General features: G+C 54.9%; 46 protein-coding genes (1 of these 46 cut by a window edge). 12 read left to right on the top strand and 34 right to left on the bottom strand.

The genetic code is table 11. From position 1 onward, the window contains the following. Nucleotides 1-189: 189 nt before the first annotated feature. From hemG to pepQ, 4 genes are read right to left on the bottom strand one after another with little or no spacing between them, the layout of a single operon-like run. On the bottom strand, nt 190-726 hold the full coding sequence (hemG, locus tag L579_RS08455) for a menaquinone-dependent protoporphyrinogen IX dehydrogenase (RefSeq protein WP_021183832.1): 537 nt from the start codon (nt 724-726) through the stop codon (nt 190-192). 17 nt (nt 727-743) lie between these two features. Beyond that, on the bottom strand, nt 744-2,195 hold the full coding sequence (gene trkH, locus L579_RS08450; protein ID WP_021183831.1) for a Trk system potassium transporter TrkH: 1,452 nt from the start codon (nt 2,193-2,195) through the stop codon (nt 744-746). A 14-nt stretch (nt 2,196-2,209) separates the two neighbouring features. After that, nucleotides 2,210-2,842: an IMPACT family protein gene (locus L579_RS08445; protein ID WP_021183830.1), complete on the bottom strand. Its 633-nt coding sequence runs from the start codon at nt 2,840-2,842 to the stop codon at nt 2,210-2,212. After that, nucleotides 2,842-4,173: a Xaa-Pro dipeptidase gene (gene pepQ / locus L579_RS08440; protein WP_021183829.1), complete on the bottom strand. Its 1,332-nt coding sequence runs from the start codon at nt 4,171-4,173 to the stop codon at nt 2,842-2,844. The genes L579_RS08445 and pepQ overlap by 1 nt, the downstream gene beginning before the upstream one ends. A 187-nt stretch (nt 4,174-4,360) precedes the next feature. Between pepQ and fadB the strand changes: the two genes are divergently transcribed. Further along, the gene (gene fadB / locus L579_RS08435; RefSeq protein ID WP_021183828.1) at nt 4,361-6,544 is read left to right on the top strand and encodes a fatty acid oxidation complex subunit alpha FadB; all 2,184 of its coding nucleotides are present in this window, start codon (nt 4,361-4,363) and stop codon (nt 6,542-6,544) included. Between the two features lie 10 nt (nt 6,545-6,554). Further along, nucleotides 6,555-7,718 (top strand): acetyl-CoA C-acyltransferase FadA, encoded by a 1,164-nt coding sequence (gene fadA / locus L579_RS08430; RefSeq protein ID WP_021183827.1) that lies wholly within the window; start codon nt 6,555-6,557, stop codon nt 7,716-7,718. A gap of 160 nt (nt 7,719-7,878) precedes the next feature. On the opposite strand, the gene fre is transcribed toward fadA, so the two are convergent. From fre to pepE, 3 genes are all read right to left on the bottom strand, one after another. Next, nucleotides 7,879-8,580, bottom strand: coding sequence for an NAD(P)H-flavin reductase (fre, locus tag L579_RS08425; protein WP_021183826.1), 702 nt, complete (start codon nt 8,578-8,580; stop codon nt 7,879-7,881). A 47-nt stretch (nt 8,581-8,627) separates the two neighbouring features. Beyond that, nucleotides 8,628-10,112: a 4-hydroxy-3-polyprenylbenzoate decarboxylase gene (gene ubiD / locus L579_RS08420; RefSeq protein ID WP_021183825.1), complete on the bottom strand. Its 1,485-nt coding sequence runs from the start codon at nt 10,110-10,112 to the stop codon at nt 8,628-8,630. 73 nt (nt 10,113-10,185) lie between these two features. Then, nucleotides 10,186-10,917, bottom strand: a complete 732-nt coding sequence (gene pepE, locus L579_RS08415; protein ID WP_021183824.1) for a dipeptidase PepE — start codon at nt 10,915-10,917, stop codon at nt 10,186-10,188. 209 nt (nt 10,918-11,126) lie between these two features. Between pepE and rfaH the strand changes: the two genes are divergently transcribed. Beyond that, entirely contained in the window at nt 11,127-11,615 is a 489-nt protein-coding gene (rfaH, locus tag L579_RS08410; protein WP_021183823.1) for a transcription/translation regulatory transformer protein RfaH, read from the top strand. On the opposite strand, the gene tatD is transcribed toward rfaH, so the two are convergent. From tatD to udp, 10 genes are all read right to left on the bottom strand, one after another. After that, the gene (gene tatD / locus L579_RS08405; RefSeq protein WP_021183822.1) at nt 11,612-12,394 is read right to left on the bottom strand and encodes a 3'-5' ssDNA/RNA exonuclease TatD; all 783 of its coding nucleotides are present in this window, start codon (nt 12,392-12,394) and stop codon (nt 11,612-11,614) included. The two genes, rfaH and tatD, sit on opposite strands and share 4 nt — an antisense overlap. A 91-nt stretch (nt 12,395-12,485) precedes the next feature. Then, nucleotides 12,486-13,256, bottom strand: a complete 771-nt coding sequence (tatC, locus tag L579_RS08400) for a Sec-independent protein translocase subunit TatC (RefSeq protein WP_021183821.1) — start codon at nt 13,254-13,256, stop codon at nt 12,486-12,488. Further along, nucleotides 13,246-13,767, bottom strand: coding sequence for a Sec-independent protein translocase protein TatB (gene tatB, locus L579_RS08395; protein WP_021183820.1), 522 nt, complete (start codon nt 13,765-13,767; stop codon nt 13,246-13,248). Before tatB ends, tatC begins: the two co-directional genes overlap by 11 nt. A gap of 2 nt (nt 13,768-13,769) precedes the next feature. Next, nucleotides 13,770-14,024: a Sec-independent protein translocase subunit TatA gene (tatA, locus tag L579_RS08390; protein ID WP_013507380.1), complete on the bottom strand. Its 255-nt coding sequence runs from the start codon at nt 14,022-14,024 to the stop codon at nt 13,770-13,772. 110 nt (nt 14,025-14,134) lie between these two features. Further along, nucleotides 14,135-15,772: a ubiquinone biosynthesis regulatory protein kinase UbiB gene (gene ubiB / locus L579_RS08385; RefSeq protein WP_021183819.1), complete on the bottom strand. Its 1,638-nt coding sequence runs from the start codon at nt 15,770-15,772 to the stop codon at nt 14,135-14,137. Then, entirely contained in the window at nt 15,769-16,374 is a 606-nt protein-coding gene (locus L579_RS08380) for a ubiquinone biosynthesis protein UbiJ (RefSeq protein WP_036625866.1), read from the bottom strand. Before L579_RS08380 ends, ubiB begins: the two co-directional genes overlap by 4 nt. A 12-nt stretch (nt 16,375-16,386) precedes the next feature. Then, complete coding sequence (gene ubiE / locus L579_RS08375; RefSeq protein ID WP_021183817.1) at nt 16,387-17,145, bottom strand: bifunctional demethylmenaquinone methyltransferase/2-methoxy-6-polyprenyl-1,4-benzoquinol methylase UbiE; 759 nt, start codon at nt 17,143-17,145, stop codon at nt 16,387-16,389. Between the two features lie 75 nt (nt 17,146-17,220). Continuing rightward, entirely contained in the window at nt 17,221-18,735 is a 1,515-nt protein-coding gene (rmuC, locus tag L579_RS08370; protein WP_021183816.1) for a DNA recombination protein RmuC, read from the bottom strand. Nucleotides 18,736-18,917: 182 nt separating this feature from the next. Next, nucleotides 18,918-20,186: a hypothetical protein gene (locus tag L579_RS08365; protein WP_021183815.1), complete on the bottom strand. Its 1,269-nt coding sequence runs from the start codon at nt 20,184-20,186 to the stop codon at nt 18,918-18,920. A gap of 75 nt (nt 20,187-20,261) precedes the next feature. Continuing rightward, a complete protein-coding gene (udp, locus tag L579_RS08360) occupies nt 20,262-21,023 on the bottom strand; it encodes a uridine phosphorylase (protein WP_021183814.1) in 762 nt (253 codons plus the stop codon). Nucleotides 21,024-21,324: 301 nt separating this feature from the next. Here udp and L579_RS08355 point away from each other — a divergent pair, with 301 nt between their 5' ends. From L579_RS08355 to L579_RS23750, 3 genes are all read left to right on the top strand, one after another. Beyond that, the gene (locus tag L579_RS08355; RefSeq protein WP_021183813.1) at nt 21,325-22,149 is read left to right on the top strand and encodes a dienelactone hydrolase family protein; all 825 of its coding nucleotides are present in this window, start codon (nt 21,325-21,327) and stop codon (nt 22,147-22,149) included. Between the two features lie 89 nt (nt 22,150-22,238). Continuing rightward, complete coding sequence (locus L579_RS08350; protein WP_021183812.1) at nt 22,239-23,393, top strand: AAA family ATPase; 1,155 nt, start codon at nt 22,239-22,241, stop codon at nt 23,391-23,393. Further along, a complete protein-coding gene (locus L579_RS23750; RefSeq protein WP_152521875.1) occupies nt 23,393-23,995 on the top strand; it encodes a hypothetical protein in 603 nt (200 codons plus the stop codon). The genes L579_RS08350 and L579_RS23750 overlap by 1 nt, the downstream gene beginning before the upstream one ends. A gap of 40 nt (nt 23,996-24,035) precedes the next feature. Here the strand turns inward: L579_RS23750 and metE are convergent, their stop codons facing one another. Next, nucleotides 24,036-26,306 carry a 5-methyltetrahydropteroyltriglutamate--homocysteine S-methyltransferase gene (metE, locus tag L579_RS08345; protein ID WP_021183811.1) on the bottom strand — a complete coding sequence of 757 codons (2,271 nt, stop codon included), beginning with the start codon at nt 26,304-26,306 and terminating at the stop codon, nt 24,036-24,038. 177 nt (nt 26,307-26,483) lie between these two features. Between metE and metR the strand changes: the two genes are divergently transcribed. Then, on the top strand, nt 26,484-27,416 hold the full coding sequence (gene metR, locus L579_RS08340) for an HTH-type transcriptional regulator MetR (RefSeq protein WP_021183810.1): 933 nt from the start codon (nt 26,484-26,486) through the stop codon (nt 27,414-27,416). A 53-nt stretch (nt 27,417-27,469) separates the two neighbouring features. Beyond that, entirely contained in the window at nt 27,470-27,949 is a 480-nt protein-coding gene (locus tag L579_RS08335) for a YehS family protein (protein WP_021183809.1), read from the top strand. On the opposite strand, the gene L579_RS08330 is transcribed toward L579_RS08335, so the two are convergent. From L579_RS08330 to pldB, 3 genes are all read right to left on the bottom strand, one after another. Beyond that, complete coding sequence (locus tag L579_RS08330; protein WP_021183808.1) at nt 27,946-28,812, bottom strand: carboxylate/amino acid/amine transporter; 867 nt, start codon at nt 28,810-28,812, stop codon at nt 27,946-27,948. The two genes, L579_RS08335 and L579_RS08330, sit on opposite strands and share 4 nt — an antisense overlap. 177 nt (nt 28,813-28,989) lie before the next feature. Further along, the gene (yigL, locus tag L579_RS08325; protein WP_021183807.1) at nt 28,990-29,790 is read right to left on the bottom strand and encodes a sugar/pyridoxal phosphate phosphatase YigL; all 801 of its coding nucleotides are present in this window, start codon (nt 29,788-29,790) and stop codon (nt 28,990-28,992) included. 53 nt (nt 29,791-29,843) lie between these two features. Beyond that, nucleotides 29,844-30,836: a lysophospholipase L2 gene (pldB, locus tag L579_RS08320; protein ID WP_021183806.1), complete on the bottom strand. Its 993-nt coding sequence runs from the start codon at nt 30,834-30,836 to the stop codon at nt 29,844-29,846. Nucleotides 30,837-30,940: 104 nt separating this feature from the next. Here pldB and rhtB point away from each other — a divergent pair, with 104 nt between their 5' ends. Beyond that, entirely contained in the window at nt 30,941-31,564 is a 624-nt protein-coding gene (gene rhtB / locus L579_RS08315) for a homoserine/homoserine lactone efflux protein (protein WP_021183805.1), read from the top strand. A 70-nt stretch (nt 31,565-31,634) separates the two neighbouring features. Here rhtB and rhtC read toward each other — a convergent pair whose 3' ends face one another. Genes rhtC through pldA form a run of 3 tightly spaced genes read right to left on the bottom strand, consistent with a single transcriptional unit; the run spans nt 31,635 to nt 34,994 of the window. Next, nucleotides 31,635-32,258 carry a threonine export protein RhtC gene (gene rhtC, locus L579_RS08310; protein WP_021183804.1) on the bottom strand — a complete coding sequence of 208 codons (624 nt, stop codon included), beginning with the start codon at nt 32,256-32,258 and terminating at the stop codon, nt 31,635-31,637. A 12-nt stretch (nt 32,259-32,270) separates the two neighbouring features. Further along, entirely contained in the window at nt 32,271-34,094 is a 1,824-nt protein-coding gene (gene recQ, locus L579_RS08305; RefSeq protein WP_021183803.1) for an ATP-dependent DNA helicase RecQ, read from the bottom strand. A gap of 21 nt (nt 34,095-34,115) precedes the next feature. Further along, nucleotides 34,116-34,994, bottom strand: a complete 879-nt coding sequence (gene pldA, locus L579_RS08300) for a phospholipase A (RefSeq protein WP_021183802.1) — start codon at nt 34,992-34,994, stop codon at nt 34,116-34,118. A 187-nt stretch (nt 34,995-35,181) separates the two neighbouring features. Between pldA and L579_RS08295 the strand changes: the two genes are divergently transcribed. Both L579_RS08295 and rarD read left to right on the top strand, forming a co-directional pair. Continuing rightward, entirely contained in the window at nt 35,182-35,652 is a 471-nt protein-coding gene (locus tag L579_RS08295; RefSeq protein ID WP_021183801.1) for a thioesterase family protein, read from the top strand. A 6-nt stretch (nt 35,653-35,658) separates the two neighbouring features. After that, nucleotides 35,659-36,558, top strand: coding sequence for an EamA family transporter RarD (gene rarD, locus L579_RS08290; RefSeq protein ID WP_021183800.1), 900 nt, complete (start codon nt 35,659-35,661; stop codon nt 36,556-36,558). Here the strand turns inward: rarD and L579_RS08285 are convergent. The 10 genes from L579_RS08285 to L579_RS08245 form a co-directional block, all read right to left on the bottom strand. After that, entirely contained in the window at nt 36,529-37,581 is a 1,053-nt protein-coding gene (locus tag L579_RS08285) for an AbrB family transcriptional regulator (protein WP_021183799.1), read from the bottom strand. The genes rarD and L579_RS08285 overlap by 30 nt on opposite strands. Nucleotides 37,582-37,725: 144 nt before the next feature. After that, nucleotides 37,726-38,679 carry a magnesium/cobalt transporter CorA gene (gene corA, locus L579_RS08280; protein ID WP_021183798.1) on the bottom strand — a complete coding sequence of 318 codons (954 nt, stop codon included), beginning with the start codon at nt 38,677-38,679 and terminating at the stop codon, nt 37,726-37,728. Nucleotides 38,680-38,986: 307 nt separating this feature from the next. Then, on the bottom strand, nt 38,987-39,043 hold the full coding sequence (gene ysgD / locus L579_RS24330) for a YsgD/CorL family protein (RefSeq protein WP_367617716.1): 57 nt from the start codon (nt 39,041-39,043) through the stop codon (nt 38,987-38,989). Between the two features lie 75 nt (nt 39,044-39,118). Continuing rightward, complete coding sequence (gene uvrD / locus L579_RS08275; RefSeq protein ID WP_021183797.1) at nt 39,119-41,281, bottom strand: DNA helicase II; 2,163 nt, start codon at nt 41,279-41,281, stop codon at nt 39,119-39,121. Between the two features lie 52 nt (nt 41,282-41,333). After that, on the bottom strand, nt 41,334-42,050 hold the full coding sequence (yigB, locus tag L579_RS08270) for a 5-amino-6-(5-phospho-D-ribitylamino)uracil phosphatase YigB (protein WP_021183796.1): 717 nt from the start codon (nt 42,048-42,050) through the stop codon (nt 41,334-41,336). Further along, the gene (gene xerC, locus L579_RS08265; protein WP_021183795.1) at nt 42,050-42,958 is read right to left on the bottom strand and encodes a tyrosine recombinase XerC; all 909 of its coding nucleotides are present in this window, start codon (nt 42,956-42,958) and stop codon (nt 42,050-42,052) included. The genes yigB and xerC overlap by 1 nt, the downstream gene beginning before the upstream one ends. Next, nucleotides 42,955-43,659, bottom strand: a complete 705-nt coding sequence (locus L579_RS08260; protein ID WP_021183794.1) for a DUF484 domain-containing protein — start codon at nt 43,657-43,659, stop codon at nt 42,955-42,957. The genes xerC and L579_RS08260 overlap by 4 nt, the downstream gene beginning before the upstream one ends. Next, nucleotides 43,656-44,480 carry a diaminopimelate epimerase gene (gene dapF / locus L579_RS08255; protein WP_036625919.1) on the bottom strand — a complete coding sequence of 275 codons (825 nt, stop codon included), beginning with the start codon at nt 44,478-44,480 and terminating at the stop codon, nt 43,656-43,658. The genes L579_RS08260 and dapF overlap by 4 nt, the downstream gene beginning before the upstream one ends. A 30-nt stretch (nt 44,481-44,510) precedes the next feature. Then, nucleotides 44,511-44,714 (bottom strand): LPS translocon maturation chaperone LptM, encoded by a 204-nt coding sequence (locus L579_RS08250; RefSeq protein ID WP_036625841.1) that lies wholly within the window; start codon nt 44,712-44,714, stop codon nt 44,511-44,513. A 121-nt stretch (nt 44,715-44,835) separates the two neighbouring features. Beyond that, nucleotides 44,836-47,394 (bottom strand): class I adenylate cyclase, encoded by a 2,559-nt coding sequence (locus L579_RS08245; protein WP_021183791.1) that lies wholly within the window; start codon nt 47,392-47,394, stop codon nt 44,836-44,838. A 314-nt stretch (nt 47,395-47,708) separates the two neighbouring features. On the opposite strand from L579_RS08245, the gene hemC reads away from it, so the two are divergent. Then, nucleotides 47,709-48,644 carry the 5' portion of a hydroxymethylbilane synthase gene (gene hemC / locus L579_RS08240; protein ID WP_021183790.1) on the top strand. It continues 6 nt past the right edge of the window, so 936 of the gene's 942 nt are visible here — the first part of the coding sequence; it begins with the start codon at nt 47,709-47,711; its stop codon lies off the right edge, out of view.

Here is a 48,644-nt window from a genome sequence, read left to right as displayed (position 1 = left end):
CTCCTTCAGAGTCAATCTCTTTTTCGAGATTTTTCTCTGGCGGGATGAATCACTTCGTCCCTCGCTGACCGTCTGCGTTGCCGCTTTGCCGTGTCAGTGGAGGCGCATTATAGGGAGATAATTCTGACTGACAAGCGTTTATTGCAAAAAAATGATCGTTCGGACTAAATTTCACCAAAGCGGTCTATTTCACAACGATTTGCCTGGTAACTGCACAAAATCCTGGGCAAAAAGCGCGACCTTTTGCCAATCGGTGTACTCCACCTCTTTAGAAGTATCTGTTTCCCCGCCCGTCATACGCATAATCAACTGAATCATGACGCGGTCGAACCAACGATAGCGCGGATAACGCAGCGCACCGGCAAATACCGCACAGCACTCTGGCTGCCAGGGTGACTGGGCCAGAAACTTACGGGTGTAAGCATTAGTCTCCGGTGTGCATTTATCTGCTTTACGTGCTGTCAGATTCACACTGAAGAAACCACTAACACGCTGCTGCAACTCTCCCAAATGCTGAGTGACAAACTTCATTAATGCAGGATGGAAATGACCATAGCGAATCGAGGCACCAATCAGCACCCGATCATATTGCGCCCAATCAAGCGTCGCTGTCTGTGATATCTCAATCACATCACACAACTGCTGCGGTGCCAGGTTTTGCGCAATACGCCCGGCAATTTTCTGTGTTTGCCCGTCACGGCTGGAATAAACAATCAACGCTTTCATTACACTATCCCGTTTTATCACTCGCGCCAGAAGGTCGGGGTGAAGAGCACCAGCAAAGTAAATACCTCAAGGCGGCCAAACAGCATGGTCGAAATCAATATCCACTTCGCCACATCATTCATCGAAGCAAAGTTATCGGCGACCACCCCCAGCCCAGGTCCGAGGTTATTGAGGGTCGCGGCAACAGCGGCAAAAGCGGAGAAGTCATCGACACCGGTGGCGATGATTGCCAGCATACTCACCAGGAACACCAGCGCATAAGCGGAGAAGAATCCCCAAACCGCTTCCAGAATGCGTTCCGGCAATGCACGGTTCCCCAACTTAATAGTGTAAACCGCGTTAGGGTGGACAAGGCGCTTCAGCTCACGCGAACCCTGTTTGCACAGCAACAGAATACGGATCACCTTCAGGCCGCCACCGGTCGAACCCGCACAGCCACCGATAAAGGCGGAACACAGCAACAGCACCGGCAGAAACAGCGGCCAACGCGCGATGCTGTCGGTAGTGAATCCGGCGGTGGTAGCCATCGATACCACCTGGAAAAAGGCCTGGTTCAGCGTTTGTAAGCCACTGGAATAGACATCATGGAACCACAGCACCACGGTACAGATCACCACCAGCGTCAACTGCACGCCAATGAACATCCGAAACTCCGGATCGCGCCAGTACACTTTCAGGCTGCGGCCACTCAATAAAGAGAAGTGCAAGCCATAGTTACAGCCAGAGATCAGCAGGAATACCGCCACGATGGTATTGATTGTTGGGCTGTTGAAATAGCCAATGCTGGCATCATGTGTCGAGAAACCACCGATGGCGATGGTGGAAAAACTATGGCCGATAGCATCAAACACCGGCATCCCCGCCAGCCACAGCGCCACGGCACAGGCGATGGTCAGCAGAACATAGATCAACCACAGGGTTTTTGCTGTCTCTGCGATACGCGGTCGCATTTTGTTATCTTTCAGCGGTCCGGGCATTTCCGCGCGATACAACTGCATCCCACCCACACCGAGAATCGGTAGGATCGCCACCGCCAGCACAATGATCCCCATCCCCCCCAACCATTGCAGCATCTGCCGATAGAACAGAATCGCTTTGGGCAACGAATCCAGCCCCACCAGCGTCGTCGCCCCGGTAGTGGTTAAACCGGAAAAGGATTCAAAGAACGCATCGGTCACCGACAGGTGCGGCTGCTCGGCAAACATAAACGGCATGGCCCCCACGCTGCCCAGCACGGTCCAGAATAACACCACGATCAGAAAACCTTCGCGCGGCTTCAGCTCGGTCTTTTGTTTGCGGTTCGGCCACCACAGCAGTGAACCAATGACAATGGCCATCATAAAGGTCTGACTGAACGCCCGTCCGGCACCGTCACGATAAATTAAGGCCACCAGACCTGGCAGGATCATGGTTACTGAGAACAAAATCACCAGCAGGCCCACAATGCGGGTAATGGCGCGAAAATGCATTCAGCCTTTTCCTTTCAAAGAGATATGCTTGAATTTTCCAGTGGGATGAGCGTCAGCACGCCCCGACTGTAATCAGAGAGGTTTTGCCGAAAGCCATCGATCTGGCTATGCGGTAATGCCAGGCGCAGCGTGATGCGATCAAGATAATGGCTCTCTTCGACCTTGCCGTCAAAACGCTGCAACAGGCGCTCGATATCGCTGAGCTGTGCATAGTCACATTGCAGAGTAAAAGATTGCATCGGTACCTTACGGCAACGCGCCAGCTGTTTTAATCCTTGCTGCACACCGCCGCCATAGGCTTTCACCAGCCCGCCGGTGCCGAGCATAATGCCACCGTAATAGCGCACCACCACCGCAGTGATTTCCCCCACACCGCTCCCCATCAGCTGAGCAAGCATCGGTTTGCCTGCGGTACCTGATGGCTCGCCATCATCAGAAAAACCCAGTTGCTGCGAATCATCCGGCGCGCCCGCTACCCATGCCCAACAATGATGTCGCGCGGTGGGGTGCTCAGCTTTAATCTGCTGAACAAAAGCACGCGCCGCTTCCACGCCGTCGGTGTGCGCCAGCAGCGTGATAAAGCGGCTTTTTTTGATGGTTTCCTCGCTAAGGCTGACCGCCTCAGCGGGAATGTCATAAGCGTCCATCAGGCCAGATGCAGATCGCGCGTCATGTTTTCAATCCGGTTGGCATGAATCACCACGTTATCCTCAATGCGGATACCGCCATACGGTTTCAGCGCATCAATCGCCTGCCAGTCAAAGTGATCTTTGTACTTACCGGTACGCAGTGCAGCCAGCAGTGAATCGATAATATAGAAGCCCGGCTCAATGGTCAGCACCATGCCTGGCTCCAGCACGCGGGTGCAGCGCAGATACGGATACTGTGCCGGAGCGGCCAGGTGCGTACCTTTATCATCCTGCATAAAACCGGCCACGTCATGCACCTGAAGCCCCAACGGATGACCAAGACCATGCGGCATAAATGGACCGGTTAAATCTTCCGCCACCAGCGTTTCTTCGCTCAGTCCCTTCACCAGTTCAAACTTCAACAGCATACGCGCAATGCGTTGGTGCATCTGTAGATGATAATCGGTATATCGCACGCCCGCTTTGAGGGTGGCAATCAGCGCCAGTTCCTCTTTGTTCATGGTTTCAACCATGTCGGCGTAGCGTGATTTCGCCTGGGCGGCGTAACTGCGCGTCAAATCGGCGGCATAACCAAGGTACTCAGCACCAGCGTCAATCAAAAAGCTGTGGCGCTTCGCGGGCGGCTGATGATCCAGTTTGGTGTAATGGAGCACGGCGGCATGTTCATTCAGCGCGATGATGTTGCCGTAAGGCACATCGATATCACGGTGGCCGGTCGCGCTCAGGTAAGCGATATTGATATCGAACTCACTCATGCCAGAGAAGAAGGCTTCTTTGGCCGCACGATGTCCCGCCACTGCCAGCTTCTGCGCTTCACGCATACAGGCCAGTTCATAGTCGGTTTTGATGCTGCGATGGTAATGCAGGAAATCGATCACCCCTTTGGGGTTGATGCTATCCGCCTTGATGCCCAACTGGGTGGCACGGTTCGGCACTGGCCCGATATAAGCCACATTGTCGCGCTGGGTCGGAAGCAGTTGCGCAATTTCGTCAGCATTTTTCAGGCCGATAACGTCAACATCTCCGGTCCAGAAGCTATTCGGCAGCGGCTCCACGTTGTGCCAGTAATCCACCGGTGAATAGAACCACAGTTTCGGTTTATTCACGCCGTCAATCCATAACCAGCAGTTAGGCACCTGCGTCACCGGCACCCAGGCTTTGAACTGCGGATTCACCTTAAATGGATAGTCGTGATCGTCGAGGAACACCGTCAGCAACTCGCCAGAGTGAATCAACATAGCATCGAGTTTAAAACGCGCCAGCACCTGCTGCGCACGCTGTTGCAGCGTATTGATATGCGCGTGATACAGGGTTTTCAGTGAATCCATGAACTTGTCTCCAATATCGCGAAAATGGCCGCAGTGTAGCATAGCCGCGCCCGTGATGCCGTGCCCCTGCGCGCTGTGATCGCCGTATCAAATAATCAAACTCTTGTTTGCAAAAAATTAACATCGAACTCACACTCACGATCATCTGGTATGACCAGATCAACTTTCGCGGTTTCAGGAGACGGACATGCTCTACCAAGGCGATACCCTTTCTGTTCGCTGGCTCGACGATGGCATCGCCGAGCTGGTTTTCGACGCGCCCGGTTCGGTGAACAAACTCGATACCAAAACCGTAGCCTCGCTGGGTGAGGCGCTGGGTGTACTGGAGCAGCAGCCCACATTGCGCGGCCTGTTGCTCACGTCGGCCAAACCGGCGTTTATCGTCGGTGCCGATATCACCGAATTTCTTTCCCTGTTTGATGCGCCAGTTGAAAAACTGAGCCAGTGGCTGGCGTTTGCCAATAGCATCTTTAATCGTCTGGAAGATCTCCCGGTCCCTACCGTCTCCGCTATCGATGGCTATGCCCTGGGTGGTGGTTGCGAGTGCGTACTGGCAACCGACTTCCGCATCGGAACCCCACAACTGCGCATTGGCCTGCCGGAAACCAAACTGGGCATCATGCCGGGCTTTGGTGGTAGCGTGCGTTTGCCGCGTCTGTTGGGTGCCGACAGTGCACTGGAGATTATCGCCGCAGGCAAAGATGTCGATGGCAGCAGCGCCCTGAAACTGGGCCTGATCGATGCGGTAGTCAGCAGTGACAAACTGCGCAGCGCCGCATTAACCGTGTTGCGGGACGCTATGGTGCAGGGCAGTTGGCAGGCGCGTCGCGCACCGAAACTGGCGCCACTGAAACTCAGCCCAATTGAAGCGGCGATGAGTTTCACCATCGCCAAAAGCATGGTACTGCAAACGGCGGGCAAACATTACCCGGCACCGATCACCGCAGTTAAAACCATTGAAGCGGCTGCCACACTCGGACGCGATGATGCCTTGAAACTGGAAACCGCCGCATTTGTGCCGCTGGCGCAAAGTGATGTGGCACGCTCGTTGGTCGGCATCTTCCTCAATGATCAATATGTCAAAGCCGAGGCAAAAAAACGCGGCAATGCCACCACAACGCCAGCGCAGGCGGCGGTACTGGGTGCCGGGATCATGGGCGGCGGCATTGCATATCAGTCAGCGTGGAAAGGCGTACCGGTGCAGATGAAAGACATCAATCCGCAGGCGCTGGCGCTCGGCATGAAAGAAGCGAGCAAGCTGCTGAACAAACAGCTGGAGCGCGGCAAGATTGATGGCGCGAAGCTGGCCAGCGTGCTGACCACCATCCAGCCAACGCTGGACTACGCCGGATTTGCACGCGCGGATGTGGTGGTGGAAGCGGTGGTGGAAAACCCGCAAATCAAAGCTAAAGTGCTGGCCGAAACCGAGCAGCATCTGCGCGATGATGCCATTCTGGCTTCCAACACCTCGACCATTCCTATCAGCCTGCTGGCGCAGTCGCTGCAACGACCAGAAAATTTCTGCGGCATGCACTTCTTTAACCCGGTGCCACGTATGCCGCTGGTTGAAGTGATCCGTGGCGAAAAAACATCGGAAGAAACAATCGGTAAGGTGGTCGCCTGGGCCAGCAAGATGGGTAAGACGCCCATTGTGGTCAATGACTGCCCCGGTTTCTTTGTTAACCGTGTGCTGTTCCCCTACTTCGCCGCCTTCAGCCTGTTGCTGCGTGATGGTGCCGATTTCCGTCAGATCGACAAAGTGATGGAGAAACAGTTTGGCTGGCCGATGGGTCCGGCATGGCTGTTGGATGTGGTAGGGATCGATACCGCTCATCACGCCCAGCAGGTAATGGCGCAGGGTTTCCCCTCCCGGATGCAAAAAGATTATCGCGACGCCATCGACGTACTGTACGAAGCCGGTCGCTATGGGCAGAAAAATGGTCTGGGTTTCTGGCGTTGGACCGAGGACAAAAAAGGCAAAGCGCAGAAACAGGCCGATGCGGAAGTGGATACCTTGCTGCAACACGTCTGCCAGCCGAAGCGTGTCTTCAGCGATGAAGAGATTGCTAACCGCCTGATGCTGCCAATGCTGAACGAGGTTGTGCGCTGCCTGGAGGAGAAGATTATCGCTTCCCCGGCCGAAGCGGATATGGCGTTGGTATATGGCCTCGGTTTCCCGCCGTTCCGTGGCGGTGCCTGCCGTTATATGGATACGCTGGGCAACAGCACGGTGGTTGATCAGGCCAAACGCTACACCGCGCTCGGTCCCCTGTATGCGCTGCCGGAGTTGCTGGTGCAGAAAGCTCACCAGCATCAAAGCTGGTATCCCGCAGCCCTCCCCATTGATGAAGCCGCGCTGCAAAGTGCCTGAGGATAATAAAATGGAAAATGTGGTTATTATCGATGCCGCCCGCACGCCAATGGGACGTTCCAAAGGTGGCGCATTTCGTCAGGTCCGTGCGGAAGATCTCTCTGCTCACCTGATGCGTGAACTGCTGAGTCGTAACCCGGCGATTGATCCTGCTTCTCTGGACGACATTATTTGGGGCTGCGTACAGCAAACGCTGGAACAAGGCTTCAACATTGCCCGTAACGCTGCGTTGCTGGCAGAAATCCCGCATCGTGTCCCCGCCAGCACCGTTAACCGCTTGTGCGGTTCGTCGATGCAGGCATTGCACGATGCCGCCCGCGCCATTATGGTCGGCGACGCACAAAGCTGCCTGATTGGCGGTGTGGAACATATGGGTCACGTTCCCATGAATCATGGTGTGGATTTCCATCCCGGCCTGAGCCGTACCGTCGCCAAAGCTGCCGGCATGATGGGCCTGACCGCCGAAATGCTGGCACGTATGCACCATATCAGCCGTGAACAACAGGATGCCTTTGCGTTACGTTCACACCAGCGTGCCTGGCAGGCTACCCAGCGAGGCGATTTCAAGCGTGAAATTATCCCCACCTACGGTCACGACGGCGACGGGGTGCTGAAACGCTATGATGCTGATGAGGTCATCCGCGAAGACGCCAGCCTGGAAGGATTGGCGGCGCTGAAACCGGCGTTTGACCCGGTCAACGGTACCGTGACCGCCGGTAGCTCCTCCGCCCTTTCCGACGGCGCGGCCGCGATGCTAATCATGAGCGAAAGCCGTGCGCGCGAGCTTGGCCTGACGCCGCGCGCGCGTATTCGCAGCATGGCGGTAGTGGGCTGCGATCCATCGATTATGGGATACGGTCCGGTCCCCGCCAGTAAGCTGGCGCTAAAGCGCGCCGGTTTAACCGTACAAGATATTGATCTGTTTGAATTGAACGAAGCCTTCGCCGCCCAGACGTTACCGTGCCTGAAAGATTTGGGCCTGCTGGAGTTGATGGATGAGAAGGTCAATCTGAATGGTGGAGCGATTGCGCTTGGCCACCCGTTGGGATGTTCCGGGGCACGAATCAGCACCACGTTGTTGAATCTGATGGAACGTCGGGATGCGCAGTTTGGCCTGGCCACCATGTGTATCGGTTTAGGCCAGGGCATCGCCACCGTATTCGAACGCCTTTAATACGTTGACCACCTGCATGATTTCCCGCCCTTTCGGGCGGGCTTTTTTGGCTTTCCGCTATCGCCTGTAACCCGTAGCGGCGCGATTTATCGCGCGGATTTTTCTGCCAGCTCGCACAAAATTGCGCGATAGATCGCGCCGCTACAAGCTGGTGCCGCTATCAGATAAAGGCAAAGGCATCGCCGTACATCTGCGCTTCCAGCGCACCGCGTTCCGCGCAGAAGCGCTCGCGGGCAATCTTCGCCATTTCAAACCGACCTGCAATATAAATATCGTGCCCACTCAGCGTGGCGTAGTCCTGCATCACTGCCGTCAGCACCGTCCCGGTACGTCCCTGCCAGCCTGCTGCTGGCTGCTCCACCACCGGAATCACCTTCAGATGTGGGTGTTTCACCGCCAGCGCATTCAGTTCGTCAAGATCGTACAAATGCGTGAGTTCGCGGCCACCCCAGTAAATGGCGATATCACGATCGGGCTGCTGCGCCAGCGCGGTCAGCAGAATGGAGCGGGCGTAGGAGAAACCGGTACCGCCGGCAATCAGGATGATGGGACGATCGCTCTCTTCGCGCAGCCAGGCATCGCCGTGCGGCATATCCACGGTAATTTCACGCTGGTTCTGGATACGCTCCATCACCGCCATCGCATAGAGATTCAACTCAGAGGCACCGATATGCAGCTCAATGATGTCTTTTTCCATCGGCGTAGAAGCGAGGGAAAACGGACGCTTATCGCGCTCATCCATCACCACCATCAGGTACTGTCCGGCACGAAAGCTAAAATCCGCTTCCGGGATCAAACGGACGCGGTAGACGGTATCCGTAATTGCTTCAACCGAAGTCACTTTGCAGCTTAACGTTGTCATGCGTTCCCTCTGTCGGGTCGTTTGTTTTTATGGTTTGCTCGCCGCCATCAGCGCTGTGGCGGCTCGGCAAAAATGCCTAACTCATCCCAAATGGCGTCGATACGCGCCGTGACCGCCGGATCTTTCACAATCGGTGTGCCCCACTCACGCGTGGTTTCGCCCGGCCATTTATTGGTGGCATCGAGGCCCATCTTCGAACCCAGCCCGGAAACCGGTGACGCAAAATCGAGATAATCGATCGGCGTATTTTCCACCAGCACCGTGTCACGCGCCGGATCCATACGGGTGGTAATGGCCCAGATCACATCGTTCCAGTCACGCGCATTGACGTCATCGTCACACACAATAACAAATTTGGTGTACATGAACTGCCGCAGGAACGACCAGACGCCAAACATCACGCGCTTGGCATGACCGGCGTACTGTTTTTTCATGGTCACCACGGCCAGCCGATACGAACACCCTTCCGGCGGCAGATAGAAATCCACAATCTCCGGGAACTGCTTAATCAGAATCGGCACCAGCACTTCGTTCAGCGCCACCCCCAACACTGCCGGTTCATCCGGTGGACGGCCGGTATAGGTTGAGTGATAAATCGGGTTACGACGTTGCGTTATGTGCGTCACGGTAAACACCGGGAAGCTATCTACTTCATTGTAGTAGCCGGTGTGGTCGCCGTACGGACCTTCAGGGGCCATGTCGCCGGGTTCGATGTAGCCTTCCAGCACAATTTCAGCGCTGGCGGGTACTTCCAGGTCGTTGGAGAGGCACTTCACCACTTCGGTTTTATTGCCGCGCAGCAGGCCCGCGAAGGCGTATTCGGACAACGTATCCGGCACCGGCGTCACTGCGCCGAGGATGGTGGCGGGATCCGCCCCCAGAGCCACCGCAACCGGGAAACGTTCGCCGGGATGGGCTTTGCACCACTCCTGAAAATCGAGTGCGCCACCGCGATGTGATAACCAGCGCATGATCAGACGGTTTTTGCCAATCACCTGCTGACGATAGATGCCGAGATTCTGCCGCTCTTTATGCGGTCCACGCGTGACGGTTAAACCCCAGGTAATTAACGGCGCGGCGTCGTCCGGCCAGCATTTCATTACCGGGATGCGCGATAAATCGACCTCGTCACCGCTAAACACTTCTTCCTGGCACGGCGCATTGCGCAACCGCTTGGTTGGCATGTTCAGCACCTGCTTAAACTGCGGCATCTTGTCGAACAGATCGCGAAAACCCTTCGGCGGCTCAGGCTCTTTAAGAAACGCCAGCAGTTTACCCACTTCGCGCAGTGCGCTGACATCTTCCTGGCCCATGCCCATTGCCACGCGCTTGGGCGTACCAAACAGGTTGCACAGCACCGGCATGTCATAACCTTTCGGGTTTTCAAACAGCAGCGCCGGGCCACCGGCACGCAGAGTGCGGTCGGCAATTTCGGTCATCTCCAGTTCGGGATCGATCGCCTGAGAGATGCGTTTTAACTCGCCCCGCTGCTCCAGCAGCGCAAGGAAATCACGTAAATCCTGATATTTCATGTAGGGTTAACTTCCAGCCCAGAGGAATCGGCCATTATAGGGCCGATTCTGCGGGCATGTTGAGGTTTCTGCGTCAGGCGGGCTGACAGGAAAAAGGCACCAACGATTGCAGCGCCAGCACGTCATGGAAGGCGGCGATCGGCTCGCCGTGGCGGAACACCTTAAAATCTTCCCCACGCGCGCTGTAATAACGCAGACGATTTTCGCTAACGTGCAAGAAGCTGCCTTCACGTAAGGCAATCACCGACTCATGCGGGTTGACCGCACAAAACTCCGCCAGCCGTTCATCACGGGTTTCGCCCATATGGCCGCTGACGTGCGCATCGAGATAATGTGGGTTGATTTGCACCGGAAACAGTCCCAGCGCAGGCAAGACCACGCTGCTACGCACCGGCATATCATTGGTGGTACGGATCGACGGGGTTGCCACATTGCATCCGGCACTCCAGCCGACATAAGGCACCTGACGTTCACGCACCGCGCGCTGAATCGCCACAATCAACCCATGTTCATGCAGCATTTGATTGAGCAGCCAGGTGTTACCGCCGCTGACCAGAATCAACTCTGCCTGTTCAATGGCAGCCACCGGTGAGTCGAACTCATGCACGGTACGCACCTGGATACCGAGAGAGTCACTGAGATCCTGCGCGCGCTGGGCATGATCACCACGAATAATCGCGTAAGGCACCAGTACGGCGGAGGTAATACCGCGTTGCGCAATCATCGCATGCAGCTGCGGGTGGGCGTAGTTCAACAACGGGGCATCATCGGCCAGTTTGCCATTACTTAACAGGAACAGTTCCATCAGACGGTCCTTTTCATTCATAAGATGGAGAAGGAGTCTGATACAGATTATCGCCAGACGTCAATTTTCTTGCGATAAACGTCATTAAAGGGTTAAGACTCAGAAAAATCGTAGTGAAATTTGTTTCGCGGCTGCGTTTCCCCCGGCTGATGCGCTATAACTCTGACAGCAGGTTTGCTATTCTTAGCGTCCATTCTTTGGGAGCAGTTATGGAATCCTGGTACTTACTCTATTGCAAACGTGGACAACTGTTGCGCGCGAAAGAACATCTTGAGCGGCAGGCAGTGAATTGTCTCAGCCCAATGATTGCGCTGGAGAAAATCGTTCGTGGTAAACGTACCACCGTGAGTGAGCCACTGTTTCCCAACTATCTGTTTATCGAGTTCGATCCGGAAGCGATTCACACCACCACCATCAGCAGCACGCGTGGCGTCAGCCACTTTGTTCGCTTCGGCACGATGCCAGCTACGGTACCCTATGAGGTGATCGAAGCGCTGCAAAGTGATGCGCCTCAGATCCTGATCGATCCAGAGACGCCACAAGTCGGTGATGAAGTGATCATCACCGAAGGCACCTTTGAAGGTCTGCGTGCCATTTTTGCCGAGCCGGATGGTGAAACCCGCTCAATCCTGCTGCTTAACCTGCTGAATAAACAGGTAATGCGCAGTGTGGATAACAAACAGTTCCGTAAAGCCTAAGCCAGCCTGAACAACTGACGCGCATTAGCGACTACCTGCGCGCCCAACGTCTCTGCCGCCTCATTACGCCATAACGCCACCTGCTGCACGATGTGCGGCAGAAAACAGGGTTCGTTGCGGCGCGAGGTCGGACGCGGATGCATATCCCGCGGCAGCAAATACGGCGCGTCGGTTTCCAGCAGCAGACGTTCTGCCGGGATCAACGGCAGCAGCTCCCGCAGCTCCATGCCACGCCGTTCGTCGCACACCCAACCGGTAATGCCAATCGACAGTCCCATCGCCAGATAGGATTCCAGTTCCTCACGGGTACCGGTAAAGCAGTGAGCCACCGCCCCGACCAGTTTCGGCAGCCAGGGTTGCAGGATCGCGGCGAAACGCGCGTGCGCTTCACGGCAATGCAGGAAAACCGGTAATTGCAGCTCGGCGGCCAACTGAAGTTGTGCATCGAAGGCGTATTCCTGCTGATCATGCGCCGAAAAGTTGCGGTTAAAATCCAGCCCGCATTCGCCAATCGCCACCACCTGCTCACTCTCCGCCAGACGACGCAGGGTATTGGCGGTTTCCGCTGACCATGCGCTGGCATGGTGCGGATGAACACCCGCAGTTGACCAGCAGTAGCCTGGATGCAGTGCCGCCAGCCGCTGCGCCTGTTGGCTTTCCAGTGCGTTGGTGCCGGTAATTAACAGGCCGGTGACGCCTGCTTCGCGCGCACGCGCTACGACCTGTTCGCGATCTTTCGCAAATTGCGTGCTGGTCAGGTTTACACCGATATCAAACATGTTTCTTCCCAAATAAAAAAACCGCCCAACGGGTGGGCGGTTTAGATTTATCGTCATCCCGCTCGCACACGGGATCTGCTGCAAGAAAGCATCAGGATTCGGTGTGATTTTCCTCGTCCACCGATTCTGACTCCGCCTTGCGTCCTTTCCCCACATAGTAACGGGAGAAGAATACGCCGACTTCAAACAGGCAGTACATCGGAATAGCGAGCAAAGTTTGTGAGAAAACATCCGGTGGTGTGAGCAACATCCCAACAACGAATGCGCCAACCAGAATATATGGACGTTTCTTTTTCAGGTCTTCCGGCGTGGTGATCCCAGTCCAGCACAGCAGCACAATCACGACCGGCACCTCAAACGCGACCCCAAACGCCAGGAACAGGGTCATGACGAAGTCGAGATAGTGGGTGATATCCGTGGCGATTTGCACACCCTGCGGCGCAGTTTTGGCAAAGAAGCCAAACGCCAGCGGGAACACGACGAAGTAAGCAAATGCCACACCGACGTAAAACAAAAAGGTGCTGGAGAACAACAGTGGCATCACCAGTCGACGCTCATGACGATAGAGCGCCGGTGCAATAAAGGCCCATACCTGATACAGAATCACCGGCACGGCAAGAAACACCGACACAATGATGGTGAGTTTAATCGGGGCAAAGAAAGGCGACGCAACTTCGGTGGCGATCATGCTGGCACCGGCGGGCATCTGGCTAATTAACGGCTCTGCCACCATATGGTAGATGTCGTTGGCGAAGTAAATCAGCGCCAGGAAGATGACAAATACCGCGATGATGCAGTTTAACAGACGTTTACGCAGCTCAATCAGATGGCTGATGAGCGGTTGGGTATCTTCAACGGCCATGTTTATCGTTCATCACCTGCGGGTCGGTTGGCGCTGTGCTGTGAGATGCACTGGCGGAATCGGGTTGCTCCACGGCAGACGGCGCGGTTTGCGGCGTCTGCGCCGGAGCACTGGCCTGATGTTCCGCTGTCGCGGGTGTTACCGGCGATGCAGAAGCAACAGGCGGCGGCGTATGAATGGTATTGGCTTCATCTTCCGCTTTCTCTACATCGATGCTCTGCTGATAAGAACGTTTCATGGAGTCAGCGGTTTTACGCAGCTCTTCCATCGATTCTTTCAGTTCCGGTGACAGCGTGCCACGGCCCGCTTCTTCCACCTTCTTCAGGCTATCTTGCAGCTCCTGCAGTTTCAGTTCCTGCGCCAGTTCATGCTGTACGTTAGCCGCCAGCGAGCGAATCGCCCGAATCCAGCCCACTACGGTTTTTACCGCAACCGGTAATCGTTGCGGGCCGAGAACAATCAGCCCGATAACGAACACCAATACCAGTTCACTAAAACCAATGTCGAACACGGTTATACCTGCTTGTCGTTCCTGGCGTCGTCTTTACTTGCCGAGGTTTGCTGTTTATCTGCCAGGGTTTTGGCGTTGAAGTCAGCGTCCTGCTCCTTCGGTTGATCCTTTTTTTCGTCTTCATCACTCATGGCTTTTTTGAAACCACGAATGGAAGAACCTAAATCCGAACCCAGATTGCGTAGCTTATTGGTACCGAACAGAAGTACAACAATGACGGCAATGATTAACAATTGCCAAATACTGATACCGCCCATGAGATATGCCTCTAATATTCTGTGAAAAACTGTCGTATGTAACACACAGAAAGCCCATATGATTTCGGGCCTTAGCCTGCGACATTACGCGTTTTAGATCTGGCTGACAATCAGTTTGTCTTGCGCCAGCCTATCAGCCAGGTCACGATGCCTGCGGCCATTAATATCGCCGGGAAGAAATCCCAGTCAGGCCGACTCAGCAGCACTGCGGTGCCACTTAATAACAGTGTAGCCCCTACCCCGAACAGATAACGCGCCTGATGATGTCGGCTGCGTTGCGCGTTCATATCCGTGACCAGTTTATCGACGCTGTGCTGCAACAATTTATGCTGACGCATGCTGTCGTAGAACAGCTCCGGCAGCTCCGGCAGTTTCTCGGCCCAGAATGGGGCTTTATCTTTCACGGCACGGAGGATCGCCGGAATACCGATTTGATCTTTAATCCAGTCTTCCAGGAAGGGCTTCGCGGTTTTCCACAAATCGAGCTGCGGATAGAGTTGGCGACCAATGCCTTCAATATACAGCAGCGTTTTTTGTAACAGCACCAGCTGCGGCTGCACTTCCATGTTGAAGCGACGCGCAGTGTTGAACAGATTCAGCAGCACATGGCCAAAGGAGATCTCCGCCAGCGGCTTCTCAAAAATGGGTTCACATACGGTACGGATCGCGAACTCAAAATCTTCCACATTGGTATCTGGCGGTACCCAGCCAGAATCAACGTGCAGTTCCGCCACTTTGCGGTAATCGCGGTTGAAGAAGGCTATAAAGTTCTCCGCCAGGTAGCGCTTGTCTTCTTTGTTCAGTGAGCCAACGATACCGCAGTCGATACCGATATATTGGGGGTCTTCCGGGTGGTCATAGCTGACGAAGATGTTGCCGGGATGCATATCGGCATGGAAGAAACTGTCGCGAAACACCTGAGTAAAGAACACCTGCACGCCACGCTCGGCCAGCAGTTTCATATTGACGCCATGTTGCTCCAGCGTCGCGACATCAGAAATCGGAATGCCGTAAATGCGCTCCATCACCAACATCGATTCACTGCAATAGTCGGAGAAAATCTCCGGGACATACAGCATGTGGCTCTGATCAAAGTTGCGGCGCAACTGGATGGCATTTGCTGCCTCACGCAACAAATTGAGTTCATCAATCAGGGTTTTTTCATAGTCGCGCACCACTTCTAGCGGGCGCAGACGGCGTCCATCCGGCAACAAACGCGGTACCCAGCGCGCCAGACGGTAGATCAGCTTCATATCCGCTTTGATCACCGGCAGGATATCGGGACGGATAACCTTGATCACCACTTCGCGGCCATTCTCTTTCAGCGTCGCGGTATGAACCTGGGCAATTGACGCTGACGCCAGCGGGGTGATTTCAAAATCGTCGAACCAGGTTTCAACCGGGCCGCCAATCGCTTTCTCGATCTGCGCTTTGGCTTTTACACCATCGAACGGTGCGACGCGGTCCTGCAAAATCGCCAGTTCATCTGCAATCGCCGGAGGAAACAGGTCACGACGCGTTGACAGCATCTGACCAAATTTGATCCACACCGGACCCAACTGCTCCATCGCCAGACGGATACGCACGCCCATTGATTCGTTTTTGTGTTTGTTGGGGAGCCAGAAAATGCAGCGCCGCCATAAACGCAGCGGCAGCGTGATGCGCATGTGTGGGATCAGTTCATCAAGGCCATAGGTGAGAAAGACCTTAACAATAAAATATAAGCGCCGAATTTCTCCCAGCGTCATTTCGCCTCCAGCTGTGCTAAACGCGCCTCAAGCGCATCAAGCGAACGGTCCATCGCTTCCACTTCCTCGCAAAACCAGGCCAGTTCCAGCGCACCCGGAGCCAGTCGCCACTCTTCCGTCAGCGTCTGACCAAGATAATCCTGGCGACGCGTAACCTCGTGTTTAACAAAGGTCAGCGCCCGCTGTGCAGCCTGGCTAATGCCCTGTGCGGCGATATCGCCAATCCACGGCGCGAGATATTCCGCCGGATCCAGCTCCGCTAAATCCATTAACGCTGAGAATTGCTGCACCACCTGCAAGTCGCCTTCCACTTCCAGTTCGCCGCTGCGAATCAGGCTGGTGAGTTGCTGGCGGTCACGTAATTTCGGCAAGGTGCTGAAACGCAAACTGACAGTGCAATCGCTGCTGTCCTGCCAGTCACTCAGCACATCCAGCTGGTTTTCGCTGAACACCAGCACCAGCGGGAAGGAGAGTTCCTGCAAGCGCAGCATCAGCACCTTACCCGCCAGACGCTGACGCGCGGCTTTCAGGCTGCGATCGCGGTATAAAACACGATTCAGGGCGGTCTCAAGACCGCCAGTAATCAAAGGAGTGAAAGTCATCGCCATGATTTGTCAGAACTTAAAGCCGCGATGCAGCGCGACAATGCCGCCAGTCATGTTGAAGTAAGTGGTATTTTCGAAACCGACGTCATTCATCATCGCCTTCAGGGTTTCCTGATCGGGATGCATACGGATGGATTCCGCCAGATAGCGATAGCTTTCTGCATCCTTCGCCACCAGTTGACCAATGCGCGGCAGAATATGGAACGAGTAAGCATCGTAGGCTTTGCTGAGCGGTTCCAGCAGCGGTTTGGAGAACTCCAGCACCAGCAGACGGCCACCCGGCTTCAGCACGCGGAACATCGATGCCAGCGCTTTCTCTTTCTCGGTCACGTTACGCAGACCGAAAGAGATGGTGATGCAATCGAAATAGTTATCCGGGAATGGCAACGCTTCGGCATTCGCCTGCACATAGCTGACGTTGCCGGAAATGCCGAGATTACGCAGTTTCTCGCGGCCCATCTTCAGCATTGAGCTGTTGATATCCGCCAGCACCACCTGGCCTGTTTCGCCCACCAGACGGGAAAATTTTGCCGTCAGATCGCCCGTACCACCGGCGAGGTCCAACACGCGCTGCCCACGGCGAACGCCGCTGCTGTCGATGGTGAAACGCTTCCAGACACGATGGATGCCAAACGACATCAGATCGTTCATCAGGTCATATTTTGCCGCTACGGAGTGAAACACGTCGGCGACTTTATCTGCCTTTTCGCTTTTTGCGACGGTCTGAAAGCCAAAGTGGGTAGTTTCCTGCTGTGATTCATCTGCCATGGGTTTTACCTGTTCCACAAACAATACTTCGCGAAGTGTATCAGAGTTGCGCTGGCCGGGCACGCGACCGGCGCGTTATTCGTTGATACGGCGCAGAGAAGCGGCGGAAGAATCTGTTGTTTTTTCATCAGGCTGGTCATCATCGGCCCAATCATTATCAGACTCCTCCGGCTGTGCCTGGACCACCAGCTGCGGATTAATCGGACGCTTGATCTCCACACCCAGCGAACGAAAGGCTTCACTTTGCGCAATCAGATTGCCACGCCCCTCCGCCAGCTTTTTCATCGCCAGATGATAACTTTGCTGCGCTTTATCCAGGTTGTGACCGATGCCGCTCATGTCATCGACAAACAGCCGCATTTTGTCGTACAAGCGCGCGGCGCGGTCAGCAATACGCTGGGCGTTGCGACTTTGATGCTCATAACGCCACAGGTTGTTGATGGTGCGCAGCGCCACCAGCAACGTCGTGGGACTGACCAGCATGATGTTCTGCTGCAACGCTTCGCTGATCAGCTCCGGCTGACGATCGATCGCCAGCAGAAAGGCCGGTTCAACCGGGATAAACATCAACACATAATCCAGAGAGCGTAAACCGGGCAATTGTTGATAATCTTTTCGCCCCAACAGGCGAATATGACCGCGCACCGCGTTGATGTGCTCCTGAATCGCCTGCTCGCGCGTGGCTTCATCCTCGGCATTGAAGTAGCGCTCATAGGCGATGAGCGTCATTTTGGCGTCAATCACCACATCTTTGCCCTGCGGCAGACGCACGATCACATCCGGTTGCATCCTGCCCTGCGATTCCAGCTGCACGCTGACCTGGGTTTCATACTCATGGCCTTCGCGCAGGCCGGAAGCCTCCAGCACCCGGCCAAGCACTACCTCGCCCCAGTTCCCCTGGATTTTATTGTCGCCTTTCAGGGCTTTGGTAAGGTTGATGGCTTCCTGCGCCATCTGCGCATTCAGTTGTTGCAGCTGACGGATCTCATGCGCCAGCGTGTGACGTTCGCGCGCTTCCTGGCCGAAGCTGTCTGTCACCTGACGACGAAATCCGTCCAGTTGCTCGCGCAGCGGCCCAATCAGGCTGTTCAGGCTTTGGCGGTTTTGTTCATCAACACGACGGCCGCTGTTTTCGAAGATGCGATTGGCAAGATTTTCGAATTGGGCGCTCAGGCGCTGTTCGCTGTTGGTCAGCAGACGCTGTTTCTCCTCAGCGGCAAAGCGTGTCTCTTCAAGGCGGATGGTGATTTCACGCAATTCGGCTTCCTGCGCGCTGTTCACCTCCAGCTGATTGCGCAGTTCACGGCTGAGCTGTTCGCTTTCGCCGCGCCAGTAATCGAGTTGTTGCAGGCGCTCCTGTGCACCGCTCAACGCACCGTGCAGCTGGCGTAATTCCTGCTCGCGCAATTGCACCTGCTGCTGTGCCAGCTCCAGTTGCTGCTGCTGACGCAGTTGCGCCTCTTCAGATATGCGGCGCTCCGTTAAGAAGCTGGCCTGTTGATGACCGGCTCGCATCTGCGCCACAATCCAGCCGATGCCAAAACCGGCCAACGCCAATGCGCCACTGATGATGATAAGTTGCTGATCCATAATTCCCCCGCGGATCGTCTCGCTGAGGGAAAAGGTAGAGGCGTACTGTATGAATGTCCAGACAATTCTGCCGGATGTTTGCCACGATCGTTGAGCATACATTCGTAGCGGCGCGATTTATCGCGCATTTACGACCGAAGCACGTATTGCGCGATAAATCGCGCCGCTACGGAATGTGGAATTTATACCACCTGCACCGTTAACTCACCCGCTTTCCACGCCTCAATCAGGAAGAACGGCATCGGCAGTTCCCATTGCCCGTCGCGCACTCTGGCCGGATAGCTCCAGCTTTGCCCTGCCCAGGTGAGTTCAACCTGCTGCCACTCGGCATCCGCCGCGCTGGCTTTCCCCGCCATGCTGGAAAACCCGGCATTACTGCCGACGTGGAACTTGTCCGTCTGCCAGCGGATTGGAGGATGTGCGGGCCACGCCTGAGCATGATGAAAACGGAAAATATCGTCGTGATTAAGGATGCTGTCACGTACTGTCGGCCACAGCGCCCGTTTCAGGAAGTACTGGTCGGTAAAACGTTCGCTGCCCTGATACTCAGCGATGAAATCCCGCATCTGTTGTTCCACCTGGCTGAATACGCCATGACAACCTCCCCACATCCCCGCCAGCAGCAACTCGGTGTGGGTAAAATAGTCGCGCATATGATGGAACCAGTAAGGCGAATGCAGCCAGGCATCGACTGCGGCCACTTCACGTTCAGAAAGGAGTGAGTCGGCATCACGTACGATGAAGCGTTTGACGCTGGGGTCGTCGATCACCAGGAAACGCCACAACGTCGGGAACAACGTTTTTTCCTCAGACATGTCGACCAGTTGCACATCAGGCTGCTGCAAACGCTGCCAGACATGTTGCGGTACGCTGTCATCCAGATAAACGCGACAGGTCCAGGCCGGGTAGAGTTCGCGTGCTACCTCAACGTTTTTAATCAGGGTTTCGCAATATCGCGGCTGATTGCCATACAGGCTAAAAGCGATGATATTTTCCTGGGGCTTGCTGGCATCAAAAGCCGGTGGTGCCTCAGCCGGGATCGGGTGCTTCTGCCCGGTACTGAACTTCGCATCAGATTGCTGCAACGATTCCAGCCCGTAACGCGCCACTTCATCCGCTTTATTGAGCCAGCCGCACACTTCAGTCAGGCCATCCAGCCAGGTTTCAGACGCCTGTGCCCGCTGGTCGGCGGAGGCTTGATAGATTTTCAGGTAGGTTTTGTAGGACTTGTTGTAATCACCGGTGCGCATCAAAGTCAGCGCGTAGTCACTTAACACCTGCATGTTATGTGGCATCACACGCAGCACGTCTTCGCAGCAGCGGCGGGCGGCGGGATAATCCGCCGCCGCCATCGACTGACGGAAGCGCGCGGCCGCACCTTCGACACGGGATTGCATCGCTGCCGGGTTGGTCATAAAGGCCGGACGTTGAACAGCAACAGTTTTGCGCATAAAAGACTCTCAGTAATCCGCTGAACTTGCGCGCATCCTTAACGGGCAGCGAACCATAGCCCGCTGCCGGGCGCGCTACATTAACCGGCGCGCAGCTTCAACGACAATTTTCACCGCATCGCTTTCGGTTTGTTTCATGGTCGCCGCATCCGGGATCTCCTTCTGCGTACGGTTCACGATGACACCCGCCACCATACCGGCTCGCAGCCCCTGGCTGGCGCACATGGTTAACAGTGTAGCGGATTCCATCTCATAGTTGAGGACACCCATCTGCTGCCACTCTTTCATGGAACCCTGGAAGCGGCTGACCACGCGCCCGGAAAAAGTGTCGTAACGTTCCTGGCCGGGATAGAAGGTATCTGACGACGCGGTGATGCCGATATGGGTTTTTGCGCCACAGGCTTCCGCCGCCGCCACCAGCGCCGTGGTGCAGGTGAAATCGGCTACTGCCGGGAACTCCATCGGTGCGAAATGCAGGCTGGCACCGTCCAGGCGTACTGACGCAGTGGTGACCAACACGTCACCGACATTGATGCCCGGCTGAATCGCGCCGGTGGTGCCCACGCGCAGGAAGGTGCGCACGCCGAGTTGCGCCAGTTCTTCGACCGCAATTGAGGTGGATGGCCCGCCGATGCCGGTGGAGCACACCACCACCGGTTTGCCATCCAGTTCAGCCAGATAAGTGGTGAATTCACGGTGCGACGCCAGATGTTGCGGGTTGTCCATCAACGCCGCAATTTTCTTCACGCGCTCCGGGTCACCGGGAACGATGGCCAGTGTGGCTCCTTTCAGGCTGGCTTTGGTGATGCCAAGGTGGAAAACGTCAGACTGGGCCATAACAGACTCCTGGTAGATATAGGGATATGCGCGCCACTTTACGTCAGCAGACGCGATAAATATGTGAGTAATTTCACTATAAATAATGAAAGTTACATTAACAGAAAATATTTTCGTGATTTAAGTCACACATCAGCGGTCTGCCATTCTGAATTGCTACATCCGGTGCTGTGTAAGTTCAGTCGGCGGTGTTAATAGAGAAGAAGAATTCATGCGTATCCCCTCTGAAACCTACACCCGCCCGGCCTCTACGGCCAGGCTATAGTTACGTGATTGCGCACTTGCCAGCATGGAGAGAACAATGAAAACCGAAGACAATATGGCACAAAAATCTGCAACGGGTGGCTTTGCTCCCGCCGTCCAACCGACCGCCAGCAGCACCATCCTTACCCACAGCGAGGCAATCCATGCCGGAGAAACCTCGGTTCCGAGCCAGGGGGAAAATCTGCCCGCGTTTTATGCCCGCCCGAAAGAGTATCAAGGGACGTTGCCGGTGGTGTTGGTAGTCCAGGAAATTTTTGGCGTGCATGAGCATATCCGGGATATCTGCCGCCGTCTGGCGCTGGAGGGTTATCTGGCGGTGGCACCGGAACTCTATTTCCGCGAGGGCGATCCGAGCGAATACACCGATATCCCAACCCTGTTCAAAGAGTTGGTAAGCAAAGTGCCGGACTCACAGGTGTTATCCGACCTCGACCATGTCGCCAATTGGGCCGCCCGCAACGGCGGCGATATTCGGCGTATGGGGATTACCGGTTTCTGCTGGGGCGGCCGCATAAGCTGGCTGTTTGCCGCGCACAATCCGCAGGTGCGTGCGGCGGTCGCCTGGTATGGTCGTCTGGTGGGTGATAAGACGCTCAAGCAGCAGAAGCACCCGATTGATATTGCGGTTGATCTGAATGCCCCGGTGCTGGGCCTGTACGGTGGTCAGGATGAGGGGATTCCGTTGGAGAGCGTTGAGCAGATGCGCCAGGCGCTGCACGCCGCCAATGCCAAAGCGGAGATTGTGGTTTATCCCGAAGCGGGTCATGCCTTCAACGCTGATTACCGTCCGAGCTATCATGCGGAATCCGCAAAAGATGGCTGGACGCGCATGCTGGCGTGGTTCCAACAGTATGGTGTTTAAACACTGACAATTATACAATGCGATTAAGTACGTTGCTTGATCGCATAGGTTAAACCTATTGCCATATTTATTTCTGAAAGGAGTCAACTTTGTACATTACGCATATCAAATTAAGAAACTGGCGAAATTTTATTGATATAGAAACGGCCATTCATGAATGTACATGGCTCCTTGGCCCTAATGCTTCAGGAAAATCAAATTTACTAGATGTATTAAGATTTATGAAAGACATTTGCAAACCTCAAGGTGGTGGATTGCAAAAAGCCATTGCAGATCGTGGTGGACTACAAAAACTGAGATGTCTACATGCCAGAAGACCTCCAGAAGTGCGTATCGAACTTACTTTAGCAGATCGAATAGATGATCCTAATGATGTATGGAAATATCATTTAGCCTTCATGCCAGAAGGTAAAGGAGCACAACGAACCCTTATTAAAGAAGAAAAAGTTTGGCACAATGAAAAAATATTAATATCACGCCCCGACGCAAATGACGTGAAGGATAAAATAAGGCTAAGCCAAACTTTCATGGAGCAGATCCAGGCCAATGCTGAATTTAGAGAACTCGCAGAATTCTTCAGCAACACCACATACTTACATTTAGTACCGCAGTTATTAAAGTTTAGTGACGCAATTGGCGGAAAAATAATGGAAGATGACCCCTTTGGGCAAGGTTTTCTGGAACGAATTGCAAAAACACCGCAAAGAACAAGAGATAGTCGTTTAAAGAAAATAGAATCTGCTTTAGCAGTCGCGATTCCTCAGTTCAAACAAATCAGATTCGTTAAAGATGAAGTTACAGGAAGACCACATCTTGAAGCTTTATATTCCCATCATAGGCCAAACGCAGGATGGTTGAGAGAAGAACATTTTTCTGATGGGACATTAAGGCTTTTGGGTCTATTTTGGTCTATTCTGGATGGCAGCTCGCTTCTTCTCTTGGAAGAACCAGAATTATCACTCAATGATGCAATAGTTCGCGAACTACCTGCGATACTAATACGTATGCAAAGAGATAAGAAAAGAAGAAGACAATTATTTATCAGCACACATAGCGAAGCCCTGCTTAGTAACTTAGGCATTGATGCTAAAGGCGTGCTCATTTTAGAGCCTAAAGCTGAAGGAAGTAACATTCGTGCGCTAAATAAAGAAGAACAACTTGCCATTGAAAGTGGTTTTTCAGTAGCTGAAGTAGTTCTTCCTAAAACAAAACCTCAGGACATAGAACAGTTAGGACTCTGGTAATGGAATATGTATGTGTTGCTACAGAGGATGTACTCAGTGAGGCAGTAGCATTAAAGCTAATAAGCCTCACTAATGGCAGGTTGATTGTCTCTCAAAAACTTAGAAAAAATGGTTTTGGATATTTAAAATCTAAATTTCCTAATTTTTGCAATTTATCTCAAAACATGCCAGTAATTCTCATTACTGATTTGGATAATTGCCCTTGTGCACCAAGCCTGATTAATAATTGGAAAAATGGGGCAGTCATACCGCCAAATCTCATTTTCAGAGTAGCGGTTAGAGAAGTTGAATCATGGATCCTAGCGGATCATGTTGGTCTATCTGATTTTTTTAAAATACCGGCAAAAGCAATACCGATGATTCCAGATGATTTGCCAAATCCAAAATCGACACTTTTATCGCTTGCAAAAAAGGCCCCAAGAGATTTAAAAAATGGACTTATTGCTAAAAAAGGTACGTTAGCTATACAAGGAACAGAATACAACATAATTTTATCTGATTTTGTAAATAGAATCTGGGATCCCAGAAGGGCAGCTGAAAATTCAGACAGCTTATCAAGAGCAATTAAGCGAGTTACGGAATTAGCTGAAAAGTATCATTAAAAAAGGGGCGCTTACGCGCCCCAAAGTGTCAACACAGCATTCAGGCTGTTTCACCGCGCAGGTGCTTCGCCGCGATAACCATATTCGCCAGTGCCTGACGAGTTTCTGTCCAACCTCGGGTTTTCAGACCGCAGTCCGGATTCACCCACAGACGTTGCTCCGGGATACTCAGCGCGGCTTTACGCAGCAAATCCTCCATCCATTCAACACTCGGTACGTTCGGTGAGTGGATGTCATACACACCTGGGCCGATTTCATTCGGGTATTCAAACTCTTTAAACGCATCCAGCAGGTCCATGTCGGAACGTGAGGTTTCGATGGTGATCACGTCGGCATCCAGGGCGGCAATCGAGTCCATGATGTCGTTGAACTCGCAATAACACATATGGGTGTGGATCTGGGTGTCATCCTGCGCCACGGCGGCGTTGAGACGGAACGCATCCACCGCCCAGGTGAGGTACGCCGCCCAGTCAGATTGATGCAACGGCAGGCCTTCACGCAGCGCCGGTTCGTCAATCTGGATAATGCCGATACCGGCTTTTTCCAGATCGGCCACTTCGTCGCGCAGTGCCAGCGCAATCTGTTTAGCGATGGTTTCACGGCTGACGTCTTCTCGCGGGAACGACCAGCACAGGATGGTGACCGGACCGGTAAGCATACCTTTGACCGGTTTGTCGGTCAGCGACTGCGCATATTTCGCCCACTCCACGGTGATGGCTGCCGGGCGGCTGACATCACCGATGATCACTGGCGGTTTGACGCAGCGTGAACCGTAGCTCTGTACCCAACCGTTCTGGGTAAAGATGAAGCCATCGAGATTTTCCCCGAAGTATTCGACCATGTCGTTACGCTCTGCTTCGCCGTGCACCAGCACGTCCAGACCGAGGCGTTCCTGCTCGACAATCGCCTGTTTGATGTGTTCAGCGATGCCGGTACGGTAGTGGCCGCCATCAATGTTGCCTTTTTTAAAGTCGAGGCGCAGGCCGCGAATTTCTGTGGTCTGGGGAAATGAACCAATGGTGGTGGTTGGCCATGCGGGCAGATTGAAGCGGTTACGTTGCGCTTTGGCGCGTTCACGGTAAGCGCTGTGACGCTCAGTATCTGCGGCCTGAATATTGGCCAAACGCTGCGCCACGGCGGCATTGTGCACCCGGCTGGAGTGGGCACGGGCTCGGATTGGCGCGCTCCAGGCTTCCAGTGACTGGGCATCATTGTTATTCAATGCCTTGCTCAACAATGCCAGCTCTGCGCATTTTTGCAGGGCGAAGGCGAACCAGCTTTTGACTTCATCATCCAGGCGGGTTTCCACGCTCAGGTCGATCGGGCTGTGCAGCAGGGAGCAAGAGGAGCCAATCCACAGTTGCGGGCGTTGCCCCACCAGCGGTTGCAGGCGCTCAAACCAGCGGCTGAGATCAGCACGCCAGACGTTGCGACCGTTGATCACCCCGACCGACAGCAGCCATTCGGCAGGCAGTTGTTGGTGGAGCTGTTGAATATCGTCTTTGCCGTGCACCAGGTCAACGTGCAGGCCCTGCACCGGCAGCGCTTTGATCACTTCCAGGTTTTGGCCGATGCTGTCGAAGTAGGTGGTCAGCAGCAGTTTGGTTGCCCCCTGTAGCGCGTCATAAGCGGGTTGAAACGCCGCACGCCACGCCGTTGGCAGTTCCAGCGACAGTGCCGGTTCATCAATCTGCACCCATTCGATACCGCGTTTATTCAGTTCAGCCAGCACCTGTTGGTAGACCGGCAGGATCGCTGGCAGCAATGACAGGCGGTCAAACTGTTCACCCTTCACTTTACCCAACCACAAGTAAGTCACCGGACCGAGCAGCACAGGTTTGACGTTGTGACCGAGCGCCAGCGCTTCGTCCACTTCGTCCAGCAATTGGGTCCAGGTCAGTTTGAACTGCTGCCCACGGGTGAATTCCGGCACCATGTAGTGATAGTTGGTGTTGAACCATTTGGTCATCTCCGCGGCAGCCGCTGGTTCACCGGTCGGAGCACGGCCACGGCCCAGTCGGAACAGGGTATCGAGATCGACTGAACCCGCTTTATTCTGATGACGTGCCGGTACGTTGCCCAGCAGCAGGCTGGTGGTCAGTACGTGATCGTACCAGGCGAAGTCGCCCACGGGCAGCAGGTCCACACCCGCATCTTTCTGTTGTTGCCAGTGGCGCGCGCGCAGTTCACGGCCCACAGCCAGCAGCTCTTCCTGTGAACTGTTACCTGCCCAGTAGCTTTCCTGAGCTTTTTTCAATTCACGACGCAAACCGACGCGAGGGAAACCGAGTGTGTGGTTCAGAATGGTCATTTGTTGTTCTCCAGGTATTCTTAACTGTGCAGCACGCGCTTCAAATCAGGGCCAACATAGACTGGTCACAACGCTTGCTGGAGATGTTTAGCCGTCCAGATGTTTACACCGCTATATTCTGCGGGTACTGTATGTTCCTCAAGCGCAAATTGTTCAATCTCGATGTGAAGGATTCTCATGATCGAACTCAAACACCTGCGAACGCTGCAAGCGTTAAGGAATACCGGTTCGCTGGCTGCCGCCGCTGCCCAGCTTCATCAAACGCAATCGGCGTTGTCTCATCAGTTCAGCGATCTGGAGCAACGGCTGGGCTTTCGCCTGTTTGTGCGTAAGAGCCAGCCGCTACGCTTTACGCCACAGGGGGAGATCCTGTTACAACTGGCTGAGCAGATCCTGCCGCAGATTCAGCAAGCCTTGCAGGCTTGTCATGAGCCGCATCAAACCACGCTGCGTATTGCGATTGAGTGTCACAGTTGCATTCAGTGGCTGACGCCTGCGTTAAATAATTTCCGTCAGAGTTGGCCCCAGGTGGTGATGGATTTTAAATCTGGCGTGACCTTTGACCCACAACCAGCCTTGCAACAGGGTGAGCTGGATGTGGTATTGACCTCGGATATTCTGCCGCGCAGCGGTTTGTTCTATTCGCCAATGTTCGATTTTGAGGTGCGTCTGGTGATGGCCCCGGATCATCGACTGGCAAACGTTGAGCACATTTCACCGGAAGATTTGGCAGATGAAGTGCTGATGATTTACCCGGTGCAGCGTCAGCGTCTCGATATCTGGCGAAACTTCCTGCAACCAGCAGGCATCAGCCCAGCCCTGAAGAGTGTCGATAATACCCTGTTGTTGATTCAGATGGTGTCAGCCGGTATGGGCATTGCGGCGTTACCACATTGGGTAGTGGAGAGTTTTGAACAACAAGGGTTGGTGGTGACGAAAACGTTGGGCGATGGGTTGTGGAGCCGTTTGTATGCGGCGATGCGCGATGGTGAGCAGCGTCAGCCGGTGCTGGAGGCGTTTGTGCGCTTTGCCCGTCAGCATGCCTGCGAACATTTGCCGTTTGTACGTGATGCTGCGCGCCCGGGTTCGTTACAGCCCCTGTCTTCCTGAGTTAGCCTGCTCTATAATGCGCCGCCTTAACCCGCGACCAGGAGATTTTCACCATGACTAATAACGATGTGCTGCGCAGTGTGCGCTATATGCTGGACCTGAGCGACAGCAAAGTGGTGGAGATTTTTGCTCTGGCAGGCAGCGATGTGCCGCTGGAAGATGTTCAGGCATGGCTGAAGAAGGACGATGACGCTGCATATCGTCCTTGCCCGGACGTGCTGATGGGGTATTTCCTTAACGGTTTAATTTTCCATCGTCGTGGTAAAAGCGAAGATGCGCCTGCGCCGTCGATTGAGCGCCGGATGAATAACAACATTTTCCTGAAAAAACTGCGCATCGCGTTTGCCCTGAAGACCACGGATATCCCCGAGGTGTTGCTGAAGGCGAACTTTAAAGTTTCTCAGGCGGAGATTGGCGCGATTTTCCGTAACCCGGATCATAAAAACTATCGCGAGTGCGGTGACCAGATTCTGCGTAACTTTTTGAAGGGGTTGACGCTGGTGCAGCGTCCAACCCCCGTCAAAAAGGCTTAATGGCTGGTGGTGGTTTTTCCCAACACCCAGCGTTTATGAACGTAAAGTGACGCAAAAATCACGATGGCTCCAGCGATAAAGCTGGGCCAGTGCGGTTTTTCCTGCCAGATAGCCAGGTTCACCAGCAAGCCAGCCGGAACGTGCATATTGTTCATAATCCCCAGCGTCCCCGCATCCACCTGGGTCGCGCCGTAGTTCCACATAAAGTATCCCAGGCCAGACGCCGCAACGCCGAGCCACACCAGAATGCCCCATTGCAGCGAAGTGGTCGGCAGTTTGTTGGGATTACCCCACAGGCTCCAGGCAATCACCGCAATAATCACCGCGCCGAGGTAGAACCAGGAAAAGGCGGTGTGCTGCGGCATCGGACGTGTTTCCTGCAAACGCTTGTAACCTACCATGCCAATGGCAAAGCAGATATTCGCCGCCTGCACCAACAGCAGGCCAAACCAGAAATGATCGCTGACTTTGTCGTAACGGATAATCGCCGCGCCAATCACCGCCAGCATGGCGCTAAAGGCATAGCCGATGCGCAGTGGACGCCGACTGAGCAAATCATAAATCAGAGTGACATACAGCGGTGTCATCACGGTGAACAGCAGGAATTCGGTGACGCTCAGATAGAGATAGGCTTCGAAACTCAGCAGGTACATGACACCCAGTTGCAGCATTCCCACCAGCATATACAGCAAGATGGTTGAAGCGCGATAGCCACGCCAGCGCAGGAAGGGCAGGAACACAATGGCTGCCAGCGCCAGGCGCATCAGCACCGAGAACCAGGAATCCACCTGACCCGCCAGATATTCCCCGATTAAACTAAAGGAAAAAGCCCACAGAATGGTGGTAACGATCAATAACAGCACGGTAACGATCCCAAAATGAACAGTGCCGCTAGTGTAAACAAACTGTCGCTGCCTCGTTGAATTATCTGGTTTACAATCGCATAAAACACAAGCACCCGTAGCGGCGCGATTTATCGCGCGGGTTTTTCCTGCAACGCACACGAAATTGCGCGATAAATCGCGCCGCTACGGGTCAGGTTATGCCAGGAACAATTTACGCAGCGTCTGCGGCACAGCGTCTTCGGCATTGCTGCCAATCACTTCCAGCGCAGGCAAGGTATCTTTCAGACGCTGATGGGCATTACGCATGATGCAGCCCTTACCGGCCATGCTGAGCATCTCGACATCGTTCATGCCATCACCAAACGCGATGCACTCTTTCAATGAATAGCCGAGCTGTTTTGCCACCGCTTCCAGCGCATGTCCCTTGGAGACACCCCCCGCCATCACTTCGAGACAGGTCGGCAGCGAGAAGCTGACGTTGACCCGATCGCCCCAACGCGCCTCAATCGCCTGCTCCATCGGGATCAGATGCTCAGGATCGTCGCAGGTAAAGAACACTTTGCTGATGCCATCACTCGGCAGCATCCCCGGCTGGTAAACCTGGTAGTTAAACACCGATTCACGAAAATAATCCTGCTCCGCCGGGCGGTGACGGCTGATAAACCATTCGTCGTCACGGTAAACGTGGGTCAGAACCTGTTCATCGTGGTATTTCAGGCCATACAGATCCTGGGCGATGTCGGCATCCAGGTTATGGCTGAAGATCAACTCGCCGTCAGCATTGTGCACGCGTGCGCCGTTGGAGGTAATCATATAAGCCGGGATGCCGAGTTTGTCGCGCATCTGGCCCACATCGATATAGTGACGACCGGTGGCAAAAACGAAATGGACATCGCGTGCCACCAGCTCCTGCAACGTGGTGCGGGCGAAAGGGGTCAGACGATGGTCCGGTGAGAGCAGCGTGCCATCCAGGTCGGATGCGACGATGTGGTACATGGAAACCTCTGGTATTAATGTCGGTTGGCCGTAGCCGGAAAATAAAAAATCAATTAAACGTGGCGCGCAAAAAAATCCACCACCGCATTTAGCGCCTGGGCGCGCATCGCGTCTGTTTCAAACAGGATCTCATGGCGCGCGCCTTCAATCACATAAGGCGTGACACCCTCGCAGGGATGTCCTGCTGCTGCCATCGCCTCACAAAACAAATCCTGCGAGCGGTTATCCACCACCCGGTCTTCGCTGGCCTGCATCAGCAGCATCGGCGTGGTGATGTTATTCACCTGACTGATAATGCTGCGCCCCGCCTGTACCCCTTCACGTACCCAATGGTAAGTCGGGCCACCGACGCGAATCGCCGGATCGTCAGCGTAAAAACGTAAGTTGCGCTGATAACGTTCCCGGCTGTGGGTCAGTTGGTTGATGCCGAAGGGATGGGCCCGCCAGCGCCCGGTGCCGAGGGCATAACCATCGCGCAGCGCGGGCATTTTCTCTGCCCAGTCAAGAATGCGGTGCGCGAGGAAAGGCGGCAACGGCAAGGTAATACCAAACATCGGTGCCGCCAGCGCCACGGCGTGAAACGCCCGTGGCTGACGCGCCAGAAACAGCGCAAGGATCGCCCCGCCCATCGAATGCGCCAGCGCATAGCGCTGCCGGTAATGACCACTGACGATCTCTTTCAGATAAAGCGTTTCCAGATCGTCGACATAATCATTGAAATCCACCACATGCCCGCGGTGGGAATCTTCCAACAGACGATCGGAGCGTCCCTGACCTCGATGGTCAATAATCACCACATCAAAACCACAGTGGAACAGGTCATAGGCCAGCTCCGGGTATTTGATGTAGCTTTCAATACGTCCGGGAACAATCAGAATGACACGATGATGTTGCGGAGAAGTGAAACGAACATAGCGCAGGGTGAGATTCCCCACGCCGGTAAATTCACACTCTTCACGACGGTGCCAGAAGTCGAGCAGCGGACCGGTAGCAAAGGAGGCAAACGCCTTTTCACGCCTGAGCCAACTCTGTTTTATCTTCTGCATCCGCCCTCCTGAAAAAAACGTCAACGCCACACGTCCACTCCATAGCGTGCCGCGATTTTCTGGCGTATTGTGTCACACTTCGCTTACATCAGGGAATGTCACACATGACCATTGAATGGTGGTTAACCTACCTGCTTACCACAACCATCCTTAGCCTCTCGCCGGGTTCCGGCGCGATTAACACCATGAGCACCGGCATCAGTCACGGCTATCGCGGCGCAGTGGCCTCGATATCTGGCCTGCAAATTGGTCTGTCGGTACATATCGTGCTGGTGGGTGTGGGTCTTGGCGCGCTGTTTTCTCAGTCGCTGCTGGCGTTCGAAATCCTGAAGTGGGCCGGTGCCGCCTATTTAGTGTGGCTGGGTATTCAGCAATGGCGCTCGGGTGGCGCGCTGGATCTCAATGCTGTCGCCAAAGCGATGCCGCGTCGTCGCCTGTTTAAGCGCGCGGTGTTGGTTAACCTGACTAACCCCAAAAGCATTGTGTTTCTTGCCGCGCTGTTCCCGCAGTTCATTCAGCCGCACCAGCCACAGTTGATGCAATATCTGGTGCTCGGCGTCACCACGGTGGTCGTAGATATTATCGTGATGATTGGTTATGCCACCCTCGCCACCCGCATCGCCGGTTGGATTAAAGGGCCGAAGCAGATGAAGGCGATGAACCGAACGTTTGGTGGTTTGTTTATGGCCGTCGGTGCGTTGTTAGCCAGCGCACGCAGAATCGCCTGATAGTTCGTAGCGGCGCGATTTATCGTGCGCCTATAAACCCGCGCGATAAATCGCGCCGCTACGGATAAAATTACCGTGAAATGATCAGGTGGATGCCGAAGCCGGCAAACAAGACACCCGCCATGCCATCAACCCACTTCGCCATGCGCTGATATTTATCACGCATCCACGGCAGAGCAAAAATCGCCGCCACCACGGTAAACCAGGCGAAGGTTTCCACCAGAATCAGCAGAAATAATCCCCAGCGCTCCATTGCGCCGACATCATTGCCAACAAACAGCGAGAATACGCTGCCGAAATAGATAATGGCTTTCGGGTTGGAGAGGTTGGTCAGCAAGCCTTTAAGGAAGCTCATCCCTTTTTTCGGCAGCTCCACGACGGGTGCTTCGCTGTTTGGCTGCTGATGACGCTGACGCGCCGAACGCATCAACTGCCAGCCCATCCACAGCAGATATAAGCCGCCACCCACCATGATGATTTGATGCAGCCACGCCATTTTTTCCAGGATCAGATGCAGGCCCATCAGCGCCACACCGGCCCACACCATTACTCCCAGCGTGATCCCCAGCACCCCCATCATCGCTTCTTTACGCGAGCGGCTGGCAGCAGTCTGCGAGACAAAAAAGAAGTCCGGGCCAGGACTCATCAGCGCGACCAGATGTACCAGTGCGACGGTAGCGAATAACATCAACATGCTTTTTTTCCTTTACTCTTCATCAAGATGTTCTTTGATCATCACCAGGAACGGTTTACCAAAACGTTCCAGTTTGCGATGGCCGACACCGTTCACGCTCAGCATTTCTGACGCGCTCACCGGCATCTGTTCCGCCATCTCAATCAACGTGGCGTCGTTAAACACCACATACGGCGGAATATTCTCCTCGTCAGCAATCGCTTTACGTAACTTACGCAGCTTGGCGAACAGTTTGCGATCGTAATTGCCGCCATAGACCTTCGGCGAGCTGCTGCGTGTTTTCACCGTCACAATGCGCGGCACCGCCAGCATCAGCGGGATTTCTGCACGCAGCACCGGACGAGCCGCTTCGGTAAGTTGTAACGCGGAATGCATGGCGATATTTTGCGTCACCATGCCGAGATGGATGAGCTGACGCAGCACGCTGACCCAATGTTCGGTGCTGTTATCACGGCCAATGCCGTAAACCGGCAATTTGTCGTGGCCGTTGTCGCGAATACGCTGGTTGCTGGCACCGCGCAAAACTTCAACAATATAGCCCATGCCGAAGCGCTGCCCGGTGCGATAAATGCTGGACAGCGCTTTCTGCGCCTCCACCAGACCATCGTAACGACGCGGTGGATCGAGGCAGATATCGCAGTTGTCACACGGCTGCTGACGTCCCTCGCCAAAATAGTTGAGCAGCACCAGACGACGGCAGGTTTGCGCTTCAGCAAACGCGCCCATCGCATTGAGTTTATGGCGTTCAATATCCTGCAACGGCCCAGGCGTTTTCTCTTCCAGACATTTACGCAACCAGGCCATATCGGCCGGGTCGTACAGCATCATGGCTTCGGCAGGCAGACCGTCACGTCCGGCGCGGCCCGTTTCCTGATAATAGGATTCGATGTTACGCGGAATATCAAAGTGCACCACAAAACGGACGTTGGGTTTGTTGATGCCCATACCGAACGCCACGGTAGCCACCACGATTTGCAGGTCATCGCGCTGGAAAGCCTCCTGCACCCGCGCACGCTGGGCGCTGTCGATACCGGCATGATAAGCACCCACGCTCAGACCACGGCTTTGCAGGCGGGCAGCGGTGTCTTCCACCTTAGCGCGGCTGTTGCAGTAAATAATGCCGCTTTTGCCGCGCTGGTCCTGAACATAGCGCAGCAACTGCTCGGTCGGTTTGAACTTCTCCACCAGCGTATAGCGGATGTTCGGTCGATCGAAGCTGCTGATTTGAATCAGGGGATCGTGCATCTGCAACAGATGCGCGATGTCATTACGCGTGGTTTCGTCAGCGGTGGCGGTCAGCGCCATCACCGGCAGCTCCGGGAAGCGCTGGCGCAGTTGGCCCAACGCACCATACTCCGGGCGGAAATCGTGGCCCCATTGCGAGATACAGTGCGCTTCATCCACCGCCAGCATCACCGGATTCCAGTGGTGCAGGCTGTCGAGGAAGTTATCCATCATCAGGCGTTCAGGCGCGATATAGAGCAGTTTCAGGCGACCGCTACGACAATCGGCAAACACCTGTTGCTGCTCTTCACGCGTCTGGGTGGAGTTAAGGCAGGCCGCAGCCACACCGTTAGCCAGCAATTGATCGACCTGATCTTTCATCAGGGAAATCAACGGCGAAACCACCAGCGTTAATCCCTCACGCACCAGCGCCGGAATTTGATAACACAGCGATTTGCCCCCGCCGGTGGGCATAACCACCAGGCAATCGCGCCCTGCCAGCGCCGTTTCGATGATGGTTTGCTGGCCGGGACGAAATTGCTGGTAGCCGAAGGTATCCTGTAATACCTGCTGCGCCAGCGTTTCCTGATTGAGCACTGCCGATGTTGCCACGGTAATCCTGTTGTTTGCTTATCAGAACAGATCGTTGAGCGTTACGCCGACACCCACACGCGTCTGGCGGTGGTTGTAGTCGATGAGCGATTCACCATAGCCGCTAAACAGCTGCGTGTAAAAACGCACATGCTCGCTGATCGGGTAGCTCCAGGCAAAGGTTGCACCGCCGTAGCCACTGTTCCAGTTGTAATTGCCTTCCACGCTAAAAATGCTTTCGCCGTACATGTAACCCAGCTTCGCGCGGTAATAGCCCATGTATTTGGTGATATCCGGGTTGTCATCATTGCTGGCGCTTTCCGGGATACGATACCAGGGTTTGATCTCAGCGAGGAAATTGCCGTTCTCCGCCATCAGGCGCGCATATACGCGGTTCCAGCTACGAGAAGTCGGATCGCTGCGGCCGTTTGACTGATGGTTCAGACCCATCTCCACATCGCGCAATGTCCAGCCACCCAGCGAGTAATCCGTCGCCCAGCCGAGGAAAATCTGCGGCTCATAGTTGGTTTCACGAAACGGTGAAGAGGCGCCACGATTGGAGAGCTGCCACCAGGAACGCTGGGTATAAGACGCCGCCAGTACCGAATTGTCGCCCAGAATACCGCGCCACAGCGGAAAGGCCAGACTGAGCTGGAATTTTACTTCATCCTTTTTGGCTTTGTCTGCCCAGTCGTAAGAGGAAATGGCCTCTTTGTTCATGTCGCTGGTGTAGGTGTAAAGCAGATAGTTGTTTTCGTAGGGATAAAGCACGAATGGGTTATCGTGTTTCTCCAGCAGGTTAGCAATAATACTGCCCTTTACCGCTGGTGCATCATGAACCTCTTTAATCGTGGCTTCATCCGCCTGCGCCATAGCAGGAATTAACAGAGCCGCTGCCAGCAAGGCGCGCTGCTTACGCATAGAATTCTCCAGTGGGCACTGCATAGTCGTTTGGTAACGGTTTAAAAAAGCAGGTCATTCTACACACAAACTTAACCCTTGATTAGCGACGATTTCTGAAACTGGAAAGCGGCTCTGACGCGGCATAATATACACAATTCTTTAACATCCATCGCCCCATACAAGGGGTTGTTTGAAGGCCACCACCATGTCATCACCGATGCTGACACCGCAGGAAGCACGCCGTCTGATTGGCGAAATTTTTGTTTATCATATGCCGTTTAATCAGGCACTTGGGCTGGAACTGGATCGGCTCGAACCCGATTACGCCGAACTGGGTTTTGCCAATAAAACCATGCTGGTGGGGAATGCCGCGCAAAGTATTTTGCATGGCGGCGTGATCGCCTCGGTACTGGATGTTGCCGCTGGCCTGGTTTGCGTCAGTCATTCGCTGACGCGCCAGGAGAACATCAGCGAAGAGGAGCTGCGCCAGCGCTTGTCGCGGATGGGTACGATTGATATGCGCGTGGATTATCTGCGTCCGGGTCGCGGCGAGCGTTTTGTCGCCACCAGCAGCCTGCTGCGTGCCGGTAATAAAGTCGCGGTCGCCCGCGTTGAAATGCATAACCAGCAGGGTGATTACATCGCTACCGCCACTGCGACTTATCTGATCGGTTAGGAAATCATGGATACACAACAAACGCGCCAGGGTATCGGCTATGCACTCGGCGCCTATTTTCTGTGGGGGGTGGCACCGGCCTACTTCAAGCTGGTCAAGGTTGTCCCTCCACTTGAAATCATGACGCATCGGGTGATTTGGTCAGCATTGTTTATGCTGCTGTTGATCACCCTCAGCCGTAACTGGAACCAGGTATGCAGCGTGATGCGCCAGCCAAAAAAAGTGCTGTTGCTGGCGTTCACCGCCTTCACCATCGGCGGCAACTGGCTGCTGTATATCTGGGCGGTGAATAATCAGCACATCCTTGAAGCCAGCCTCGGCTATTTCATCAGCCCATTGTTCAACGTGGTGCTGGGGATGTTGTTTATGCGCGAGCGCTTCCGTCCCCTGCAATGGTTGGCGGTACTGCTTGCCGCGCTCGGGGTGCTGGTACAGCTGTGGAAGTTTGGTTCGGTGCCGATGATTGCCCTCGGGCTGGCGCTGACCTTTGCGTTTTACGGCCTGATGCGCAAGAAAATTCAGGTCGATGCGCAGAGCGGTATGCTGATTGAGACGCTGTGGATGTTCCCGCTGGCGGCGATTTATCTGTTTGGTTTTGCCGATAGCGCCACCAGCCATCTGAGCGCCAACCCGCTAAGCCTTAACCTGAAACTGGTCGCCGCCGGGATTGTCACCACGGTACCGCTGATGCTGTTTGCCGCCGCTTGCACGCGTTTGCGTCTCTCAACGATCGGTTTTTTCCAGTATCTCGGTCCAACGCTGATGTTCCTGCTGGCGGTGGTGTTTTATGGCGAAACCGTCACGCCAGATAAAATGGTGACCTTTGGCTTTATCTGGCTGGCGCTCGCCTTTTTTATTGTCGATGCCGCGATTGCCTCAGCTCGCACGCGCGTGCGCGTAGCGTGAGATAAAACGCGCCAGCGCCGGGCCGGTAAGCAAAATGGTGAACAGACGCAAGGTTTGCAACGCCATCACAAAAGCGATATCGACCCGGCTTCCTGCGGCGATGATCGCCACCGTATCCAGCCCGCCAGGGCTGGTTGCCAGATAAGCCGTCATCAGATCGACGTGCAACACCCGCGTCAGCATCCACGCCAGCCCACCACACAGCAACATCAGACCAATAATCGACACCACCATTTGCGGCAAAGTGCGTAGCGCCAGCAGGAAAATCGGGCGGGTGAAACGCAGTCCGACGCTCCAGCCGATTAACGCATAGGCCAGCGCCAGCAGCCATTCCGGCACCTGTAACGTCGCCACGCCCGTGCCCTGCATCGTGGCGCCAATCAGCGCCGGTAATAACAACGCGCCAGACGGAATCCGTAACTTTTGCCCCAGCCAGGCACCGGCCACCATCACCACCAACGTCAGAAGAAAGCTGCTGTTGAGTGCAGGAAACCAGACCAGCTCGGCGTTACCGCCGCTGCTACCCAGCCCGATACGCGCCACCACCGCAGCGGCCGTGGCAACAAACAACACGCGCAGATACTGCATAAACGCCACCAGCCGCACGTCAGCACCAAAATCACCGGCCATTGCCACCATCGCCGAGGCACCACCAGGAGAGGAGCCCCAGGCACCGGTTGGTCCGGGCAGATTACTGAAACGCACCAGCAGGAAGCCAGACAACCCGCTGGCGGCCAGCGTCAGTGCCAACACCGCCAGCACCACCGGCCAATCCTGCAACAGGGGTGGCAGTATCGCCGGTGACAGGGTTTGCCCAATCATGCACCCCAATACCGCCTGAGCCAGCACAAACAAGCGTTTATCGATGCGCACCGACGCGCCAGAGAGTCCCATGACGGTGCCGACAATCATCGGGCCGAGCAACAACGCCGCAGGCAGGTGAAACAACTGGAAGATAATTCCCAGAATCAGTGAAGCAATCAGCAGAATGGTCCACTGCTGTCGCAAAGAGAGACGCGCCATAAGGTGGGATACAACGAATTAGTTAATCAGCAGGAAAGAACAGGTTACGCAGAATTGTGATTTATAGCCAGAAAATCGGGCCGTGTAGACGGCCCGACAATTGTTACATATTGCATGCGTAGCGGCGCGGTTTATCGCGTAATGTTACAACCAGTTTTTACGTTTGAAGTAGAGATAAGGTGCCAGACCCGCAAGAATCATCAACCCAATCGCCGCCGGGTAGCCGAAGCTCCACTTCAGTTCTGGCATAAATTCGAAGTTCATCCCGTAGCTGGACGCCACCAGCGTGGGCGGCAGGAACACCACCGACACCACCGAGAAGATTTTGATGATGCGGTTCTGCTCGATGTTGATAAAGCCCATCGCCGCCTGCATCAGGAAGTTAACCTTCTGGAACAGCGATTCGTTGTGCGGCAGCAGAGACTCGATATCGCGCAGGATCTCACGCGCCTGCTCCAGTTGGTTCGCCGGTAGACGCGCTTTGCGCACCAGGAAGTTCAGCGCACGCTGGGTATCCATCAGACACAGACGGACCTTCCAGCCGATATCTTCCAGTTCCGCCAGACGCGACAGCGCTTCGTCGTACTCTTCGCCCTGCTGCCCTTCCATAATCACGCGGCTCAGCTTTTCCAGCGCGCTGTAGATGTTTTCGATCTCATCCGCCAACTGTTCGATTTTGGTTTCAAACAGATCCAGCAGCAGTTCAAACGCATTGCCGTCAATCAGGGTTTGGTTACGGGCGCGCATACGATAGAGACGAAACGCGGGCAGTTCACGCTCGCGCAGCGTATAGAGGCGATCTTCACGGATGGTGAACGCCACGGTCGAGTTACCGGCATGATCTTCCGCATCTTCATAAAAGAAGAAGGAGTGAATATGCAGGCCATCTTCGTCTTCAAAGAAACGCGCCGAGGCTTCGATGTCTTCCAGCTCCGGGCGTGTTGCCAGGCTCTGGCCCAGCTCACTTTGCACTCGTTCGCGCTCGCCTTCATCGGGCTCGATCAGATCGACCCACACGGACGCGTTGAGTTTGTCGTTATGGTCTTCCAGTTCGAGACGCGTCAGGCGGCTGCGATCCAGTTTAAATGCGCTCAGCATAGCAATACTCCCCATTGCAGACTTAATGGGACAAGGCGGTGAACCGTTGCGCTTACGCAAAACGGGCACGGCAAAGCCTGAACACCGAAACTTTCGCCTCAAGGTATACCCTAAATAATTCGAGTTGCGGGAAGGCGGCAAGGATGTGAATCCCCGGGAGCTTACTGTAGTAAGTGACTGGGGTGAATATCCGCAGCCAACGCACCTGCAACTTGAACTATGACGGGTATAATCAGTGCTGACTCATGCGACGGGACAAAAAGGGAGGTCGCTGATAACCGCTAAGGCTACCAGCTAAGAGGTAGCCTTAGATGTTATTCCTGTGAACCAGGGGGTTGAGCCAGCATCGACTGGGCGTGTCCAAGGCATTGTCCTCTCATGATAATAGTGGGCGCATGTTACGCTGAGACGAAAAAGTCGTCAAGGCAGCGCAACCGCGCTACACCGTTTCCAGCCGGGCATAGGCAGCAACCAGCCATTTGATGCCCTGTCCCTGAAAAGCGACCTGCAAACGGCTGTGCTCGCCGCTGCCTTCGAGGTTGATAATGGTACCTTCGCCAAATTTGGCATGGCGTACACGTTGGCCCAGCGCGAAGCCGCTGTCGTTTTGCGCGATCGGTGTTCCCATGCGCTGATGATTGACCGGACGGCTCACGCTGGCACGTAAACGTACCTCTTCCACGCAATCTTCCGGCAGTTCACCAATGAAACGTGATGGCCGGTGATACACTTCCTTACCATAAAGGCGCCGTGTTTCCGCATAAGTCAGCGTCAGCTTTTCCATCGCACGCGTCACGCCAACATAAGCCAGACGACGCTCCTCTTCGAGACGGCCACCCTCATCGAGTGACATCTGACTTGGGAACATGCCTTCTTCCATCCCGACGATAAACACCTGGCTGAACTCCAGACCTTTCGCCGAATGCAGCGTCATCAACTGAACAGCATCCTGCCATTTGTCGGCCTGGCCTTCCCCTGCTTCCAGCGCTGCATGCGAGAGGAAAGCCTGCAACGGCATCAGATCTTCGTCTTCATCCTGGTAGCTGAACTGACGCGTTGCCGTCACCAGTTCCTCAAGGTTTTCGATACGCGCCTGGCCTTTTTCGCCCTTCTCCTGCTCGTACATCAGCCACAGTCCGGAATCTTTGATCACCCGGTCAGTTTGTACATGCAACGGAAGTTCTGCGGTTTCACTGGCCAACGCATCCACCAGTTCGCAGAAACGTTGTAGCGCCGAGGCTGCACGCCCCGCCAGCACCCGATTTTGTAGCAATTCACGCGTTGCCTGCCACAGAGTCAGCTGTTGTTCGCGCGCCGTCTGACGTACCACGTCAAGGGTACGATCGCCCACGCCACGGACCGGGGTATTCACCACGCGTTCAAACGCCGCATCATCGTTGCGGTTCGCCATCAGACGCAGATAAGCCAGTGCGTCCTTGATTTCCTGACGCTCGAAGAAGCGCATGCCGCCATAGATCCGGTATGGCATGCTGCCCTGGAGCAGCGCCTCTTCCAGCACGCGTGACTGGGCGTTGCTGCGATACAGAATCGCGCAGTCGGCCAGCGCGTTACCGTTCTCATGCCAGGCTTTGATGCGGTTGACCACGAAGCGCGCTTCATCCAGCTCGTTAAAGGCGCAGTAGAGGGAGATCGGTTCGCCATCGCTGCCATCGGTCCACAACTCTTTACCGAGGCGGCCATTGTTGTTGGCAATCAGGGCGTTCGCCGCTTTCAGGATGTTATTGGTGGAACGGTAGTTCTGCTCCAGGCGGATGGTTTCTGCGCCAGGGAAATCCTGCAAAAACCGCTGGATGTTTTCCACCTGCGCACCACGCCAGCCGTAGATCGACTGGTCATCATCGCCAACGATAATCACCCGGCCAGTATCACCCGCCAGCATACGAATCCATGCGTATTGAATGTTGTTGGTGTCCTGGAATTCGTCCACCAGTACGTTACTGAAACGCTCGCGGTAGTGATTGAGAATATGGGGTTTATTCAGCCACAGTTCGTGCGCACGCAGCAGCAGCTCGGCAAAATCCACCAGACCGGCGCGATCGCAGGCTTCCTGATACGCCTGATAAATCCGCAACCAGGTTTGCTCCACCGGGTTGCCGTAGCTTTCAATATGTTTGGGGCGCAGACCTTCATCTTTCTTGCCGTTGATGTACCACATGCCCTGACGCGCAGGCCATTGTTTTTCATCGAGGTTCATCGCTTTGATCAGACGCTTCAGCAAGCGCAGCTGATCTTCGCTGTCGAGGATCTGAAAATCCTGCGGCAGCCCGGCATCAAGATGGTGGGCGCGCAATAAACGGTGCGCCAGGCCGTGGAACGTGCCGATCCACATGCCGCCCTGGCTGGTGCCGATCAGTTGATCGATACGATGGCGCATCTCTGCGGCGGCTTTGTTGGTAAAGGTCACCGCCATAATTGAGTAAGGCGAGCAATTCTCTACCGACAACAGCCAGGCAATGCGATGCACCAGCACACGGGTTTTGCCACTGCCTGCTCCGGCCAGCACCAGCAGGTTGCTGCGCGGTGCGGCGACCGCCTCGCGCTGTTTGTCATTTAAGCCGTTAAGCAGATCAGAAACGTCCATAAGCACCGTTTAAAAAAGAAGGTCACCCAATAGCTGGGTAAATATACAGCCATTATAGCAGCGAGGTCAGTGATGCCAACTGCGAAATTTCAACATGCGGCAGCAGGCGCGCATCATCAATGTGCATCAGGTTGCCGTCGCGCAGGTTAATCCAGCACGCTTGCATCCCGGCACGTAGCGAACCGGCAACGTCGGTGGTGAGATCGTCACCCACATGCAGAATGTGTTCCGGGGCAATGCCTAAACGTTCAGACGCCAGCTGATACATATCCTGCCACGGCTTCGCGCGGCCATGTGGTCCGGCGCGCAGCGCGAACTCAAAATAGTGTGAGATCCCAAGTTTTTGCGGATCGGCATTGCCATTGGTGATCGCCACCAGCGGGACTTTATTACCGAGCGCGGTCAGGGTCGCATGCGTTTCTTCCGGCATGTCCACTTCGCTGCGCCAGCGATGGAACACACTCATCACTTCACTGGCGCCTGCGGTCGCTTCCGCTGTGGATAAACCGATGTTGATCAACGCCAGTTCGACCGAACGACGCCGCCACTCGGACACGTCGTGATAAATCTCCGGCTCGCGCGCCAGCAATTCATCACGCAGCGCCTGATATTCTGCCGGGGTGAAATCGCATAAGGCCGGATGATAAGCCTGTAACGCCGCATGGGATTCTGCGGTGGTTTTGCGGATCACCGGATGGTTGTCATATAAGGTGTCGTCGAGATCAAAGGTGATCGCTTTGATCGCACGCAGTGGACGGTAAAACTTCATTACGACTTTCCTCGTTTGGCGCGTGGGTGTGCGGAATCGTACACCGAGGCCAGATGCTGGAAATCAAGATGGGTATAGATTTGCGTGGTCGAGAGATTAGCGTGGCCGAGCAGCTCCTGCACCGCACGTAGATCGCCGCTCGATTCCAGCAAATGCGTAGCAAAAGAGTGGCGCAGCTTATGCGGGTGGATGTGGCTGGCGACGCCTTGTTTGATGCCCCATTCGGCAAAGCGTTTTTGCACGTTACGCGCCGAAATGCGGCTTCCACGGCTGGAGACAAACACCGCGTCATCCTGCGGTGCAAAGCTGGCGCGCAGCGGCAGCCAGTGCTGTAACCAGGTGACTGCGGTGCCACCAATCGGCACACGGCGTTCTTTGCTGCCTTTGCCCAGTACCCAGACTTCGCCCGCCTCCAGATCCAGATGGCGGATATCCATATGCACCAGCTCCGACAGACGCAACCCTCCACCATACATAGTTTCCAGCATGGCACGATCGCGTACCGCCAGCGGATCGTTGAGGTCAATTTCCAGCAGTTGATTGACCTCGTCAACATCCATATTTTTCGGCAGATGACGCGCATTACGCGGGGTGGCGATGCCTTTGGCCGGATTACCGCTCAGCATCCCCTGGCTGACCTGCCAGTCCAGGAAACTGCGCAACGCTGACAAGCGTAACGCCAGGCTACTGGCACCTAAACCCGCACGGCGACTGCGCGCGGCGATGTTACGTACCTGCGCCGGTTCCAGCTGTGTCCAGGCGGTGATTTTCATCTCATCAGCCATCGGGATGATGGCCTGAAGCTGGCGAGCATAGTTTTGCTGCGTCAACGGGCTAAGCTGGCGCTCGACTTTCAGATAACGCAGGAAGCCCTCAACGGCGGGAAGCAGCGGGCTGTCGCTGCTCATGCACGTTCGACCCAGCGTGACAGCAATTCTGGCAGCATCAGCGCCAGATGTTGCAGCAGCAACGTTCCCATGCCCGCCTGATAATGCTGGTTGTCACGGCTGCTGAAGATCAACACGCCCAGTTCACCGCGATCGCCCATCAGCGACATGGCTACGGAACCGATGGCTTTCGCCTGTGGCAACAGCAGCAGCAACTCAGGGCCATTGAGGTGACCAAGATAATGGTGTTCATTGCCGAAGCGCTGAATACGCAACGGCTCAAACGCCTGGCGTGACAGGCCCAACTGGGTGAAATCGGACGGTGCGCCGATGTGCCATTTGTCGCTGAACAAGCGTACATTGGCTCCGGCAAGGCCCAACTCACGCGCCCAGCGATGCAGACGCGTCAGCATATCTTGCAGGCTATCTGCGGCGGCGAGATGCCCCTGTAACGACAGCAGGCGATCAAACAGTTGATGGTTGGCCGTTGCCTGCTCCATCAACAGCGTGATCTCCTCTTCCAGCTGCTGGATATGGTTGCGCTGCCGCGCCATATGCCATTCCACCAGCGAAACGCTGCCGCGTACCGGATGCGGCACCATCATCTGTTCGACCTGGCGCGCATTGCGAATAAAAAAATCGGGGTTCTGACGCAGAAATGCGCTGACCGCCTGATCGTCCAGCAGCACCGCGCTGTCGGTCTGCTCTTCGACATTTTTCATAGATGAATAAACCCATCGTAGACGTGTGTGGCTGGCCCGGTCATAAACAGCGGTTGACCGGCCCCTTTCCAGGCAATATGCAGCGTTCCGCCGGGCAGATCAACGCGGACTTTCTCCGCCAGAATGCCCTGCTGAATACCGCAGGCAACAGCGGCACACGCGCCACTGCCACAAGCCTGGGTTTCACCCGCGCCGCGTTCATAAACGCGCAGACGAATGTGTTCTGGATTGACCACTTCCATAAAGCCGACGTTCACGCGCTCCGGAAAACGTTCATGGCTTTCCAGTACCGGGCCGAGGGTTTCCACCGGCGCGGTTTTCACGTTCTCAACCTGGATAACGCAATGCGGATTACCCATCGACACGGCGCCAAACATCACGGTCTGGTCGGCCACGCGCAGCAGATAGAGATTCTCGGCTTTGTTGGCACGGAACGGGACCTGCTGGGGTTCGAAGTTTGGCTCACCCATATTGACGCGCACCAGCTCGTCATTGGTGACGCTCAGCACCATCCGGCCGGTTTGGGTACTGACGCGGATATCGCTTTTGTTGGTCAACCCTTTCAGACGCACGAAACGGGCGAAGCAGCGCGCACCATTGCCACACTGCGCCACTTCACTGCCATCAGCGTTGAAAATTCGATAGTGGAAATCAAGATCCGGATCGTAAGGCGGTTCGACAATCAGCAGTTGATCGAAACCGATCCCCAGATGGCGATCCGCCAGACGGCGAATCAGCTCCGGCGAAAAAAAGACGTTTTGCGTCACGGCGTCCACGACCATAAAGTCGTTGCCAAGACCGTGCATTTTCGAGAACTGCATTTTCTGCTCCGCCGGATTACTCATGGGAGATTAATTCCCCTGCATGCCTTGTTTGTCGGTAACTAAACCACCCACATCCGCACTTTTCGCTGCTTGCTGCTGCTGTTCAGTGGGCTGGGTATTGGTTTTTTTCGGTTGTTCCGGAGGCGGAAAATATAAGGGGCCTTTCAGACCACAGCCTGCTAAGCCGACCAGTGCCAGCGCCATTCCCAGCTGACGTATCATTTGTCTCATTCTGTCTGCTCTTTCTGTCCTTTCCTGGATGCTTATCATCGCAGTTGACGTTGTAAAAGCAACAGGAAATACCGGCAAACACGTTACAGGTCCGACACCTGCCACGCGAGCGCGGGCAGGATCAGTGCATTTGATAACGCGGCTGGAAATCGCCGTTGTCGTTGTCAGGCTGTGTGGCGCACAGCTGCGTCAGCGTCTGACTGCGGAAGGGGATCACCTGGAAGCGATCGCCTGCATTCACAATCTGATAGAACTGCGGCAAGTTGAAGTTGATAAAGCTGGAACCGTAGGTAAAACGGTCATGCGATGACGAGTAGAAACGGCTGACGTCACGCACCAGTTCTTCTTTGCTGCCTTCGCAATGATGGTACACCTCAACGCGGTTGGTTTCGTCGAGGATATAAATGTTGAAGCCGCGATCATCATTGGTATCTTCAAAGAAGAACTGGATGATGCCTTCGCTGGCATAGCCGTTAACCACCGGTGGCAGCGGCGTCTGGTTCGACTCCACTTTAATCGACAGTCCATGCAGCTTGTTATTGGAAATCGCGCCGTAGAACTCGACCGCATTTTCCAGTTTCTGCACCGACACGCTCATGCGTTCAAAGAACAGCCCCCAGGTCTGGCCCGCCATGCGCAATGCTTTGAAGCGGCCCGGTTCCTGACGGGTACTGGAAAGACGCAACTCGATGCATTCTGACACCAACTGCTGGACGCGGGTACGAATCAGGCCGCGCAGATGCTGGCTGTAGCAGAACACCTCTACCGTATCCGGCGGGGCAGCATCCTGATGCATTTTGCCAAGGATGGTTTTCAGCGCTTCGATCATCGCCTGCTCGCCGCTGAAGTGCAGCGTACGCACCTCATTCCACGAGTTGCGGTACAACAGATCAATGCTGCCAATCAGGCATTGCTGCTGCTGACCGAAACTAAACACGTCCAGTTTACGGAAATCGAAATGCACCACCTGATTGCGGAACGCGGAGGTGGGATCGTGTTCGAGGTTAACGATAATCGCCAGGTGTCGAATTTCACACGGGCTGTAGAGCGCTTTTGGCGTCGGTGCCGGTACGCGCAGCGGGAAATGATGCGAGACATCATTCACCAGCTCCTGCAAACGCGGCAGATCGCAGAGTTCATTGCCCTTGATATGCAGCCGGGTTTTGCTGGTCATCAAACCGTTAAACCACGCCCACGCCACCAGTTTGTTCAGGTAGCGGTTATATTCCAGCGGCTGATGGCTGATGATGGAACTCATGTCCGGCGACTGGTTATACAGATACCAACCTGCGCGATTGGCGCGACCAGCCGGGACGTGAATAAAGGTCAGATTATCTTCCGACAGGTCGGGCGAAATCTGCGGGTTCACCAGCGTCACCTTGCCGGGTAGCGCTTCAAAGGCAGCATACAGTTTACGCGTCAGCACGCCGATGTCCTGCGGGCTGGCGCTGACGCTTAAATTGTTACGGCGTGCGAAACGGATCAGGTTGCGATAGCTCTGCATCATCGCATCCAGCAATTCATTGTGCGCTTCACGCACGCGCTCGATTTTCCACTGCGCGCGGTTATCCAGCACCGCCAGCTTCTCGTCGTCCCAGCCCCACTCTTTCACCAGCTGCGACAGGATTTCGCGGCGCCAGCCGGAGCGGTGATGGCTCTCTTCACTGGAAAGTTTTTCACATACTTTGAGGTAGAAGCAGCGACGCACCAGATCAAGACGTGCCAAATCGTCAATACTGGTGAGATAACGCGTCACGCGTTCCAGCATCATGCAGTAGGGATCAAGACCGAAGCAGACAATTTCGCCGTCGTGCAGGCGCTGCTTGATGTCCATCGCCAGCAGTTGGGTATTGGGATATTCCCAGCTATAGGCTTCCAGCAGCAGCGTTTTCAGCACCGCTTTGTACGGTGAATCGATGCTTTTATACAGCTGCCACAGGCTGGCACCGAAATACTCTTCGGCTGACAGGGTGCCGAGGCCACCCAGATCAAGCCATTCGTTCGGTGTCAGCACGCCCTGGGCGTACAGCGACATGACGTAATCGTCGTAATGATGCTCCTCTTCACCGGGCACCATGTTCCACAGGATACGTTTACCGGCCATACGCACAGCGGTACGGTAAAATTCATCCAGCAGCAAAATATGTTGGGTCGAGCCGCAATCTTCTGCACCGAGACTGCCGCTTTCGTTATGACGGAAACGGTTCTCATCGATTAGGAAGAAGCTGACTTCCACCCCCATTGAGACGCACCATTTCTGCAACAAGGTACATTTACGTTGCAGGTTGAGGCGCTCTTCATTATCCAACCAGGATTGATGACAAACCCAGATATCAAGATCGGAGACGCTGTTCTGGCCGACAGAGGAGGTGCTGCCCATTGAGTAGATGCCGGTGATCGGCATTTCGCCTTTGGCACCGGTGCTGAGATGTAGCGGCTGTTTACCCGCCAGATCCTGCAACAGTTGTTGTTGGTTTTCATCAGGCGTGTAAAAGCTGATGCCATGTGGAACGTTACCCTCAAGGTAACCCGGCATCAGCGGATGATGATAATGCAGTAATGTTGGCAGCAGACTGTAGACGTGCTGGAAAGCAGGTCCCATCGCAGCCAGCGCGCGATCTACACGCAGCTGGTTGATAGCATCCAGTCTCTGTTTCAGTGTCTCAATGTAGAGGTACAAGACGTTTCGCCTGATTGTCCCAGTGTTAAGCACCCTGTTTCCGAAACCTGCCACTTAATAATAAAGATATCGGGCAAATTATTGCTGGAAACGTGATCAATCTAACACCTGGCAGATTGACCGTAAAGAAAGTTGCGCTACTTAACAGTTTAGCACGTTCCGAACTAACCCCTGCGTTTTCGGACTATGACCTCAGATTATTCCCCGGTGATCGCGGCGAAATCTGACATCAGAGTCTTTTCAATCCGTTGAAACTGACAGCATTCCCCTATCGATGGTAGGATATTCGATGAACGATCAAAACGGTTAACAGCATGTTAGACAAAATTTTCAGAATTGCTACAAGACAAAGTCCCCTCGCACTCTGGCAGGCACAATATGTCCAGCAACGCCTGATGACGGCGCACCCTGGTCTGCGCGTAGAGCTGGTGCCAATGGTCACCAAAGGTGATGTCATCCTTGATACGCCGCTGGCTAAAGTGGGGGGAAAAGGGCTTTTCGTCAAGGAGCTGGAGTTGGCGATGCTGGAAAATCGCGCCGACCTCGCCGTGCATTCGATGAAAGATGTGCCGGTAGATTTCCCTGAAGGACTCGGCCTGGTCACCATCTGCGAGCGCGAAGACCCACGCGACGCCTTTGTCTCCAATCATTACGATTCTATCGATGCACTGCCGCAGGGCGCGGTCGTCGGCACCTCAAGCTTACGCCGTCAGTGCCAGCTCAGCGCACGCCGTCCCGACCTGGTGATTCGCTCGCTGCGCGGCAATGTCGGCACCCGCCTGGGCAAACTGGATGCCGGTGAGTATGACGCCATTATTCTGGCTGCTGCGGGCCTTAAGCGTCTTGGCCTGGAAGAGCGCATCCGCTTCGCGTTACCCGCTGAAATCTCATTACCGGCCGTCGGTCAGGGCGCAGTCGGCATTGAATGCCGCCTCGACGATGCCGAACTGATTGCCCTGCTCCAGGCGCTGAATGACGGCGATACCGCGGTTTGCGTGCGCGCTGAACGCGCCATGAACACCCGTCTGGAAGGCGGCTGTCAGGTACCGATTGGTAGCTTTGCGGTGCTGGAAGGCGATCAGCTGTGGCTGCGTGGTTTGGTGGGTTCACCAGATGGCAGCCAGATGATCACCGGCGAACGTCGTGGCCCGCGTGATCAGGCGGAGCAAATGGGTATTTCGCTGGCGGAAGAGCTACTGGAAAATGGCGCACGCGAGATTCTGCGTGAGGTTTATCAGGGGCAGCCGCCT

It is taken from the genome of Pantoea sp. AS-PWVM4, assembly GCF_000468095.1.
Taxonomy (GTDB): Bacteria; Pseudomonadota; Gammaproteobacteria; order Enterobacterales; family Enterobacteriaceae; genus Pantoea; species Pantoea phytobeneficialis.
This window is presented reverse-complemented; position numbering and strand designations above follow the sequence as displayed.

Excerpts from the sequence above, each read along its gene's own strand:
- hemG (WP_021183832.1), bottom strand. The coding sequence starts at position 726 with ATGAAAGCGTTGATTGTTTATTCCAGCCGTGACGGGCAAACACAGAAA.
- trkH (WP_021183831.1), bottom strand. The coding sequence starts at position 2,195 with ATGCATTTTCGCGCCATTACCCGCATTGTGGGCCTGCTGGTGATTTTG.
- L579_RS08445 (WP_021183830.1), bottom strand. The coding sequence starts at position 2,842 with ATGGACGCTTATGACATTCCCGCTGAGGCGGTCAGCCTTAGCGAGGAA.
- pepQ (WP_021183829.1), bottom strand. The coding sequence starts at position 4,173 with ATGGATTCACTGAAAACCCTGTATCACGCGCATATCAATACGCTGCAA.
- fadB (WP_021183828.1), top strand. The coding sequence starts at position 4,361 with ATGCTCTACCAAGGCGATACCCTTTCTGTTCGCTGGCTCGACGATGGC.
- fadA (WP_021183827.1), top strand. The coding sequence starts at position 6,555 with ATGGAAAATGTGGTTATTATCGATGCCGCCCGCACGCCAATGGGACGT.
- fre (WP_021183826.1), bottom strand. The coding sequence starts at position 8,580 with ATGACAACGTTAAGCTGCAAAGTGACTTCGGTTGAAGCAATTACGGAT.
- ubiD (WP_021183825.1), bottom strand. The coding sequence starts at position 10,112 with ATGAAATATCAGGATTTACGTGATTTCCTTGCGCTGCTGGAGCAGCGG.
- pepE (WP_021183824.1), bottom strand. The coding sequence starts at position 10,917 with ATGGAACTGTTCCTGTTAAGTAATGGCAAACTGGCCGATGATGCCCCG.
- rfaH (WP_021183823.1), top strand. The coding sequence starts at position 11,127 with ATGGAATCCTGGTACTTACTCTATTGCAAACGTGGACAACTGTTGCGC.
- tatD (WP_021183822.1), bottom strand. The coding sequence starts at position 12,394 with ATGTTTGATATCGGTGTAAACCTGACCAGCACGCAATTTGCGAAAGAT.
- tatC (WP_021183821.1), bottom strand. The coding sequence starts at position 13,256 with ATGGCCGTTGAAGATACCCAACCGCTCATCAGCCATCTGATTGAGCTG.
- tatA (WP_013507380.1), bottom strand. The coding sequence starts at position 14,024 with ATGGGCGGTATCAGTATTTGGCAATTGTTAATCATTGCCGTCATTGTT.
- ubiB (WP_021183819.1), bottom strand. The coding sequence starts at position 15,772 with ATGACGCTGGGAGAAATTCGGCGCTTATATTTTATTGTTAAGGTCTTT.
- L579_RS08380 (WP_036625866.1), bottom strand. The coding sequence starts at position 16,374 with ATGACTTTCACTCCTTTGATTACTGGCGGTCTTGAGACCGCCCTGAAT.
- ubiE (WP_021183817.1), bottom strand. The coding sequence starts at position 17,145 with ATGGCAGATGAATCACAGCAGGAAACTACCCACTTTGGCTTTCAGACC.
- rmuC (WP_021183816.1), bottom strand. The coding sequence starts at position 18,735 with ATGGATCAGCAACTTATCATCATCAGTGGCGCATTGGCGTTGGCCGGT.
- L579_RS08365 (WP_021183815.1), bottom strand. The coding sequence starts at position 20,186 with ATGCGCAAAACTGTTGCTGTTCAACGTCCGGCCTTTATGACCAACCCG.
- udp (WP_021183814.1), bottom strand. The coding sequence starts at position 21,023 with ATGGCCCAGTCTGACGTTTTCCACCTTGGCATCACCAAAGCCAGCCTG.
- L579_RS08355 (WP_021183813.1), top strand. The coding sequence starts at position 21,325 with ATGAAAACCGAAGACAATATGGCACAAAAATCTGCAACGGGTGGCTTT.
- L579_RS23750 (WP_152521875.1), top strand. The coding sequence starts at position 23,393 with ATGGAATATGTATGTGTTGCTACAGAGGATGTACTCAGTGAGGCAGTA.
- metE (WP_021183811.1), bottom strand. The coding sequence starts at position 26,306 with ATGACCATTCTGAACCACACACTCGGTTTCCCTCGCGTCGGTTTGCGT.
- metR (WP_021183810.1), top strand. The coding sequence starts at position 26,484 with ATGATCGAACTCAAACACCTGCGAACGCTGCAAGCGTTAAGGAATACC.
- L579_RS08335 (WP_021183809.1), top strand. The coding sequence starts at position 27,470 with ATGACTAATAACGATGTGCTGCGCAGTGTGCGCTATATGCTGGACCTG.
- yigL (WP_021183807.1), bottom strand. The coding sequence starts at position 29,790 with ATGTACCACATCGTCGCATCCGACCTGGATGGCACGCTGCTCTCACCG.
- pldB (WP_021183806.1), bottom strand. The coding sequence starts at position 30,836 with ATGCAGAAGATAAAACAGAGTTGGCTCAGGCGTGAAAAGGCGTTTGCC.
- rhtB (WP_021183805.1), top strand. The coding sequence starts at position 30,941 with ATGACCATTGAATGGTGGTTAACCTACCTGCTTACCACAACCATCCTT.
- rhtC (WP_021183804.1), bottom strand. The coding sequence starts at position 32,258 with ATGTTGATGTTATTCGCTACCGTCGCACTGGTACATCTGGTCGCGCTG.
- pldA (WP_021183802.1), bottom strand. The coding sequence starts at position 34,994 with ATGCGTAAGCAGCGCGCCTTGCTGGCAGCGGCTCTGTTAATTCCTGCT.
- L579_RS08295 (WP_021183801.1), top strand. The coding sequence starts at position 35,182 with ATGTCATCACCGATGCTGACACCGCAGGAAGCACGCCGTCTGATTGGC.
- rarD (WP_021183800.1), top strand. The coding sequence starts at position 35,659 with ATGGATACACAACAAACGCGCCAGGGTATCGGCTATGCACTCGGCGCC.
- L579_RS08285 (WP_021183799.1), bottom strand. The coding sequence starts at position 37,581 with ATGGCGCGTCTCTCTTTGCGACAGCAGTGGACCATTCTGCTGATTGCT.
- corA (WP_021183798.1), bottom strand. The coding sequence starts at position 38,679 with ATGCTGAGCGCATTTAAACTGGATCGCAGCCGCCTGACGCGTCTCGAA.
- uvrD (WP_021183797.1), bottom strand. The coding sequence starts at position 41,281 with ATGGACGTTTCTGATCTGCTTAACGGCTTAAATGACAAACAGCGCGAG.
- yigB (WP_021183796.1), bottom strand. The coding sequence starts at position 42,050 with ATGAAGTTTTACCGTCCACTGCGTGCGATCAAAGCGATCACCTTTGAT.
- xerC (WP_021183795.1), bottom strand. The coding sequence starts at position 42,958 with ATGAGCAGCGACAGCCCGCTGCTTCCCGCCGTTGAGGGCTTCCTGCGT.
- L579_RS08260 (WP_021183794.1), bottom strand. The coding sequence starts at position 43,659 with ATGAAAAATGTCGAAGAGCAGACCGACAGCGCGGTGCTGCTGGACGAT.
- dapF (WP_036625919.1), bottom strand. The coding sequence starts at position 44,480 with ATGCAGTTCTCGAAAATGCACGGTCTTGGCAACGACTTTATGGTCGTG.
- L579_RS08250 (WP_036625841.1), bottom strand. The coding sequence starts at position 44,714 with ATGAGACAAATGATACGTCAGCTGGGAATGGCGCTGGCACTGGTCGGC.